The sequence below is a fragment of the Cellulosimicrobium sp. BMG9.22 genome (genome assembly GCF_059159975.1).
Genome location: NZ_JBZGBY010000010.1, coordinates 1 through 57,395 on the forward strand (window position 1 = coordinate 1; position 57,395 = coordinate 57,395).

The 57,395-nt window shown below is 71.9% G+C and carries 52 protein-coding genes (1 of these 52 running past the window's edge); 18 read left to right on the top strand and 34 right to left on the bottom strand.

Annotated features, from left to right (window positions below; genetic code table 11):
• The first annotated feature begins 236 nt into the window (after window positions 1–236).
• Window positions 237–359, top strand: coding sequence for a hypothetical protein (locus AC4H2H_RS09005; protein WP_494370469.1), 123 nt, complete (start codon window positions 237–239; stop codon window positions 357–359).
• 7 nt (window positions 360–366) lie between these two features.
• Window positions 367–1,608 (top strand): winged helix DNA-binding domain-containing protein, encoded by a 1,242-nt coding sequence (locus AC4H2H_RS09010; protein ID WP_494370470.1) that lies wholly within the window; start codon window positions 367–369, stop codon window positions 1,606–1,608.
• A gap of 71 nt (window positions 1,609–1,679) precedes the next feature.
• On the opposite strand, the gene AC4H2H_RS09015 is transcribed toward AC4H2H_RS09010, so the two are convergent.
• Window positions 1,680–2,669, bottom strand: a complete 990-nt coding sequence (locus AC4H2H_RS09015; protein WP_494370471.1) for a stage II sporulation protein M — start codon at window positions 2,667–2,669, stop codon at window positions 1,680–1,682.
• A gap of 39 nt (window positions 2,670–2,708) precedes the next feature.
• Between AC4H2H_RS09015 and AC4H2H_RS09020 the strand changes: the two genes are divergently transcribed.
• Window positions 2,709–3,539 (top strand): RDD family protein, encoded by an 831-nt coding sequence (locus AC4H2H_RS09020; protein ID WP_494370472.1) that lies wholly within the window; start codon window positions 2,709–2,711, stop codon window positions 3,537–3,539.
• Window positions 3,540–3,613: 74 nt separating this feature from the next.
• Here AC4H2H_RS09020 and AC4H2H_RS09025 read toward each other — a convergent pair whose 3' ends face one another.
• The 6 genes from AC4H2H_RS09025 to ahcY all read right to left on the bottom strand — a co-directional run bounded on the left by AC4H2H_RS09025 (window position 3,614) and on the right by ahcY (window position 10,726).
• Window positions 3,614–4,978 carry an acyltransferase family protein gene (locus AC4H2H_RS09025; protein WP_494370473.1) on the bottom strand — a complete coding sequence of 455 codons (1,365 nt, stop codon included), beginning with the start codon at window positions 4,976–4,978 and terminating at the stop codon, window positions 3,614–3,616.
• Window positions 4,979–5,122: 144 nt separating this feature from the next.
• A complete protein-coding gene (locus tag AC4H2H_RS09030) occupies window positions 5,123–5,782 on the bottom strand; it encodes a response regulator transcription factor (RefSeq protein ID WP_494370474.1) in 660 nt (219 codons plus the stop codon).
• Between the two features lie 114 nt (window positions 5,783–5,896).
• Window positions 5,897–7,384 (bottom strand): sensor histidine kinase, encoded by a 1,488-nt coding sequence (locus AC4H2H_RS09035; protein WP_494370475.1) that lies wholly within the window; start codon window positions 7,382–7,384, stop codon window positions 5,897–5,899.
• Window positions 7,385–7,460: 76 nt separating this feature from the next.
• A complete protein-coding gene (locus AC4H2H_RS09040) occupies window positions 7,461–8,489 on the bottom strand; it encodes a hypothetical protein (protein ID WP_494370476.1) in 1,029 nt (342 codons plus the stop codon).
• A 39-nt stretch (window positions 8,490–8,528) separates the two neighbouring features.
• Entirely contained in the window at window positions 8,529–9,119 is a 591-nt protein-coding gene (locus AC4H2H_RS09045) for a hypothetical protein (RefSeq protein ID WP_494370477.1), read from the bottom strand.
• 35 nt (window positions 9,120–9,154) lie between these two features.
• Complete coding sequence (ahcY, locus tag AC4H2H_RS09050) at window positions 9,155–10,726, bottom strand: adenosylhomocysteinase (protein ID WP_494370478.1); 1,572 nt, start codon at window positions 10,724–10,726, stop codon at window positions 9,155–9,157.
• A gap of 561 nt (window positions 10,727–11,287) precedes the next feature.
• On the opposite strand from ahcY, the gene AC4H2H_RS09055 reads away from it, so the two are divergent.
• From AC4H2H_RS09055 to AC4H2H_RS09065, 3 genes are all read left to right on the top strand, one after another.
• Window positions 11,288–12,622, top strand: a complete 1,335-nt coding sequence (locus AC4H2H_RS09055) for a quaternary amine ABC transporter ATP-binding protein (RefSeq protein ID WP_494370479.1) — start codon at window positions 11,288–11,290, stop codon at window positions 12,620–12,622.
• Entirely contained in the window at window positions 12,619–13,488 is an 870-nt protein-coding gene (locus AC4H2H_RS09060; RefSeq protein WP_494370480.1) for an ABC transporter permease, read from the top strand. Before AC4H2H_RS09055 ends, AC4H2H_RS09060 begins: the two co-directional genes overlap by 4 nt.
• A 61-nt stretch (window positions 13,489–13,549) precedes the next feature.
• Window positions 13,550–14,482: a glycine betaine ABC transporter substrate-binding protein gene (locus tag AC4H2H_RS09065; RefSeq protein ID WP_494370481.1), complete on the top strand. Its 933-nt coding sequence runs from the start codon at window positions 13,550–13,552 to the stop codon at window positions 14,480–14,482.
• Between the two features lie 90 nt (window positions 14,483–14,572).
• On the opposite strand, the gene AC4H2H_RS09070 is transcribed toward AC4H2H_RS09065, so the two are convergent.
• The 4 genes from AC4H2H_RS09070 to AC4H2H_RS09085 form a co-directional block, all read right to left on the bottom strand.
• Window positions 14,573–14,761, bottom strand: a complete 189-nt coding sequence (locus AC4H2H_RS09070) for a Trm112 family protein (RefSeq protein ID WP_494370482.1) — start codon at window positions 14,759–14,761, stop codon at window positions 14,573–14,575.
• Window positions 14,758–16,224 (bottom strand): phosphomannomutase/phosphoglucomutase, encoded by a 1,467-nt coding sequence (locus tag AC4H2H_RS09075; RefSeq protein WP_494370483.1) that lies wholly within the window; start codon window positions 16,222–16,224, stop codon window positions 14,758–14,760. Before AC4H2H_RS09075 ends, AC4H2H_RS09070 begins: the two co-directional genes overlap by 4 nt.
• 111 nt (window positions 16,225–16,335) lie before the next feature.
• A complete protein-coding gene (locus AC4H2H_RS09080; RefSeq protein WP_494370484.1) occupies window positions 16,336–17,094 on the bottom strand; it encodes a hypothetical protein in 759 nt (252 codons plus the stop codon).
• A 335-nt stretch (window positions 17,095–17,429) separates the two neighbouring features.
• Window positions 17,430–17,783 (bottom strand): DUF3499 domain-containing protein, encoded by a 354-nt coding sequence (locus tag AC4H2H_RS09085; RefSeq protein WP_047232115.1) that lies wholly within the window; start codon window positions 17,781–17,783, stop codon window positions 17,430–17,432.
• A gap of 116 nt (window positions 17,784–17,899) precedes the next feature.
• On the opposite strand from AC4H2H_RS09085, the gene AC4H2H_RS09090 reads away from it, so the two are divergent.
• Entirely contained in the window at window positions 17,900–18,478 is a 579-nt protein-coding gene (locus AC4H2H_RS09090) for a metallopeptidase family protein (RefSeq protein WP_494370485.1), read from the top strand.
• Window positions 18,479–18,524: 46 nt separating this feature from the next.
• On the opposite strand, the gene AC4H2H_RS09095 is transcribed toward AC4H2H_RS09090, so the two are convergent.
• The 3 genes from AC4H2H_RS09095 to AC4H2H_RS09105 all read right to left on the bottom strand — a co-directional run bounded on the left by AC4H2H_RS09095 (window position 18,525) and on the right by AC4H2H_RS09105 (window position 24,085).
• Window positions 18,525–20,273, bottom strand: a complete 1,749-nt coding sequence (locus tag AC4H2H_RS09095) for a DUF5719 family protein (RefSeq protein ID WP_494370486.1) — start codon at window positions 20,271–20,273, stop codon at window positions 18,525–18,527.
• A gap of 5 nt (window positions 20,274–20,278) precedes the next feature.
• Window positions 20,279–23,671, bottom strand: coding sequence for a glycosyltransferase (locus AC4H2H_RS09100; protein ID WP_494370487.1), 3,393 nt, complete (start codon window positions 23,669–23,671; stop codon window positions 20,279–20,281).
• A gap of 84 nt (window positions 23,672–23,755) precedes the next feature.
• A complete protein-coding gene (locus tag AC4H2H_RS09105) occupies window positions 23,756–24,085 on the bottom strand; it encodes a WhiB family transcriptional regulator (RefSeq protein ID WP_494370561.1) in 330 nt (109 codons plus the stop codon).
• A gap of 179 nt (window positions 24,086–24,264) precedes the next feature.
• On the opposite strand from AC4H2H_RS09105, the gene AC4H2H_RS09110 reads away from it, so the two are divergent.
• The 3 genes from AC4H2H_RS09110 (at window position 24,265) to rfbA (ending at window position 27,258) form a co-directional block, all read left to right on the top strand.
• Window positions 24,265–25,083, top strand: coding sequence for a TIGR03089 family protein (locus AC4H2H_RS09110; RefSeq protein ID WP_494370488.1), 819 nt, complete (start codon window positions 24,265–24,267; stop codon window positions 25,081–25,083).
• A 583-nt stretch (window positions 25,084–25,666) separates the two neighbouring features.
• Window positions 25,667–26,329 (top strand): class I SAM-dependent methyltransferase, encoded by a 663-nt coding sequence (locus AC4H2H_RS09115; protein ID WP_494370489.1) that lies wholly within the window; start codon window positions 25,667–25,669, stop codon window positions 26,327–26,329.
• Between the two features lie 65 nt (window positions 26,330–26,394).
• The gene (gene rfbA, locus AC4H2H_RS09120) at window positions 26,395–27,258 is read left to right on the top strand and encodes a glucose-1-phosphate thymidylyltransferase RfbA (protein ID WP_494370490.1); all 864 of its coding nucleotides are present in this window, start codon (window positions 26,395–26,397) and stop codon (window positions 27,256–27,258) included.
• A 52-nt stretch (window positions 27,259–27,310) separates the two neighbouring features.
• Here rfbA and rfbD read toward each other — a convergent pair whose 3' ends face one another.
• On the bottom strand, window positions 27,311–28,168 hold the full coding sequence (rfbD, locus tag AC4H2H_RS09125; protein ID WP_494370491.1) for a dTDP-4-dehydrorhamnose reductase: 858 nt from the start codon (window positions 28,166–28,168) through the stop codon (window positions 27,311–27,313).
• A 108-nt stretch (window positions 28,169–28,276) separates the two neighbouring features.
• Between rfbD and AC4H2H_RS09130 the strand changes: the two genes are divergently transcribed.
• Entirely contained in the window at window positions 28,277–28,909 is a 633-nt protein-coding gene (locus tag AC4H2H_RS09130; protein WP_494370492.1) for a dTDP-4-dehydrorhamnose 3,5-epimerase family protein, read from the top strand.
• Between the two features lie 57 nt (window positions 28,910–28,966).
• On the opposite strand, the gene AC4H2H_RS09135 is transcribed toward AC4H2H_RS09130, so the two are convergent.
• Both AC4H2H_RS09135 and AC4H2H_RS09140 read right to left on the bottom strand, forming a co-directional pair.
• A complete protein-coding gene (locus tag AC4H2H_RS09135; protein WP_494370493.1) occupies window positions 28,967–29,332 on the bottom strand; it encodes a DUF2304 domain-containing protein in 366 nt (121 codons plus the stop codon).
• The gene (locus AC4H2H_RS09140) at window positions 29,329–30,072 is read right to left on the bottom strand and encodes a glycosyltransferase family 2 protein (RefSeq protein WP_494370494.1); all 744 of its coding nucleotides are present in this window, start codon (window positions 30,070–30,072) and stop codon (window positions 29,329–29,331) included. Before AC4H2H_RS09140 ends, AC4H2H_RS09135 begins: the two co-directional genes overlap by 4 nt.
• Before the next feature lie 115 nt (window positions 30,073–30,187).
• On the opposite strand from AC4H2H_RS09140, the gene AC4H2H_RS09145 reads away from it, so the two are divergent.
• Window positions 30,188–31,069: a glycosyltransferase family 2 protein gene (locus AC4H2H_RS09145; RefSeq protein ID WP_494370495.1), complete on the top strand. Its 882-nt coding sequence runs from the start codon at window positions 30,188–30,190 to the stop codon at window positions 31,067–31,069.
• A gap of 18 nt (window positions 31,070–31,087) precedes the next feature.
• Here AC4H2H_RS09145 and AC4H2H_RS09150 read toward each other — a convergent pair whose 3' ends face one another.
• Complete coding sequence (locus AC4H2H_RS09150; RefSeq protein ID WP_494370496.1) at window positions 31,088–32,302, bottom strand: hypothetical protein; 1,215 nt, start codon at window positions 32,300–32,302, stop codon at window positions 31,088–31,090.
• A gap of 71 nt (window positions 32,303–32,373) precedes the next feature.
• The gene (locus tag AC4H2H_RS09155; RefSeq protein WP_494370497.1) at window positions 32,374–34,320 is read right to left on the bottom strand and encodes a DUF7657 domain-containing protein; all 1,947 of its coding nucleotides are present in this window, start codon (window positions 34,318–34,320) and stop codon (window positions 32,374–32,376) included.
• 171 nt (window positions 34,321–34,491) lie between these two features.
• Here AC4H2H_RS09155 and AC4H2H_RS09160 point away from each other — a divergent pair, with 171 nt between their 5' ends.
• Window positions 34,492–35,694, top strand: a complete 1,203-nt coding sequence (locus tag AC4H2H_RS09160; RefSeq protein WP_494370498.1) for an extracellular solute-binding protein — start codon at window positions 34,492–34,494, stop codon at window positions 35,692–35,694.
• A 39-nt stretch (window positions 35,695–35,733) separates the two neighbouring features.
• Here AC4H2H_RS09160 and AC4H2H_RS09165 read toward each other — a convergent pair whose 3' ends face one another.
• The 4 genes from AC4H2H_RS09165 to AC4H2H_RS09180 all read right to left on the bottom strand — a co-directional run bounded on the left by AC4H2H_RS09165 (window position 35,734) and on the right by AC4H2H_RS09180 (window position 39,595).
• The gene (locus AC4H2H_RS09165; protein WP_494370499.1) at window positions 35,734–36,447 is read right to left on the bottom strand and encodes an N-acetylmuramoyl-L-alanine amidase; all 714 of its coding nucleotides are present in this window, start codon (window positions 36,445–36,447) and stop codon (window positions 35,734–35,736) included.
• Window positions 36,448–36,578: 131 nt separating this feature from the next.
• Window positions 36,579–37,574: a dTDP-glucose 4,6-dehydratase gene (rfbB, locus tag AC4H2H_RS09170; protein WP_494370500.1), complete on the bottom strand. Its 996-nt coding sequence runs from the start codon at window positions 37,572–37,574 to the stop codon at window positions 36,579–36,581.
• Between the two features lie 63 nt (window positions 37,575–37,637).
• Entirely contained in the window at window positions 37,638–38,594 is a 957-nt protein-coding gene (locus tag AC4H2H_RS09175; RefSeq protein ID WP_494370501.1) for an NAD-dependent epimerase/dehydratase family protein, read from the bottom strand.
• The gene (locus AC4H2H_RS09180) at window positions 38,591–39,595 is read right to left on the bottom strand and encodes a glycosyltransferase (protein WP_494370502.1); all 1,005 of its coding nucleotides are present in this window, start codon (window positions 39,593–39,595) and stop codon (window positions 38,591–38,593) included. The genes AC4H2H_RS09175 and AC4H2H_RS09180 overlap by 4 nt, the downstream gene beginning before the upstream one ends.
• A 126-nt stretch (window positions 39,596–39,721) precedes the next feature.
• Between AC4H2H_RS09180 and AC4H2H_RS09185 the strand changes: the two genes are divergently transcribed.
• Both AC4H2H_RS09185 and AC4H2H_RS09190 read left to right on the top strand, forming a co-directional pair.
• Window positions 39,722–40,240, top strand: a complete 519-nt coding sequence (locus AC4H2H_RS09185; protein WP_494370503.1) for a GtrA family protein — start codon at window positions 39,722–39,724, stop codon at window positions 40,238–40,240.
• Entirely contained in the window at window positions 40,237–41,118 is an 882-nt protein-coding gene (locus AC4H2H_RS09190) for a glycosyltransferase family 2 protein (protein ID WP_494370504.1), read from the top strand. The genes AC4H2H_RS09185 and AC4H2H_RS09190 overlap by 4 nt, the downstream gene beginning before the upstream one ends.
• Before the next feature lie 28 nt (window positions 41,119–41,146).
• On the opposite strand, the gene AC4H2H_RS09195 is transcribed toward AC4H2H_RS09190, so the two are convergent.
• The 8 genes from AC4H2H_RS09195 to AC4H2H_RS09230 all read right to left on the bottom strand — a co-directional run bounded on the left by AC4H2H_RS09195 (window position 41,147) and on the right by AC4H2H_RS09230 (window position 51,315).
• A complete protein-coding gene (locus AC4H2H_RS09195; RefSeq protein ID WP_494370505.1) occupies window positions 41,147–43,384 on the bottom strand; it encodes a hypothetical protein in 2,238 nt (745 codons plus the stop codon).
• The gene (locus tag AC4H2H_RS09200; protein WP_494370506.1) at window positions 43,381–44,115 is read right to left on the bottom strand and encodes an ABC transporter ATP-binding protein; all 735 of its coding nucleotides are present in this window, start codon (window positions 44,113–44,115) and stop codon (window positions 43,381–43,383) included. Before AC4H2H_RS09200 ends, AC4H2H_RS09195 begins: the two co-directional genes overlap by 4 nt.
• A gap of 1 nt (window position 44,116) precedes the next feature.
• Window positions 44,117–44,983, bottom strand: a complete 867-nt coding sequence (locus AC4H2H_RS09205) for an ABC transporter permease (protein WP_494370507.1) — start codon at window positions 44,981–44,983, stop codon at window positions 44,117–44,119.
• A complete protein-coding gene (locus AC4H2H_RS09210) occupies window positions 44,980–46,992 on the bottom strand; it encodes a glycosyltransferase (protein WP_494370508.1) in 2,013 nt (670 codons plus the stop codon). Before AC4H2H_RS09210 ends, AC4H2H_RS09205 begins: the two co-directional genes overlap by 4 nt.
• Window positions 46,989–48,176: a UDP-galactopyranose mutase gene (gene glf, locus AC4H2H_RS09215; protein ID WP_494370509.1), complete on the bottom strand. Its 1,188-nt coding sequence runs from the start codon at window positions 48,174–48,176 to the stop codon at window positions 46,989–46,991. Before glf ends, AC4H2H_RS09210 begins: the two co-directional genes overlap by 4 nt.
• 117 nt (window positions 48,177–48,293) lie before the next feature.
• Complete coding sequence (locus AC4H2H_RS09220; RefSeq protein WP_494370510.1) at window positions 48,294–49,481, bottom strand: polysaccharide pyruvyl transferase family protein; 1,188 nt, start codon at window positions 49,479–49,481, stop codon at window positions 48,294–48,296.
• Entirely contained in the window at window positions 49,478–50,335 is an 858-nt protein-coding gene (locus AC4H2H_RS09225; RefSeq protein ID WP_494370511.1) for a glycosyltransferase, read from the bottom strand. The genes AC4H2H_RS09220 and AC4H2H_RS09225 overlap by 4 nt, the downstream gene beginning before the upstream one ends.
• Window positions 50,332–51,315, bottom strand: a complete 984-nt coding sequence (locus tag AC4H2H_RS09230) for a glycosyltransferase (RefSeq protein WP_494370512.1) — start codon at window positions 51,313–51,315, stop codon at window positions 50,332–50,334. The genes AC4H2H_RS09225 and AC4H2H_RS09230 overlap by 4 nt, the downstream gene beginning before the upstream one ends.
• 138 nt (window positions 51,316–51,453) lie before the next feature.
• On the opposite strand from AC4H2H_RS09230, the gene AC4H2H_RS09235 reads away from it, so the two are divergent.
• Window positions 51,454–52,755, top strand: coding sequence for an LCP family protein (locus tag AC4H2H_RS09235; protein WP_494370513.1), 1,302 nt, complete (start codon window positions 51,454–51,456; stop codon window positions 52,753–52,755).
• 7 nt (window positions 52,756–52,762) lie between these two features.
• Complete coding sequence (locus AC4H2H_RS09240; protein WP_494370514.1) at window positions 52,763–54,250, top strand: LCP family protein; 1,488 nt, start codon at window positions 52,763–52,765, stop codon at window positions 54,248–54,250.
• A gap of 93 nt (window positions 54,251–54,343) precedes the next feature.
• Here AC4H2H_RS09240 and purE read toward each other — a convergent pair whose 3' ends face one another.
• Together purE and AC4H2H_RS09250 are read right to left on the bottom strand one after the other, a co-directional pair.
• Window positions 54,344–54,862, bottom strand: coding sequence for a 5-(carboxyamino)imidazole ribonucleotide mutase (gene purE / locus AC4H2H_RS09245; RefSeq protein WP_494370515.1), 519 nt, complete (start codon window positions 54,860–54,862; stop codon window positions 54,344–54,346).
• Entirely contained in the window at window positions 54,859–56,100 is a 1,242-nt protein-coding gene (locus tag AC4H2H_RS09250) for a 5-(carboxyamino)imidazole ribonucleotide synthase (protein ID WP_494370516.1), read from the bottom strand. Before AC4H2H_RS09250 ends, purE begins: the two co-directional genes overlap by 4 nt.
• A 113-nt stretch (window positions 56,101–56,213) precedes the next feature.
• Here AC4H2H_RS09250 and AC4H2H_RS09255 point away from each other — a divergent pair, with 113 nt between their 5' ends.
• Window positions 56,214–56,753, top strand: a complete 540-nt coding sequence (locus AC4H2H_RS09255; protein ID WP_494370517.1) for a GtrA family protein — start codon at window positions 56,214–56,216, stop codon at window positions 56,751–56,753.
• An 18-nt stretch (window positions 56,754–56,771) separates the two neighbouring features.
• Here the strand turns inward: AC4H2H_RS09255 and AC4H2H_RS09260 are convergent, their stop codons facing one another.
• Window positions 56,772–57,395, bottom strand: partial view of a sensor histidine kinase gene (locus tag AC4H2H_RS09260; protein ID WP_494370518.1) — the end only. 708 nt of this gene lie beyond the right edge of the window; only the last 624 of its 1,332 coding nucleotides appear in the window; its start codon lies off the right edge, out of view; its stop codon occupies window positions 56,772–56,774.

The following is a 57,395-nucleotide window of genomic DNA, read 5'->3' on the forward strand; positions in this document are numbered from 1 at the left end:
ACCACGGTGACGGCGCGGACAGCCCGAGCACCGGCGCCGCCCCGCCCGCGGACCCGACCACAGCACGCCCGACCGAGCCCGAGCACCGACGCCGGCCCGCACGCGGACCCGACCACGAACCGCCCGACCGAGCCCGCGCACCGCGCGGACCCGGCCACGAACCGCCCACGCCCGCCGTGTGTCGGGAGCGCGGGGTAGGGTCGGGCCGCACGTTCTTCGACCCTCAGGAGTTCCCCGTGGCCTGGCAGCCGACCGACCCGCGACAGCGACAGCGCCGCAACCGTCGCGTCGCGATGATCGTCGTCGCGGCGCTCCTCGCGACGTTCCTGATCCCGGCGCTCGCGATCGTCCTGTCCTGACGGGCCGATGAGCGCCGAGCGATTCGGGCCGCGGTTGAGCCACGACGACCTCAAACGTGCTCTGCTCTCGCGCCAGCACCTCGACGTGCCGCGGGACGCGACGGTCCTCGACGAGGTGCGACACCTCGTCGGGCTGCAGTCGCAGGTGCCGTCGTCGCCGTACCCCGCGCTGTGGGCGCGGCTCGCGACGTTCGCGACGGACGACCTGGGCACGCTGCTCGTCGAACGTGACGTCGTGCGGATCGCCACGCTGCGGGGCACGGTGCACCTCGTCGCGGCGGAGGACGCGCTCGAGCACGCGGCACTCGTGCGGCCAGCGCTGGCCGGCTACCTGCGCGCGAAGAACCAGCACGGCGCCGCGCTGGCCGACGTCGACCTCGACGAGCTGGAGCGCGCCGCGCGCGACCTGCTCGCCGAGCCGCTCACCTCCGTGGAGCTCGGTCGCCGCCTCGCGGAGCGCTGGGAGGGCGTCGACCCCAAGCACCTCGCGTACGGCGCGCGCTGCCTCCTGCCTCTCGTCCAGGTGCCGCCGCGCGGGCTGTGGGGCGCGAACGGACCGGGCACCACCACCACGTGGACGACGGCGCAGGCCTGGCTCGGGCGGTCCGACCCCGGTGCGGAGGCGGTCGCGCACGCCACGGACCCCGAGGCCGTCCTCGCGGCGCGCGTGCGCCTCGTGCGGCGCTACCTGGCCGCGTTCGGGCCGGCGTCGGTCGCGGACGCGCAGCGCTGGGCGGGGCTCACGCGGTTCAAGGCCGCCGTCGACGTCCTGCGCCCCGAGCTCGTGACGTTCACCGGCCCGGACGGCAAGGAGCTGTTCGACCTCCCGGACGCACCACGACCGCCCGGCGACTCTCCCGTACCCGTCATCCTCGCCGGGGACTTCGACAACCTCGTGCTGTCCCACGACGACCGCACCAGGATCCTCGGTGACGTCCCGGTGAAGAGCGTCGTGAGCATCAACGGCCAGGTCGCGGCCACTGCGCTCGTCGACGGGCGCGTGGCCGGAGCGTGGACGGCCCGGCTCGACGGCACGGCGACGTCGTCGGGCGAGGACGGAGGTGCCGCCGTCGTGCACGTCGAGGTGCGCCTCCTGCGCGGGTCACCGGCGAGCGCCGAGACCGGCGCTCCGTCGCCTGCCGACCGCCTGCGCGACCCGGACGTGCGCGGCGCGCTCGTCGCGCGGGCGGAGGAGTGGGTGCAGTGCGCGTGGCCGCACGCGCGAGCGCGCGTCGTGGTGCAGGGCTGAGGAAGGGCCGCAGGAGCGGAAACCCCCGCGGGTGCGACGAGTCCCGGAGTGCGTCGTCCGACGGAGCGGTGTCAGGCAGCGACCGGGGCCACGTCGCCCGCATGGTCGGCGGTGAGGTCGCCCGTCTCCCCGGCACGCACGGCGCGGCGCCCGAGGACGATCGTGTAGACCCAGAAGCCGGCGAGCGCGAGAGCGCCGATGACGATCTTGAGCCACCACGGCATGGTCGAGCCGGTGACGAAGCCCTCGATCACGCCGGACACAGCGAGCGCGATGGCGAGGCCGATCGCGACCGTGACGAGCGCGCGGCCCTCCTGCGCGAGCGCGCGCGAGCGAGGCAGGGGACCGGGGTCGATCCAGGCCCAGAAGATGCGCAGCCCGGCGGCGCCGGCGACAAAGATGGACATGAGCTCGAGCAGACCGTGCGGCGCGATGAGCGTGAGGAACAGGTCGAGCTCGCCGTATGCGGCCATCATGCCGCCCGTCGCTCCAATGTTGACGGCGTTGGAGAACAGCACGTAGGCGGGGTAGATGCCCGTGATGCCGAGGCCGACACACTGCGCCGCGATGAGCGCGTTGTTCGTCCACACGACGGTGGCGAAGTCCAGCCCGGGTTCGTAGTAGGACGCGAACGCATGGTTCACATAGTTCTCACGCTCGCTCGGCGGGCCCATCGACGCGAGCCCCTCGGGCGTCGTCGCGACCCACACTCCGGCGACCAGCGCGATCACGAGGCACGCCGTCGTCACGCCGACCGACCACCACCGGATCCGGTACAGCGCGGCGGGCAGGGACACCGTGACGAACCGCACGACGTCGCGCCACGCGGGCTCGTGCGCCCCGGCGATGCGGGTGCGCGCCCGGCCCAGCAGGTCGGACAGGCGCGTGATGAGCACCGGGTCGGGTGCGACGGACCGGACCGTCGACAGGTGGGTCGCGACGGCCTGGTAGAGCCGCACGAGCTCGTCCGCCTCGGCGCCGTCGAGCGTGCGCCGCCGGGTGAGGGTCTCCAGGCGGTCCCACTGCGCGCGGTGCACGTCGGTGAAGGCGTCGAGGTCCACGACCGATACCCTGCCACAGGACGAGAACCGACGAGAACGGTGGAGAGCACGTTGCGTGACGGCATCCTGATCGGCGAGGGCGTGGTCCTCGACGCGCGACCGGCATCGTTCCTCACGCGCGGCCTGGGCGTGTTCCTCGACATGCTCGCGATCTTCGTCCTGCTGCTCGCGACGCTCCTCGTCACCGCGCGGTCGCTCGACGTGATCGACCCCGACCTCGCCCCCGCGGTCGGCATCGCGATCGCCGTGCTCGTCATGGTCGTCGTCCCGACCACCGTCGAGACGCTCTCCCGTGGACGCTCGCTCGGCAAGCTCGCCCTCGGCATCAGGGTCGTGCGCGACGACGGCGGCCCGGTCCGCTTCCGCCACGCCTTCCTGCGCGCGCTGGTGGGTGTGGGCGAGATCTGGCTGACGCTCGGCTCCGTCGCGCTCATCGCGTCGCTGACGAACGACCGGGGCAAGCGGCTCGGCGACATGGCCGCCGGCACGTACGCGATCCGCGTGCGCGGCGGGAAGGCGACGCTCGCACCGCTCGTCATGCCGCCGTACCTCGCGGCCTGGGCGTCGCGCGCCGACATGCGCCGGCTCCCCGACGGGCTCGCGCTCGCCGCCCGTCAGTTCCTCTCCCGCGCCGGGCGGCTGCACCCCGCCTCGCGCACGCGCCTCGGGCAGGAGCTCGCGGGGCAGGTCGAGCGGTTCGTCGCGCCCGGCCCGCCGCCCGGCACGCACCCGGAGATGTTCCTCGCGGCCGTGCTCGCCGAGCGGCGCGACCGCGACCGGGCCACGGCCCAGCGCATGGAGGCCGCCGCGCACGAGCAGGCGGCGCTCCTGCACCGCCTGCCCTACTCGGTGCCCGACCCCTCGCGCTGATCCCCCCGAGTTGTCAGCGCTCCAGGGCACCGAAGGTCCGTCCACTGCTGACAGCTCTCAGGTCCCCGGAGTTGTCAGCGCCCGGCGGACCCTGAGACCTGTGAGGTGCTGACAGGTGGTGAGGGTGGTGCGTCCTCGAAGCGGCCGACGACGCGCGAGATACCCAGCAGGACGAGCGCGAACGCGCCGAACCACACCGGGCGGCTCGCCCACCAGTCCGCGCTGCCCGGCGCCGGCAGCTGCTGACCGAGCCCGACGAGCACGACCCCGACGACGACGATCATCGCCGTCAGGTGCCACAGGTACACCGTCATCGACCGCGCGGCGAGTCCCGCCACGACGGCCCGGCCGCGGCCCTCGGCCCACCGTGCGAGCGGCGCACGCAGGGCGAGCGCCAGCGCGACGAGCGCGACCGCGTGCAGGACGACGGGCGCCGTCGGGGGCCCGAGGTTCGACATCGGGTCACCCGGCATGCCGATGAGCGAGACGGGGTACGGGCCGACGGCGACGAGCAGCGCCGCGAGCGCCGCGGCGGCGAGTCCGACGACCGTCAGCGCTCCCGGTCGAGGCAGGACGGCGACCGGGACGACGCGGCCCCCACGCACGACCCGCACCCCGGACCGCACGTCGGCGTAGATCAGCCCGATCGCGTACGGGACGACCCACACGAGCACGACGTTCACCAGCGCGAGTCGCTCCAGCCCGGCCCCGAACCGCAGCGCCTCCACCGTGAGCGGCGCGACGACGAGCCCTCCGACGGTCCACCAGCCCGCGGCGTGCAGCGCGCGGCGCAGGAGCGGGGTGAGCACGACGAGACCGAGGTACACGGCGAGGAACCACAGGAGCTGGGGGGCGAGCGTCGCGAGGGAGCGCACGGCGCCGGCGGGCAGCCCGACGGCGAGCAGGACGCCGACGGCGACGACCCACGCCCCCACGAAGATCCCGACGGGACGCAGCAGCCGCAACACGCGACGCCCGGCGAGCCGCACCCCGTCGGCGAGGTCGGCGCCGACGCCCCGGCGACCCAGCGCTCGCCCGGGACCGGAGCGCCCGGCCGTGCGGGCGTCGTCGGGACGACGGGCGAGACCGTAGGCCGCCGATGCGCCGGCCGCGAAGAACAGCAGCGCGAGGACCTGCAGCACCCAGGTGACGGCCCAGCCGCCGCCGTGCGCGAGCGCGTTGCCGATCTGCAGCCGCTCGCCGTCCCACGTCGCGTCCGCCATGAGCCAGTGGACCGTGAGCACGCTCAGCGTGGCGAGCGCGCGTACGGCGTCGACGAACACGTCGCGCGGGGGACGGCGCGACGCGGCGGGCTCGCGCACCGCGGCGGGCGACCGGTCCGACGGCGGCCGGTGCTTCCCCGGGAGTGCCCCGCCCCGGAGACGGTGCGGTCGCGCGGGCGACGACGGGCGGGTCGGAGGCGGCGTCAGGACGGCCACGGGATGCTCCTCGGTCGGCGGCGCCGGGAGGATCCCCGGCACTCACCAGTCTCGAAACATCCCGTTCGTCCCGGTACGGGACCGTCCTCCGACCCCGCGGCGACGGACCACCGAACGCGCCGGGGGTTGTCCCCCGGGGCGGGCTCAGACCTTGAGGTAGCGCAGCACCGCGAGCACGCGGCGGTGGTCGCCGGCGTCCTGGGGAAGGCCGAGCTTGCCGAAGATCGACGTCACGTTCTTCTCGACCGCGCCGTACGAGAGGAACAGCGCCTCCGCGATGGCGGAGTTGGACCGGCCCTGCGCCATGAGCTCGAGCACCTCGGTCTCGCGGGGCGTGAGGCGCGCGAGGCCGTCGTCGGACCGCGACGCGCCCATGAGCTGGCTCACGACCTCGGGGTCGAGCACGGTCTGGCCTGCCGCGATGCGGGTGAGCGCGTCGACGAACTCGCTCACGTCCGCGACGCGGTCCTTGAGCAGGTACCCGACGCCGCGCGCGCCGCCCGTCAGCAGCTCGCTCGCGAAGCGCGTCTCGACGTACTGCGAGAACAGCAGGACCCCGAGCTCCGGATGGGCGGCACGCAGCGTCAGCGCGGCCTGCAGGCCCTCGTCCGTGAACGTCGGGGGCATCCGGATGTCGACCACCGCGACGTCGGGCAGCGCGTCCGTGGCCGCGAGCCGCGTGACCTGCGCGACGAGCTCGTCGCCGTCGCCGACCGCGGCGACGACCTCGTGCCCGCGGCGCGTGACGAGCGCGACGAGCCCGTCGCGCAGGATGACGGAGTCCTCGGCGATGGCGAGCCGCATGGTGTCCTTCCGGTCGGCGGGCCGTGCGGCCCGGTCGTGGGTGCCACGGGCCATCCTGCCCGACGACGGCCGCCGGGCGTCGGGCACCGGAGCGTCGCAGCGATGTCGCCCCAGTCAGACCCGGACGGGCAGGAGCACCGTGACGACGGTCGGGCCGCCGACGGGGCTCGTGAGCTCGAACGAGCCGTCGACCGAGCGCACGCGCTCGGTGAGTCCTGCGAGGCCGGACCGGTGGCCGTCCGAGCCGGGCTGCACGACCCGAGCGCCGCCCTGCCCGTCGTCGCGCACACGCAGGCGCAGGCGCGTGCCCCGCCCGGTCCCCTGCCGCTCGAGGAGCACGTACACCCCCGTGGCGCGCGCATGCTTGACGGCGTTCGTCACGAGCTCCGCGACGCAGAAGTACGCGATCGACTCGACCGCGGGCGCGAGGCGTCCGGAGGCCTCGACCGCAGGGTCGACGTCGACCGTCACCGGCAGCGGCGAGCGCGCTGCGAGGGTCTCGAGCGCGACGGCGAGCCCGTTGTCGAGCGCGGGCGGGTGGATGCCCCGGGCGAGCTCGCGCAGCTCGACGAGCGCCTCCTTGGTCGACGAGTGCGCGAGGTCGACGAGCTCCAGCGCGTCACGCTGCTCGCCCGTCGCGAGCTGCTCCTTCGCCTCCCCGAGCTGCATCGCGACCGCGACGAGCCGGGCCTGGGTGCCGTCGTGCAGGTCGCGCTCGATGCGGCGGAGCTTCGCGTCGGCGTCCTCGACCGTGCGGCCGCGCGACTCCTCGAGGTCGGCGACGCGCAGGCTCGAGAGCGTCGGGCCGAGCAGCGCCACGGTGAGCACGCGGTACAGGTGCGCGAACGCGCGCGTGACGTGCGGCCAGATCCACAGGAAGAGCATGCCGACGAGCACGAACCCGAGCTGGCGCACGGGGGTGTCCACAAACCAGTCGGTCCCGAACGAGGCGCCGCGGTGCCACGACCCGTCGCTCGCCTGCTGGAGCGGCAGCCAGCGCGACCAGATCCAGTGCGTCATCGCACCGAGGCCGACCGAGAGAAACACCGTGCTGACGACGAACGAGACGATCGCGAGCGGCAGCGCGACGAAGAGGAAGAGGAGCGCGCGCCACCCCGGGCCGTCACCGAGACCGCTCCACGTCGTGCGCCAGAATCCGCGCGGCCGCACGTAGGGCGCCGGGGCCGCGACGTCGACGGCGAGCATCGAGCGCGCCATCGCCCGGTACATCGAGCCCCAGCCGCGCCCGCCGAGCACGACCCAGGCCGCCGCGACGAGCCCGACGACCGTCGCGAGGATCCCGGCCGTGAACGACACCGTGAAGACCGCGTAGGCGAACCCGAAGGGCGCGAGCAGCAGCGCGAGCCACAGATAGCCGTACTCGCGCCACGTCCGGCCCGCGAACGGCGCGCGCAGGAACGAGACCTGCTCGCGGTGGTCGACGAACCGCGGGTCGGGACGGGTCCCGGCGAACGTCGTCGAGGTCGTCGGAGCCGGCCCCGCGGCAGCCGTGGCTCCGGCGGGCGCCGATGCAGGAGTGTGCGACGACGGCGGTTCCTCCGCGGGAAGGACGGTCGGCTGGTCAGGGGTCACGGCTGTCATGGTGCCAGTCTCTGCGAGAAGGCACGGCGACCGACAGGGTAGCGTCCGCCTCGTCAGGGTGGGGACAACCCCCGGATCACGTCGTGGCCGGGCGCCCGCGCAGCGCCGAGCGCACGGTCGGCCACAGGAGCACCGCCGCGAGGAGCACGACGCCGACGACGGCGAGCCACACGCCGTCGACCCGCAGGGGTCCCAGCAGCCGGTCGTAGACGACGCCGGTCGCGTTCTCCGCGACCGCGGGAGGGAGCGCCTCGAGGTACTTCGACCGGCCGAACGCGATGGCCCCGACGAGCAGCAGCCCGGCGGCGGTCCAGGTCCCGGCGACGAGGGCCACGCCCCGCCGTCGGGCCGGCACGACCCACACGGCCAGCGCGGCGAGGCCGACGACGATCCACGGCAGCCAGGCCGCCGCCCGCCCGAGCCACGCGACGCCCGTCTGCACGACCGTGACCTGGGGGAACTGACCGAGCGTCAGCTGGGGGTCGAGGTCGGGGATGCGCTCCGCGAAGGAGAACCCGCGGTCCTGGAGCGCGGTGCGGACCTCGTCGACGACCGGCCCGAGCGAGAGCCGCACGACGCCGTCCTCGGAGGCCCGCACGACGTCGCCCTCCCCCGTGACCACGTAGACCACCGCGCGGTGGCCCGTCCGGTTGACGTTCTCCCAGACGACCGCGAACGCCTGCGACGTCACGACGCGCTCGACGACCCCGTGGACGAGCTTCTCCACCTGGTCGTAGAGCAGGGGGGCGAGCGCCGCCGCGGCGGCGTCGGCGCGCTGCGTCGCCTGGCCCGAGAGGAGGGGGCGCTCCTCGGGATCGATCGACGCCGCGAGCCCGTCGATGGCGTTCGCGGTCAGCGACTCGACGTCGATGCGCGACATCACCTGCTCGGTCACGGTGTCGACGACCTGCGCCTGCACGGACTCCTCGTCGGCGAGCGGGCGCACGATCGCGACGTACCGCTCCGTGTCGAGCAGCGTCCCGTCGGCGTACCGGGCGACGAGCGCCCCGATGGCCAGCACGCCGCTCAGCAGCAGCAGGAGGCCGCCCGCCGTCCACCGCGCCCAGCCCGGCACGCCGCGACGGCGGACCTCGGCCTCGCTCATGCGACGCACCCGACGGCCCGGCTCGCTGCCGCGCGCTCCTCAGTGCAGGAGGTACTTGATGGCGATGGCCACGCCTCCGAGCGCGGTGGCGAGCAGCGTCTCGCCCAGGAGCTGTCGCCCGCGGGCCCCCGCGCGGTACGCCGCGAGGTAGCCGACCAGCCCGAGCATGACCACGGTGAACCACACCGCGACGAGCGCGGCGTCCTCGACCCCCAGACCGAGCCAGTATGCGAGCAGATAGACGACGATCCCTGGAACCGCACCGAGCAGCACCCCCACGTTGAGTCGCATGGCCGTGAGGGTACGTTCCCACAGTCCGTGGCCGCTGTCGCGGAATCGCCCGCTCACGGCGTCGACGTAGCAGTGCGCGAACCAGTACCCGACCGCGACGAGGGCCACCGCGAGCACGACCCGGTCGCCCGACGGTGCGTGCACGCTCGAGACCGCGAGGACGAACCCCGCGACGACCCCGCCGTACAGGAAGTCGTGCGGGGGCTCGCGCTCCCAGCGGTCGCCCACACGGTGCCACAGGGGGCGGAAGCCGGTCGGCGCTGCCGGTGAGCCCGGCGGTCCGGGCGCGGACGGGTCGTCCGCAGCCGGACGGTCGACAGGGCTGTTCGAGTGATCCATGCGCCGTCCGTACCTCAGGGGTGCTCGGCGCCCGGTCAGTACCGGTAGTGCTCGGGCTTGTACGGACCCTCGACCGGGACGCCCAGGTAGTCGGCCTGGGACGGCGAGAGCTCGGTGAGACGGACTCCGAGCGCGTCGAGGTGCAGGCGCGCGACCTTCTCGTCGAGCACCTTGGGCAGGCGGTACACCTGGCGTGCGTACGCCCGCTCCCGTCCCTCGCCCGCCGCGTCGAGCGCGTCCCGGTAGAGCTCGATCTGGCCGATGACCTGGTTGGAGAACGAGTTGCTCATGACGAACGACGGGTGCCCCGTGGCGTTGCCGAGGTTGAGCAGGCGGCCCTCCGACAGGACGATGATCGACCGCGCACGACGTTCGGTACCGTCCGTGCCCGGCCCTGCCGGGAACGTCCACTCGTGCACCTGCGGCTTGATCTCCGTGCGCGTGACACCCGGCAGCCCTGCGAGGCCGGAGATGTCGATCTCGTTGTCGAAGTGGCCGATGTTCCCCACGACGGCCTTGTCCTTCATCGCCGCCATGTGCTCGGCGCGGATCACGTCCTTGTTGCCCGTGGTCGTGATGAAGAAGTCCGCCTCGCTCAGCACGTCCTCGATGCGGGCGACCTGGTAGCCGTCCATGGCCGCCTGCAGCGCGCAGATCGGGTCGACCTCCGAGACGATCACGCGCGCGCCCTGGCCGCGGAACGCCTCGGCCGCACCCTTGCCCACGTCGCCGTAGCCGGCGACGAAGGCGACCTTGCCGCCCATGAGGACGTCGGTGGCACGGTTGATCCCGTCGGGCAGCGAGTGGCGGATGCCGTACTTGTTGTCGAACTTCGACTTGGTCACCGAGTCGTTGACGTTGATCGCGGGGAACAGCAGCTCGCCCGCCTCGGCGAGCTGGTAGAGGCGGTGGACGCCCGTCGTCGTCTCCTCCGTGACGCCCTGGATCGACTGGGCGATCGTCGTCCAGCGCAGGGGGTCGGCGTCGAGGGCGCGGCGCAGGACGGCGCGCACGACGTTCATCTCGTGCGTGTGGTCGGGCTCGCCGGGCAGCGTGTCCGGCGGCACGACGCCCGCGCGCTCGTACTGCAGGCCGAGGTGGACGAGCATCGTCGCGTCGCCGCCGTCGTCGAGGATCATGTTCGGGCCACCGGACTCGCCCGGCCACACGAGGATCTGCTCGGTGCAGTCCCAGTATTCCTCGAGGCTCTCGCCCTTCCACGCGAAGACGGGCACGCCCTGGGGGTCCTGCGGGGTGCCGTGCGGCCCGACGGCCACCGCTGCCGCCGCCTCGTCCTGCGTCGAGAAGATGTTGCAGCTCGCCCAGCGGACCTCGGCGCCGAGCGCGACGAGGGTCTCGATGAGGACCGCCGTCTGCACGGTCATGTGCAGCGACCCCGCGATGCGCGCGCCCGCGAGCGGCTGGGCGGCGCCGTACTCGGCGCGCAGCGCCATGAGACCGGGCATCTCGTGCTCGGCGAGGCGGAGCTGGTGCCGGCCCGCCTCGGCGAGGGACAGGTCGCGGACCTTGTACCGACCCGGGAGCTCGTCGAAGCCGGGGGTCGTTCCCGCGGTACCGGACGTCGTTGCTGGCGCTGTGGTCGACATGGTTCTCCTGAGCGTTCTCGTGGCCGGCCGCCGGCCGGATGACGTGCGCTGGGGGCTCCCGTCCGCGCCGAGCGGGACCTCGGCCCGCCTCCGGACCAGACTACCGACGACGCGGCCCGAGAACGGGTCCCGCGCCTGACGGGTTTCGAGCCCACCCGGGTCGCGCGACGCGACCGCATCGTCCGGCGCGCGCGAGCGCGCGCGTAACACGAATCCTTGACCATCTCAAGATCACAAAGAGGTAACGATCCGCGAGAGTGCGGGATCCGCACGGTCGCAACGATCCATGGTCAAGGATCGACCTGGAAACCACCCTGGAGCGAGACCCCTCGGTAGAATTTGAACCTCGAATCAGGCAGGGTGCCGGGGTACCGATTGACATCGGACCAGCATGTGTCCCCTGCGCGCCGAGCGTGCCGCCGCCCCGCACCGCGGCGGCGACCGCGCCGTGCGGTCGCGGGCACGTGCCACGCTCCCGAGACGCCGCCGCCTGACTCACCTCTGGCGCCGTCCTCGCGCGGGGCGTGCCGGTCCTCCACGGAAGGTGGCGAGCCCGCCCGCATGACTGCACCGAGCATCACCCCGCCAGACACCGGCACGACGGTCGACCCGTCCGCGCCGGCGACACCCCCACCCACCGACGTCGCCGTCTCCGTCCGCGACGTCTACAAGGTCTTCGGCCGCCGACCGGTCGAGGCGATCCGCCGGCTCGAGCAGGGCGCGTCGCGCGACGACGTCAAGCCGCTCGGCACCGCCGCGGTGATCGACGCGAGCTTCGACGTCCGACGCGGCGAGATCTTCGTCGTCATGGGACTGTCGGGCTCGGGCAAGTCGACGCTCATCCGCATGCTCAACGGGCTGTGGAAGCCGACGTCCGGGCACGTCCTCGTCGACGGCACGGATCTCGCAGCCACGGACGCCAAGGAGCTGCGGGCCCTGCGCCGCAGCAGCGTGAGCATGGTCTTCCAGCACTTCGCGTTGCTCCCCCACCGCACGGTGCTCGACAACGCCGCCTACCCGCTCGAGATCCAGGGCATGGGCAAGGCCGAGCGGCGGGAGAAGGCCCGCACGGCGCTCGAGCTCACCGGCCTCGGCGGCTGGGAGGACTCCCTGCCCTCACAGCTCTCGGGCGGCATGCGCCAGCGCGTCGGCCTCGCCCGCGCGCTCGCCGCCGACACCGACGTCCTGCTCATGGACGAGGCGTTCAGCGCGCTCGACCCGCTCATCCGCCGCGAGATGCAGGAGCAGCTCCTCGACCTGCAGCAGCGGCTCGGCAAGACGATCGTCTTCATCACGCACGACCTCAACGAGGCCATGCACCTCGGCGACCGCATCGCCGTGATGCGCGACGGCCGGATCGTCCAGATCGGCACCGCCGAGCAGATCCTCTCCGACCCCGCGAACGACTACGTCGCGCAGTTCGTCGCCGACGTCGACCGCACCCGCGTCCTCACCGCGTCGTCCGTCATGGTGCGCCCCGCCGTCGTCGTCCCGGTGACCGGTGGTCCGCGCCTGGCGAGCCGCACCATGCGCGAGGCGCAGGTCTCGGCCGCGTACGTCGTCGACCGCCAGCGCGTGCTGCACGGCGTGGTGCGCGACGACGACGCCGTGGCCGCGCTCAAGGCCGGCAAGGAGTCCATCACGGACGTCGTGCACGACGGCGTCGCCCCGGTCTCCCCGGACACCCCCCTCGCCGAGATCTTCGCGCCCGCCGCGGAGTCCCCGCTCCCCGTGGCGGTCACCGACGAGCAGGGCCGTCTCGTCGGCGTCGTGCCCCGCGTGACCCTCCTCGAGGCCATGGTGCCGGCCGACCAGCCCCGCACCGGCGAGATCGACCTCGGCAACCCGAGCACCGCCGTCCCGACCACACCGACGACCGACCGAGGTGCGCGATGACCGACACGCTCGTCCCCCGCATCCCGCTCGGCGACTGGGTCGAGACGTTCGTCGACTGGCTCACCGCCGTGTTCCGGCCGGTCTTCGCCGTGATCAAGGACCTGCTCGAGGGCGTGTTCGACGTGCTCGACACGATCCTCACCGGTCCGCCGTTCTGGGTCGTCGCGCTCGCGCTCGCCGCCCTCGCTCTCCTCGCGAAGGGCTGGAAGCTCGCCCTCGGCTCGCTCGTCGGGTTCGTCGTCATCGCCGGTGTCGGCCAGTGGGCCGCCGCCATGGAGACGCTCGCGCTGGTCCTCGTGGCCACGGTGATCACCCTCGCGATCGCCATCCCGCTGGGGATCTGGGCGGCGCGCGACGACAAGGTCTCCCGCACCGTGCGCCCGGTCCTCGACTTCATGCAGACGATGCCGGCGTTCGTGTACCTCATCCCCACGGTCGTCATCTTCCTCACGGGTCCCGTCCCGGGGATCATCGCGACGATCGTGTTCGCGCTCGCCCCCGGCGTGCGCTTCACCGAGCTCGGCATCCGCCAGGTCGACGCCGAGGTGGTCGAGGCCGGCCACGCGTTCGGCGCGACCCCTGGGCGCATCCTGCGCCAGATCCAGCTCCCCCTGGCCCTGCCGACCATCATGGCCGGCGTCAACCAGGTCATCATGCTGTCGCTCTCGATGGTCGTCATCGCCGGCATGGTCGGCGCCGGCGGCCTGGGTGAGGACGTCGTCGCCGCGCTCCAGCGCGTGGACGTCGCGCTCGGCTTCGAGGCCGGCCTCGCCGTCGTCGTGCTCGCGATGTACCTCGACCGCGTGACCTCCGCGCTGAGCGACCGCGCGCCCGTCTCCCGCGCCCTGGCCGCCACCCGCGCCTGATCGCACGACCATCCCCCGCACGGCCCCCACGAGGGACCGCGCGGACCTACGGAAGGAACGTATGAACCCCGCACGCACCCCCGCACGCCGCCGCACGGCGGCCGTCGCCACGGCCGCAGTCCTCGGGCTGGGTCTGACCGCCTGCGCGTCCGGCTCCGACTCCGGCTCCGACGAGGTCGCCATGAACGGCGAGGACGAGGCCGCGGTCTCGATCGGCATCCCGTCCGGCTGGGACGAGGGCATCGCCGTCTCGCACCTGTGGACGTCGATCCTCGAGTCCGAGGGCTACGAGGTCGAGTCGCAGACGGCCGACGTCGGCGTGATCTACACCGGCCTCGCCGGTGGGGACTTCGACGTCACGTTCGACGTCTGGCTGCCCTACACGCACGCCTCCTACGAGGAGGAGTACGGCGACGAGGTCACCGACCTCGGCCACTGGTACGACGACGCCAAGCTCACCATCGCGGTGAACGAGGACTCCCCGGCGCAGTCGATCGAGGACCTCGCCACGATGTCCGACGAGTACGGCAACAAGCTCGTCGGTATCGAGGCGGGAGCCGGCCTCACGAAGATCACCCAGGAGGAGGTCATCCCGACCTACGGCCTGGAGGGCATGGACTACTCCATCTCGTCCACGCCCGCGATGCTCGCGGAGCTCAAGGGCGCCACCGCCGCCGGTGAGAACATCGCCGTCACGCTGTGGCGGCCGCACTGGGCGTACGACGAGTTCCCCGTCCGCGACCTCGAGGACCCCGAGGGCGCGCTCGGCGAGGCCGAGGAGATCCACATCTGGGGCGCCTCGGACTTCGAGGAGCGCTACCCGACCCTGACGAAGCTCGTCGGCGCGTTCGAGCTGGACGACGAGCAGCTGTTCTCGCTCGAGAACATGATGTTCAACTCCGACGAGTACGCGGACGAGGAAGCGGCCGTCGAGGCGTGGCTCGAGGCCAACCCGACGTTCGTCGACGACCTCAAGGCAGCCGCGGGCGTCTGACGCTCCCTGCCCGACGGCGAAGGCCGGCTCCCCGAAGGGAGCCGGCCTTCGTGCGTGCGGGGGCCGGGCCGTGACGCCCGGGCCGCGTGGTCAGAGCTCGCGCGCGTCGTCCTCCAGCAGCACGGGGATGCCGTCGCGCACCGGATAGGCCAGCGGGCGGTCCGGGTCCGTGGAGTGCAGCTCCGGCTCGCCGGACGGCCCGACGCCGTCCACGAGCCGCGCGCCTGTCACCGGGCACCGCAGCGCCTCGCGCACCCAGGGGTCGATCTGCAGGCTCATGCTCGCTCCTCGTCGTCGGCCGTGCGCACGAGCGACAGGACGTCGTCGCGCACCTTCTCCATGATGTCCTCGTCCGCCGCCTCGACGTTGAGGCGGAGCAGGGGCTCGGTGTTCGACGCGCGCAGGTTGAACCACCACTGCGGGTGGGAGTCCCAGTGCGAGACGGTCAGCCCGTCGAGCTCGTCGACGTCGACCGGACCGCCGCCCTGCTGCGTCACGTAGGCCTCGACGACGCGCTCCCGGGCCGCCGGGACGTCGGCGACGGTCGAGTTGATCTCACCGGAGGCCACGTACGGCTCGTACATCTCCCCGAGCGCCGACAGCGGGTGCGGCTGCGTCCCGAGCGCCGCGAGCACGTGCATCGCCGCGAGCATGCCCGTGTCCGCGAAGAAGAAGTCGCGGAAGTAGTAGTGCGCGCTGTGCTCGCCGCCGAACACGGCGTCGTTGTCCGCCATCTGCGCCTTGATGAACGAGTGCCCCACGCGCGTGCGCACGGTCCGTGCCCCCGCCGCCCCGAGGAAGTCGGGGACGGCGCGCGACGTGATGAGGTTGTGGATCACCGTCGGCGTGCGGCCCGCCTCGACCTCCTTCGCGACCTCGCGCAGCCCGACGAGCGCCGTGATCGCCGACGGCGAGACCGGGTCGCCGTGCTCGTCGATCACGAAGCAGCGGTCCGCGTCGCCGTCGAACGCGAGCCCGAGGTCGGCGTCGTGCTCGACGACCGCCGCCTGCAGGTCCTCGAGGTTCTTCGGGTCGAGCGGGTTGGCCTCGTGGTTCGGGAACGTGCCGTCGAGCTCGAAGTACAGCGGCACGACGTCGAGCGGCAGCGCCGGCAGCCCGGCACCCGTGCCGAGCACCGCCGGGACGGTATACCCGCCCATGCCGTTGCCGGCGTCGACGACGACCTTGAGCGGCCGGATGCCCGACAGGTCGACGAGCGAGCGCAGGAACGCCGCGTAGTCGGTGAGCATGTCGCGGTCGGTGACCGTCCCGGGCGCGTCGACCGGGGCGGGCAGTCCGTCGTCGAGGAAGCCCTCGGCGAGGGTCCGGACCGCGGCGAGACCGGAGTCCTGCCCGACGGGCCGCGCGCCCGCGCGGCACAGCTTGATCCCGTTGTAGTCGGCCGGGTTGTGGCTCGCGGTGAACATCGCGCCCGGGACGCCGAGGACGCCCGACGCGTGGTACAGCCCGTCGGTCGAGCACAGCCCGATCTGCACGACGTCGATCCCCGCCTCGGCGAGGCCCGTGGCGAACGCGTCCACGAGCGCCGGCCCGGAGTCGCGCATGTCGTGCCCGACGACGACGCTCGCCCGCGCGGCCCCCTCGCCCGTCGGCACCTCGGGCAGTACCACCGCCCGAGCGAACGCCGCACCGATGGCCTTCGCCACCTCGGGGTTCAGCTGGTCCGGGACGGTGCCGCGGACGTCGTACGCCTTGATGAGGTGGGAGAGGTCGGTGCTCACGGCGTCCACGGTATCCGCGATTCGCAGAAGGGGTGGTCACCGTACTCGCCCCGAGGGCTGAGCCCCCGCAGGGCAGGCATTGCGGGGGCTCAGCGCCGAGTCACCGAGAGCTCAGTACACGGTCGGGGCGGGAGCCCCCATGGCGCGCCACTGGTCGTACGTGATCACGCCGTCGTAGCCGGGACCCGAGTAGTAGATCTGCGGACTCCACGAGAACTTGTAGATCTCGTCGCCAGGAATGCGCTGGACCTTCTGCGGAGTGGGGAAGTCCTCCGCGCGCCACTCGGCGTAATCGATGGGGTACCCGTAGCCCTCGGCGATGTCCCACATGTAGACGATCGCGGGGTGCCACGACAACTTGTAGAAGCCCTCGTTGTGCAGGTTCTCCACCTGCTCGAACCCGGAGTCACGCCACTCTGCGTAGGTCAGCTTGTGGTTCACCCCGCCGACATCCTGCACGAACAGCTCGTCCCCCGTGCCCCACTTGTAGAAGGCCGAGTCCGCGACCCAACCGGCTGAGCGTGCCGCCGGACTACCCGCACGTCGCCACTCGTCATAGGTGACGTGGTCCCACGTCCACTCGTGCCGTTCGGTTCCCCAGAAAGTCACGGCGCTGATGGTCGACGACCACGGGTACTTCACGTAGTCGGTCGGGGCAGGGCTCGGGCTGGGGAATCCGTCAGAGGCCCACTCGTTGTAGCTGAGTGGATAGGCCGCCTGCCAGTCAGGGTCCGAGTACCAGATCTCTCCGCTGTACCCCACGTGGTAGTAGCCGTCGGTCTGCCATACCGCCTGCGCCGGCGCTGCCGCCGCAACAACAGCTCCGGCCGCGACCGCGAGGGTGCTCGCGGTCGCCACGAACCGCTTCATCAAAGACATGGTCGTTCGCCTCTCGTGACGGCGAGATCCATTCTCGCTCGCCACCGGCGAGCGTGACCGACAGAGCACCTTCGGTCAACGCCTGTGATGGGATCGTGACCGAGTTTCACCCCTCGGCCAGGGCTCGTCCCGTATGACCCCCGGTCGCGCCCGCAAAACTGCTGACGACATCCGACGTGTGTTGGCGAAAGGCAACGCTCCGAAGGTCATCACGCGGCGTTCGTTCCGACCGCGAGCAGTCCGGAGAGCTTTGAGGCGACGGAGCGCTGGTCGCCCTGGGGTTGACGCGCCTACGCCCGTGTTGACGAGCGCCTACCCGGTAGTGATCAGTCGCCCTCGGCGCGCAACACGCGCAGGTGGCCGCGCCGGCCGACCTCGGTGACGTCGGGCGGCTCGGGCTCCGTGCGGACCTTGCCCGCCTCGCGCACGGCGTCCGCGAGCGCCGACAGGTCGTCGTCGCTCGGGCCGGTTTCGACGAACTGCGGCGACAGGCGCACGACCTCCCAGCCACGCGGCGCGGTGAGCCGCTCGGCGTGCTCGGCGCACAGGTCGTAGCTGTGGGGCTCGGCGAGGTGCGCGAGCGGGCCGAGGACCGCCGTCGAGTCGGCGTACACGTAGGTGAGGGTCGCGACGGCGGCACGGACGCACGCCGTGCGCGAGCACTGCCTGACGGATCTCACGGGGCGACCCTACGCCTTCCGGGAGCCCCGCGAGGACGCCACACGCCGTCCACCTGCGCGGGGAGGGCTCCGGCTTCTGGCGCGGCGTGCACGGTGGGTGCGTCTAGAGTCGTCGTGTGCGTGGCTTTCCTCCGTTCCCCGGTTCACGGCCCGAGCCCGCCGGCAAGGGTCGCCGGTCGCGCGACCGCCCGGCACGCCGTCCGGCTCCCGTCGAGCCGACGACGTCGTTCGACGACCTCGTCATCCCAGCGCGCGCCCCCGGTCCGGGCGCGCAAGGGCCCGTACCGCGCCGCCGTGACCGGCGGGGGCGCGGGATCCGCGGTCCGCTCCTCCCGCCGTCGGCCCCCGCGAGCCGCACGCGGGCGGAGAAGTTCGACGACGTCGTCGTCGACGTCATCGAACGCGTCGAGCGCTCGTGGGCCAAGCAGCTGCGCGGGACGGAGTTCGCGGTCGAGGACGTGCCGCCGTCGGACCCCGCGCCGTGGGAGGAGGGAACGGTCCCGCTGGGGCGGTGCTTCCCGGCGGAGTCCGGCCAGCCGGCGCGGGTCGTCGTGTACCGGCGGCCGGTCGAGGCGCGCGCGTTCGACGCCGAGGACCTGGAGGACCTGGTGCGCGACGTCGTCGTGGAGCAGGTGGCGCACCTCCTGGCACGCTCGCCGGAGGAGATCGACCCCCGTTACTCGGGCGACCGCTGACCCGACCCGCTGACCCGATCACCGGCCCTGACCCGCTCGCCGGACGTCAGTCTCCGAGCCCCGCAGTACCGGACGCCCGCACGCCGACCTCGTGCGGAGCCGGGGCGTCGGTCACGGGGAGCAGCACCGAGACGAGGCTGGGGGTCTTGTCCCCTTCGTCCCCGCTGGGCGGGCCGGCGCTCGCGGTGAGCGACCACACGGGCTGCGCACCGCCCGACGAGCGGACGACGTCGACGGTCACCGCGGCGGGTCGCGCGTCGGAGCCCTCGGGGCGCAGCGCCGAGGGGTCGAGCGTCTGGGTGCTGCCCGACGCGACGGTCACCGACTTCTCCCCGAGCGGCGCGCCGTCGTCGTCGTAGACCCGCACGTCGAGCCTGACCTCATCGTCCGACTCGCCGTCCGAGTCACGGTCGTCCCCGTCTCCGCCCGACGTCGGCAAGGCGGCGAGCGTGAGGGTCGACGACGTCCCCGGGACGAGCGCGACCTGCCCGGCCCGCGAGCCGTCCGCAGCGCCGTCGACCTCCGGGTCCGCCACGAGCGGCTGGGCCGCGATCCACGCGCGGTCGTACTGACGTTCCTCGTGCAGCAGGTCGGGGTCGGGCTCGCCACGCCGGTCGAACGACGCGCCGGCGACCACGGTGACGTCCGCGTGCACGGCCACCGCGTACCGGCCGGCGGGGAGCCCGCCGAGCGAGACGTCGGTGACCACACCGGGCGTGAGGGCGACGTCCTCGACGCCGCGCAGCGGCACCGGCCCGTCCTCGCCGTACACGGTCACGTGGGCGGTCCCGGCGTCCTCGCCGGGCGCGAGGAGCCGGAGCTGGGGCGCGTGCGGGTCGTCGACCGCCTCCCCCACGCTCTCGATCCCCGCGAGCGCCACGTCCTGCGCCGGCGCCGCACCGGGCACCACGTGGTCGACCCCGAGCGGCACGAGCCCGTCGAGCGTCGAGTGCTGGAGGTACGCGGAGACGAGGCCACCCGACGCTGCCACGTGGACCACCATCCGCTGCTGCTCCGGCGCCGCGGCCTCGACGAGCGTCACGACCTCCTCCCCCGGCCCGACGAGCTGCTGCCCACCGCCCGAGAGGACCGCCTCGCCACCCTGACCCCAGACGGAGACCTGGACGGTCGCGGGGGTCAAACCCGGGTTCTGCAGGACGAGCTGGGCGCTGCTGCCGATCTCGGTGCTCCCGCCGACGAGCCACTGGTCGATGCCCGGCCGCCCACAGCTCGCCGCGGCGAGACCCCGGAGATCGCCCGCGGTCGTCACCGACCCGACGGACGCCGCGACGCGGGGCGGGTCGCCGGCGCCCGGCTGAACGGTGAAGACCGCACCCGCCGTCGGGTCGTCGACCGTCGTGAGCGCGAGACCGCCGTCAGCCGGCGGGTCGAGCTCGCGCGGCTCGCTCCCGTCGAGGGCGCCGAGCACGCCGGCGCCGTCGCCGGCCACGGCCGCGCGCAGCCCGCTCGAGGTGCCCACCGGGGCGGGTCCGAACTGGGCGTCGCCGACGGTCTCGGGGTCGGTGAGGCGCGCGGGACCGGGACAGACCGAGACCTCCTGCGCGGGGGCGACGGTCACGCGCTCGACCGGGTCGGCGACGGCGGGCTCCGGGAGGAGGTCGGCACCGGTGGTCGCGAACGCCGCCACGGCCCCGACCGCGAGCACGCCGAGCAGGCCGGCACCCGTCGTCGTCACGCGGCGCACCACCGCCCGTGCCCGGCCAGACCGGCGTGCCGGCACCGCGCTCTCGTGTGCCGGCCCCTGGCCGGTCCAGCTGTCGTCGTTCTCCGTCACCGCGACTACCTCGTCCCCGCCCGCCGGCGCCGGACCGGCACCGCGAGCAGCACGTACACGAGCAGGGTCACCCCTGCGACCGTCATCCATCCCGAGCGGTGGTCGGCCGCGTGGAACACCTCGAGCCGGCCCCCGTCGGCGCCCAGCACGAAAGCCTGCAGGCCGCCGGTCGTCGCCGGGTCGACGGCGTCGAGCGCACGGTCGTCGAGCGTCGCGCGCCACCCCGACGACGCGTTCTCCGCGAGCACCACGACACGCTCGTCGCCGCCCGGCTCCACCTCGGTGTCCACCGGACGCAGCGCGTCACGGTCCGCGTCGAGCGGCTCTGCCGCGACCGCCTGCCCGGTGCCCTGCGAGAGGCCGTCGGGCTCGACGCGCGCGTAGGCCGGCTCGGCGCCGCCGGGTGCGACCCGCCAGATCAGGCCCGACCGACCTTCCGTCATGCGCTCGAGCCCGGGAACCGTGTCGAGCCGCGCGACGAGTTCCGCGTACGCCTGGTCGACGACGGACGTGGCGGGCAGGAGCACTGCACCGACACCGAGCCGCCCGAGACCGTCGGCCACGTCCGGCGCGGACCCGGAGGTCAGCTCCGCGACGATCCGCGGCAGGTCCCCCTCCGTCGCGCCGGGATCCTCGGCCTGCCACCCGTGCACGACGACCGAGGAGTCGACCGCCTGCGGGCCGTCGGAGCGCAGCGCCGCGTACTCCACCACGCCGTCGGGGCCGAGCTCGAGGCTCAGGACCCGGGCCTGCCGCGGGGACGTCTGCATCTGGCGCCCGACCGGGGGGACGACCGACCCGGTGGTCGCGCGCACCTGCCCGACCTGCGCGTCGTCGCGGTCGAGGACCTCCGCCGTCCAGGACGCCGCGGCGCCGAGCGGCAGGAGCGTGACGACGAGCGTGAGCGCGACGGCGCCGCCCGTGCGCCAGGCCGGTGCGTCGCGACCGGGGAGCCGCGGTATGCCGACGAGGGCCGCGCCGAGCAGCGCGAGGAGCACGACCGACAGGCCGGCACCGGGCCAGCCCGTGACCGGCGCACCGGCGCTCGACCCCGCCGCGACCGTCGTCGAGCCCGCGAGGAGGGCGGCCGTCAGGCCGAGCGCCGCGACGAACCACGCGCCGACCGCGAGGCGCCGGCCTCGCAGGACGGCGAGCAGGGCGAGGACCACGACGACCCCTCCCGCGACGAACGGCGCCCAGCGGGCCAGCAGGTCGACCGTCCCAGCGCCGTCGAGACCGAACCATGCGCCGGGATCCGTGGGCAGGCCGAGGAGCTGCTGCCAGGGGTCTGCCGCGGACGACGCCACCGGCGCACCGGGGTCGGCCAGGAGGAGCCGCCAGCCGCCGTCGGACCACGTGCGCGCCACGTGCACGAGGAACGGCGCGAAGAGGACGACGGCCGGCACCGGGACCAGGACGAGGTAACGACGGTGCGCGCGGACTCCGAGCGCCACGACGCCCAGTGCGAGGACGACGACCGGCAGCAGCACCGGCGCGCCGGCGACGGCGACGGCGAGGAGCAGCCCCGCGGTCGCGGCCGCCGCGAGCGAGCCTGGCTCGCGGCGCTCAGGCCTCGGGGCGGCGTCCGGCGTGGGCGGCGCGACGGCGTCGACGCGCTGCAGACCGAGCGCACGCACCACGGCGAGCGCGAGCCACGGCAGGGTCGCGTGCACGAGGACGGCGCCGAGCCGACCCGCGCTCACGGCGCCGAGCAGGACGGGCGCGGCGGACCAGACGAGCGTCGCCCACGCGCGCGCCGGGATCGAGCGCGTGAGCGCCCCCGAGGCGAACCACGCGCCGAGTCCCGCGGAGAGGAAGCACGCCGGGAGGAGGACGTTCACGGCCGTCTGGGTCGCGCCACCCGCGAGGAGCGAGGTAGGCACGAGGGCGAGGACGAACGGGTCCGCGGGCGCCGGCGCGCCCAGGTCCGTCGTCACCCAGCCGGTCGTCGCGGCCCGCCACACGTCCCCGAGCGTGCCGGTCGCCGGCAGGAGCGCGCCGCCGACGAGCCGTCCCCCCGCGAGCAGCGCACCCACGAGCGGTCCGAAGACGACACCGGTGAATGCCACGAGCACGACGACCGCCGCCGCGAGCCCGGCCCGGCGGCGCAGCGCGAGCGCGCGCAGCTCGCGCCGCTCGATGTCCGTCGGGGCCCACGCCGTCCGTCGCCGCTCGGCGCGTGCCAGACGGCGATCCCGACGCTCGGCGAGCACCTCGCGCCACGTGCCGCGCAGCGGACGCAGCGTGCTCCGCGGCCGCCGTCGGGTGCGGCGTGCCGACCGGCGGGCGCGCACGACGGCACCGACGCGCACGAGCGCCCACAACGGCGCGAGCAGCTCGTCGCGCGCGTGCCCCGGCTGCTTGACCAGCAGCCGGTACATCGCGTGGAACGGCGCGCCGAGCACCATGGCGAGCGCGACGAGGGGGAGCCACGGGAGCGCGACACCGACGAGGCGGGCGTGGAGCTGGGAGCGGCGGCGCGCGACGTACGAGGTGTCGGGGTCCGGGTGCGGGAGCCCGCTGGCACCGCGGCGGCGGTCCCGCAGGCCGAGGAGCGAGGCCTGGACGTGACGCACGACGGCGGACGGTACGACGATCACGCGGTGCCCGGCCAGACGGGCGCGTCGGGACAGGTCAAGCCCGTCGCCGAACGGTCCGTACTCGGGGTCGGTCCCGCCGAGCTCTTGCCACACCGTGCGCCGCACGAGCGCACCCGCGAGGCCGACGCCGAGGACGTCGTCGCGCGCGTCGTGCTGGCCCTGGTCGATCTCGTCGTCGTCGATGCCCGTCATGCGCCGCCCGAGCGGCGTCGTCGTGACGCCGACCTCGACGAGGCGGCTCGTCGTGCCCGGCTCGAACGGCGCGGCGGGCTCGGCGCCCGCACCCGGATCCCAGCGCTCCTGCTTGGGACCCGCGACGGCGACCGCGTTCGAGTGCTCGACGGCGCGCAGGAGCTCGGCGAGCGCGTCGGGCGCGGGCGCGGAGTCGTCGTGCAGGAGCCAGAGCCACGTCCCGGGGTCGACGCTCGCGAGGGCCGCGTCGACCGCGTCGCCGAACGAGCGCGCGCGGGGGGCGGCCACGAAGCGCGCCTCCCCGAGCTGGAGACCTTGGTGCTCGCGCGTTGCGTCGCCGGTCGCCGCGTCGACCACGACGACGGCGTGCGGGCTCGCGGTCTGGGCGCGCACCGCGGCCAGCGTGTGCGCGAGGAACGGCGTCCTGCCGCGCGTGACGACGACGGCGGTCACGGTCGTCACGGTCGGCAGCGCCCCCGTGACCGTCGCGACGACGTCCGGGGCCGGGACGACGCCGGGCACCGCCGCGGCTCGCGCCGCGGCGGCGGGCGTGAGGTCGCCGGGCCGTGCGGTGCGCGCGGGCGTGGTGAGGTCGGAGGAAGTCATGTCCCGTCGATCATGCGACGGCGACCGCGCAGGACCCGGTATTTGCGTTCCCCGGTGTGGCGGGGTGTCGCGCGAGGAGGAGGGTCAGACGACCCGGCGCTTGAGCTTGCGGCGCTCGCGCTCGGAGAGCCCGCCCCAGATGCCGAACCGCTCGTCGTTCTCCAGCGCGTACTCGAGGCACTCCGAGCGGACCTCGCAGCCCGTGCAGACCTTCTTCGCCTCGCGGGTGGAGCCGCCCTTCTCCGGGAAGAACGCCTCCGGGTCCGTCTGGGCGCAGAGCGCCCGCTCCTGCCACCCCATGAGCGAGTCGTCGACCGGCTCGCCGAAGAGCGGCAGCACCGGTGCCACGCGCTCCACCTCTCGTTCAGCGTCGGAGGGGAAAGCCCCTCCCGTTCCTTCCAGGATGTTCCACATCGTGCGCCCCTTCATGCCGTTCGCGAGACCCCGTGCCGAGAACCCGCAGGAAACTGCATTGAGGAAATTACACGCGTGTCATCCGCGGACGTCAAGCCGAAATGTGATAGCGCCGAGGAGGTGCGGGGTGAAATTCCGACATGTCGGGTAGCGCTATCAGCACCTCTAGGGTGGTGTCCATGGTGACCACTCCCCATGCCGGAGCGTCCGACGCCGGAGCCCGCGGCAACCGTCCGTCCCACGTCGCTGACCTGCTGCGTCTCATCACGCGAGACCCTAGTCGACCGCGGCTCACGTGGTACGGCGACGACGGCGAGCGGGTCGAGCTGTCCGGCGCGGTGCTCGAGAACTGGGTCAACAAGACCACCAACCTTCTCGTCGAAGAATTCGACGCCGGGCCCGGAACTCGCGTCGTTCTCGACCTCACCGTGCATTGGCGGACGATCGTCTGGGCGCTCGCCGTGTGGCGCGTCGGCGCGACCGCCGTCCTCGTGGAACCGACCGCGCCGGGCGACCCGTCACCGGGCGACAAGGAACGCGCCGAGAGTCCCGACACCGTCGTGACGAACCGGCCCACCGCGTGGACGGGCACGGGCGCCGACATCGTCGCCGTCGCGCTCCCCGCGCTCGCGCGCCGCTTCGACGGCGACCTCCCGCCCGGCGCCATCGACGCGGCGTCGGCCGTCATGACGTACGGCGACCAGGTGGTCTGGGTCCCCGAGCTCGACGCGACCTCCCCCGCGACGGACGGGGTCCCGCAGACGCACGGCGAGCTCGTCACCCGGGCAGTCGACGAGCTCGTCAGCGCGACCGGGACGGAACTCGCCGCACCACGGCGATGGCTCGTCGAGGGCAGAACCGTTGCCGGCACCGTGCGCACAGCGGTCGGGATCTGGGCGACCGACGGGTCGCTGGTCCTGACGAACCAGACCGCCAGACAGGACGTCGAGCGGCGCCACGCCGAGGAACGGATCGACGGCGCACTGCTCGTCGTCTGACTGCGACGTCGGTCTACCAGGTGATGATGCCGCGCCGGCTGTGTGCAGCGTAGGCGTCGGGTAGCCGGCAGCGGCCCACTGGTCCGACGTGAGACGGTGGAACCGGCGAAGAACTTTATAGACATGTCGGGGGAACCGGAGAACCGGACAAACCGGTCGAGTCGCCCGGAGGAGGCCGGTCGGTCGGTTTCGTGTTGCCACTCCGCCCGGGGTCACCGGGCGGCGAAATCCGAAGGTTCCGTCGGGGAAGCACCTTTCCGTGACCCGATTCTCGTCCGGTGATCAGCACCCGCTCCGCGGACGTGAGCCCGTGGACCGTCCCGTAGATGCCGGCCGAGGCCCAGGGGGGAGCGACAGCGTGAGAGCGGCGTGACGGGCGAGCCTGGCGAGACTCAGTCGCACGGGTTCTCCGAGCTCGGCGGAGCAGCCGATCCGACGCGCGGAACGTAGCGCGTCACCACGAGTGTCGACAACTGCTCAAGAACCGGCCGCAGGTTGTTGCCTTTACGCTCAGTTACCGCCAGGCTCGGGGGGTTCACGGTCAGCGCTCGCCCGTGGGAGGCCACGGGCCGGGAGGAGCATCATGGCAGGACGAGAGCCCGATCCCACCGATCGGCAGGATCCGGCGCGTGCACCCGGTCCCGAAGGTCTACGAGACACGACGTCGCCCGAGTACGCCGAGAGGCTGGAAGAACTCGAGGGCGCGCGCTGGAAGCGGCTCCTCGATGTCCAGGCTCCCTACCGCTGGAACCTCCGTCGGCTGCTCGGTCACCGACGGACGCTCGACGTCGGGTGCGGGATCGGAAGGAACCTGCGCAACCTGGCGCCGGGGAGCATCGGGGTCGACCACAACCCCAGCTCCGTGGACTTCTGCCGCGCGAGAGGGCTCGAGGCTTATCTGCCGGACGAGCTCGAGGCGCTCACGCCGCCGCTCGACGCGGCCTTCGCCGGGATCCTGGTCGCCCATGTGCTCGAGCACCTGGAACCGGGAAGCCAGAAGGACTTCATGAGCCAGTATCTCCGCTACGCAGCTCCCGGTGCGCAGGTCGTCGTGATCTGTCCGCAGGAGCGCGGCTACGCGAGCGACGCTTCGCATACCGACTTCGTGAACGGCGACCGGATCGCCGCGATGTGCCGAGATCTGGGACTTACCGTCACACGTTCCCTGTCCTTCCCGCTCCCGCGCGCCGCCGGCAAGATCTTCATCTACAACGAGTTCGCCGTCGCGGCGACCGTGCCGTCCTGAGGGAGCGGCCTCGAAGCCGGTCGCCGCCGCCCAGGAGTCTTTCCCGCCATGAGAGGATCTCGCACATGCGCGGAATCATTCTCGCCGGCGGCTCCGGGACCCGGTTGCACCCCATCACGCTCGGTGTGAGCAAGCAGCTCGTGCCCGTCTACGACAAACCGATGATCTACTACCCGCTCTCGACGCTGATCCTCGCGGGGATCCAGGATGTACTCGTCATCACGACGCCCCACGATGCGGAGCAGTTCCGACGACTGCTCGGCGACGGCTCCCAGTTCGGCATCTCGATCGAGTACGCGGTCCAGCCCGAGCCGAACGGTCTCGCCCAGGCCTTCGTCCTCGGTGAGGAGTTCGTGGGCGACAACTCGGTTGCCCTCGTCCTGGGGGACAACATCTTCTACGGGCCGGGTCTCGGCGCGCAGCTGGTCCGGTTCGGCGACATCGAAGGTGGCGCGGTGTTCGCCTACCGCGTCTCGGACCCCACCGCGTACGGGGTGGTCGAGTTCGACGACGCCGGAAAGGCCCTGTCGCTGGAGGAGAAGCCGACGGCACCGAAGTCCAACTTTGCGGTCCCCGGCCTGTACTTCTATGACAACGACGTCGTCGAGATCGCCAAGTCCCTGCACCCGTCCGCACGCGGAGAGTACGAGATCACTGACGTGAACCGCGAATACCTTCGCCAGGGGCGCCTGCACGTCGAGGTCCTCCCCCGGGGTACGGCGTGGCTCGACACCGGCACGTTCGATTCTCTGCTCGAGGCGTCGGACTACGTGCGGACGATCGAGAATCGTCAGGGCCTCAAGATCGGGTCGCCCGAAGAGGTCGCGTGGCGGCGCGGGTTCCTCGACGACAACGGGCTGCGATCGCGAGCGGAGGCGCTCGTGAAGTCCGGCTACGGCTCCTATCTCCTGGGCCTCCTCGACGAGTGAGCGACAACGGGCGGCACGCGGCGCTCTGCGACGTTCATCCGCCGTCCCGCGTTCACCCCACGACCGAACCGGCCGCCGCCGCCCAACGCTCGTCCCACGGCCCGATCGGCTCGACCCCGGCGGCGCGCAGGGCGTCGTGCCCGAGCACCGAGTAGCAAGGTCGCGGTGCCGGTCGCGCGAACGCCGCGCTCGTCGTCGGCGTGACGGCCGCCGCGTCGAGGCCGGCGGACGCGATGGCAGCTCGCGCGAACTCGAACCACGTCGTCGCGCCGCTCGACGTCCCGTGGTAGATGCCGCCAGGCGCGCCGGCGTCGACGAGCCGGAGGACGAGGTCGGCGAGGTCCGCCGTCCACGTGGGCTGGCCGTGCTGGTCGTCCACCACGGAGACCGCACCGCGCTCGCGGACGAGCCGGACCATCGTGGATGCGAAGTTCGGACCACCTGCGCCGTAGAGCCACGCAGTGCGGACGACCACGTTCCGGGGGTCCGCCGCGAGGACCGCCCACTCGCCCGCGGCCTTCGTACGGCCGTACGCCGAGATCGGCAGGACCGGCGCGTCCTCGGCAAAGGGCGCGGTCCCGTCTCCGGCGAAGACGTAATCGGTCGAGATCTGGACCATGAGGACGCCCTGCTCCCGGGCCGCGCGCGCGATGTTGGCCGCACCGACGGCATTGACGGCGAAGGCGGCCGGCTCGCGCGACTCCGCCTCATCGACCGCCGTCCAGGCGGCGCAGTTCACGACCACGTCGGCATCCCGGACCGCCCGCAGGCAGGCCTCGTGATCAGTCACGTCGAGCTCGTCCCGGGCGACACCGCGCACCGCGCGGCCTGCCGCAGTGAGCGCCGAGACCAGGTCCTGGCCCAGCATCCCGTTCGCGCCGGTCACCAACCACCGGGCCCCACCTGCCATCGGCTTCTCCTTCACGTCTGCCCGGCCCCTTCGGCGCGTGCCTCGTGAAGGATAGCCGGTGCCCCCGGACGGGTAGTGTGGCCGGGTCCCGATCAGAAGGAGAATCGAATGGACGTACGCGCACTCTCGATCGACGGCGCCTGGGAGCTCACTCCCCGCCAGCACGGCGACGACCGTGGCGTCTTCCTCGAGCTGTTCAAGGCCACCGTGTTCGAAGGGGCCACCGGTCGGTCGCTCGACCTCCGCCAGGCCAACATGTCGATCTCGACACGAGGGACGCTCCGAGGAGTTCACTTCGCCGACGTGCCGCCGAGCCAGGCGAAGTACGTGACGTGCGCCAACGGCGCCGTCCTCGACGTCGTCGTCGACGTCCGCGTCGGGTCGCCGACCTTCGGCCAGTGGGACGCGGTGCTGCTCGACGACGTCGACCGGCGCGCGGTGTTCCTTTCCGAAGGCCTGGGGCACGCCTTCCTCTCCCTCGAGGACGGCTCGGTGGTCACCTACCTCTGTTCGGCTCCGTACGCTCCCGGACGGGAGCACGGCATCACCCCGCACGACCCCACGGTCGCCGTCGACTGGCCGACGGAAGGTCGGGACGGGCGTCCGCTCACGTACGAGGTCTCGGCGAAGGACGCCACGGCACCGACGTTGGAAGACGCGGCCGCGGCAGGCCTGCTGCCCACGTACGACGCGGCGACGGCCTTCGTCGCCTCCATCGGCCTGCGCGACCGACAGGACTGAAGGCGGGCGGGTGCGCCCGGGGTCGACGGCTGCTCGGCCCCGGGCCGTCCGGGCTCCTCAGCCGTCGGTGGGCTCGCTCGCACGCTCGCGCAGCTCGCCCACCTCGTGCCGCAGCAAGGCGATCTCCTCCGTCAGCGTCCGGTTGCGGTCCTCGATCGCTGTGAGGCTGACGCTCAGCTGGATGCACACCAGGAGCAGGACCACGAGAGCGATGACGAACACGAGGTTGATCGGCGTCGCGACGCCGACGATCCCGGCGAGGGCGAAGGCGAGACCCGGGAAGAGCACGAGCACGACGACCGCGAGTGCAAGCACGATCCAGATGCCCGCGTACTTCTCGCTCACGCGTCGACGTCGGAGCAGGGAGAGCATCGAGACGACGAGAACGACGGCGACGAGGGCCGCGAAGAGATAGGCGGTCACGCGAGAGGCTCCGGCTCCAGTGGTTCGGTCGGTCGAGTGAGCGCGACGACGAGAGCGACGACGGCCCGGAGGAGGAACACCCCGGCACGGAAAGGACCGTGCGAGGGGGTCCCGGCAGCGCGCGGTCGCATCTCGACACCCTGCTGCTCGATCCGCAGCCCGGCACGAGTCGCGATGACCAGCGCTTCCACGGTGTCGCCGAGGTACTCGGCAGGGTAGTTGGACGCGAAGAGTCGGATCGCCCGTCGGTTGCTCGCCTTGAACCCCGACGTCGTGTCGGTCAGTCTGGTCCGCGTCACCCGTGAGAGCACGGCGGAGAGCAGCCGCATCGACCACCTGCGGGGGCCCCGGGCGGTGTAGGTCCCGACGCCCGCGAACCGAGCACCGATCACGACGTCTGCAGCGGATTCCTCCATGCGCCGCAGCAGCGAGACCACCTCGCGCGGGTCGTGCTGGCCGTCGGCATCGAGCTGGACCGCGTGCTCGTATCCTCGCCGGAGGGCGAACTTGTACCCGGCCCGCATCGCACCCCCGACGCCCAGGTTCGCGGGGAGGTCGAGCACCTCCACGCCGCAGCGCGCCGCCACGTCCGCGGTGTGGTCGGACGAGCCGTCGTTCACGACGACGACGTCAGCGTCCGGCAGCACCTCCCGAACCTCGCGCAAGACGCCGGGAAGCGCCTCCTGCTCGTTCCACGCGGGAATGATCAGCAGCAGGCCGCGTGGAGAAGGCGATGGCATGGGCGCGAGTCTATCCATTCCGGCGGGTTGGCGTGGACGCCTGCCGAGCAGGTACGGTCCGGACCGTCGCCCGTCCCGCGCGAGCCGGACCGCCGTCCATATCGAAGGAGCCGTAGTGCAGATCGACGTCGTGATCCCGTACTGGGGCGACCCCGCACTCCTCGAGGAGGCGGTTCGCTCGGTCCTCGCTCAGACTTCGCCCGACTGGACCCTGCTCGTCATCGACGACGCCTACCCGGACCCTGGGCCGGCACGCTTCGTGCAGGGCATCGACGATCCTCGTGTCTCGTACCGCAGGAACGACGAGAACGTCGGCCTCATCGAGAACTTCCGCCGGGCGGTCAGGTCGGCCACCTCCGACTACGTCATCGTCATGGGCTGTGACGACGTCCTCGGTCCCGAGTACGTGGCCACCGTCCAGGAGACCGCGCGGCGGCACCCGGACGTGGACATCGTGCAGCCCGGCGTTCGGGTCATCGATGCGTCCTCGCGCCCGCACCGCCCCTTGGCCGACCGCGTCAAGGCCGCGATGCGCGCCCGGTGGGAGCGGCTCCCGGGCCCCTTGTCCGGTGAGCCGCTCGCCGCCTCGCTGCTCCACGGCGACTGGCTCTACTGGCCGTCGCTCGCGTTCCGGACGACGACGGTCCAGGCGGTCGACTTCCGGGACGAGTACCGCATCATCCTCGATCTCGCGCTCATCGTGGACCTCCTCGACCGCGGGGCGACCCTCGCGCTCGTGCCGGACGAGGTCTTCTCGTACCGCAGGCACGCGGAGAGCGTCTCCTCGGACTTCCGCAGCGGCGAACGCTTTCGTGGCGAGCGTCGGTACTTCGACGAGACGGCTCGGCACCTCGCCCGACGAGGATGGCACCGGGCCGCACGCGCGTCCAGGATGCACCTCACGTCTCGGGTCCACGCCCTGACCCTGCTGCCCGAGGCCGCAAAGGCGCGAGACGGGCGCTTCGCGCGCGAGCTGGTGCGGCACGCGTTCCAGTAGGGACCTGCAACCGATCCGTCAGCCGGCGTCGGAACGCCCGGAGAGCGCCTTGCGAAGTCCGACGAGGTGGACCACCAGTCCGAAGTACGGTCCCACGAGGAGCGCGGTGACGACCCGGACGGTCATGTCCCAGCCGCTGATCAGGACGACGATCGAGACCGCGAGCGCGACGAGCCACCCGGCGACGAAGAGCCCGTGACGCTTGAGGGCCTGGCAGAGTGCGGCGCTGATCGTCAGGAGCGCCGTGCCCGCCGACGCGAACGTCATCGCGCCCAGCTCGGCTCCCCCGACCCGGTAGTCGGGACCGAACAAGACCTGCATGAGCGGAGGTCCCACGAAGTACGCCAGGGTTCCCCCGAGCGCTCCAGCGAGCAGAAGCACGCCCGCGACCCGCAGGAAGAGCCTCCCGGCTCCGTGCCGCTCCCGGACGAAGTGCGCCACGATCACGCTCTGGAACGAGGTCAGCGGGACCATGATCGGAGCGCGCGTCAGGGAGATGGCCAGCATGAGCGGCGCGGCGGTCGCGTAGACCGCGGCCGTCGTAGTGAGCGACGTGAGGACGGGGAACCCCACGAGGAGCACGGCACTTGCTCCCGACGCGATGGCCGCGACCGCCGCACGGCTCAGGAACGCGGTCGCTCTCGCGTCGACCCGAGAGCGCAACGCAGCACGGGACGCAGGCGAGACGGCGAGCATCACGACCCAGGCGGTCGCCGCGGCTCCCGCAGCAGCCGCCAGAGTCACCACGCCGGAGAGCCAGATGCTCACGAGCGTCACCATCACGACGCGCCCCAGAGCCTCGAGGGCGATGACACCTGCGTACGCGTCCCAGCTCCCCCGACCCGACAGCGCGCCCATGAGCGAGGCCTCGACGGCGTACGCGGACGCCGACACCGCGACCACGAACGCGAGCGAGACATGCCCCGGGCCGAAGATCGCACTCCCCCACCAGGTCGCCGTCGCCATCAGGGCCATGAGGACGAAGACGGCCACGATCCCGGCCGTGGTCGCGACGCGGGGCGCCCTGAACCCTCTCGGTCCGTCGAGCGACGCCTGTGCGACACCACGGGCCGTCTCGGTCCCGACACCGGTGAGGACGCCGTAGGTCGTCAGGAGCGCCGCCCAGAACGTCACGAACAGCGCGTTGTCCTCGAGCGTCAGGGTGCGCGCCCCGATCGCGAGGAGCACGTAGCCCGCCACGGCGCCGGCGACGGAAGCCGCGGTGATGCGCACGCTCGAACGTCGGCCGAGAGGGCGCCGGCTACCACGCTGGGGGGGCACGACGTCCCGGGCCGTTGGGTCGCTCACAAGTCTTCCCGGACAACGTCGTAGACCGCGAAGTCGGTGCCCGCCCAACGCACCGTAGTGTCGTGGGCGAGGCACGGGACGTCGAGCTCCTGGCCAGAGGCGACCTTAGAGAGCTCAGGAAACGTCTCGGCCAGGACGCACGGGTCGATCCGGACCCAGATCTGGTCGAAGCCGTCGGTCGCCACGTCAGTTTCCTGCCCGGGTGCAAGCGTGAAACCCAGATACCCGCCACCCCGGTTCCACGCCTCCTCGAACTCCCGCTCCGGGTCGATGCGCAGCCACTCCTCGACGACGGGGCCAGACCGCTGCAGGCCGGACAACGCAGGCACCCCGTTCGCGAGCATGACAGGCCCGAGGACGCCGGAGTCACTCACCCAGAGTGCACCTTCTGCGCGAGCCCGCTCGCCCTCTGCGGCGAAGTACTCCGATGTGTCGGAGCCGCGCAGGTCAGCAAGGCCGAGGAGCAGCGGGTTCGCGCGGTACACCGGCACCGCCGCGAGGAGGACGGCCACACCGATCGCCCACCATCGGTCGGGGAAGCGCGTCACGAGCGTGGCGACGACGGCGACGCCGAGCGCGGCACCGACGATCGTCCACGCGCTCGCCCCGGGCAGGTAGGTCTGGCGCAGGAGCGAGACGGCGTAGACGGTCACCGCTCCCGCGACCGCACCGACGGTCAGCGCGACCCTGAGGTTGGAACGGGGCAGCCGGGACAACGCGAGGCACACGAGCAGGATCCCCAGGATGCCCACGACCTGGGCGGCACGGACCGCGGGGACGCTGCTGAGGATCGGGATGCGCGAGCCCGCCCCGTACAGCGACACGGTGACCCACCCGAGCCACACGACGGAGAAGGCGACGAAGGTCCAGACCACGGGTCCGATCGCCCGCGGCCGCAGCGCGCGGTGCGCCACCACGAGCACGGCGACGCACACGAACGCGACCGTGAACGACGTCGAGAGCTCGCTCGCGTTGGTCCCCGTGGGATCCCCGAACTGGAGCGGCCCGAGGCCCGGGGCGCCGAACAGGAGCTGGTACGGCTGCGCCTCCGGGCCGGATCGGCGTGCGCCGGGATAGACCGTGCTGAGGAGCGCCGAGATGCTGTCGCGGAACTCCCACAACGTGCCCAGGCCGAACACGACGGCCGTCCCGCCCGTGATCCCGGTCGCCAGAAGCCGCGGGCGCCAGGACCCACGGCGCGTCATGACCCAGAGGGTCGTGGAGACGAGCACCGGCAGCCCCAGCACGATGGACCACGGCACGTAGTACGACGGCATCCCGGCGACGAGGATCCCGCCCAGGACGGACAGCAGGACGGGCACGACGCGCTGCCCTCTGGCGAACCGGTGATAGGCACAGGCCATGAGGGCGCACCCCGCCGCCGTGTAGGCGAACGCCCGCACCGGGATCATCGACCACCAGGCGACGGCCGGCGAGAGCACGACGAGGAAGGCGGCGAGCCACCCCAGACGCCTGGAGTAGCCCAGCGCGTGGAACCACACCGGCAGCGAGACTAGGAGGAGGACGACGGGGCTCCACCACCGGAGCGCGAACACCGTCGCGTCCGGCAGCACTCCCGCCGCCTTGAGCAGGGTGGCGTCGAAGAACGTCACGGTCGAGAAGAAGCCGCCCGAGGAGTATCGCTGGACGAGTCCCGCGTCGGCACCGAGCGGGCTGAGCGTCGGCTCGTCGTGGGTCGTCATGATCGACAGGTCGATCGGCGTGTTCGCGTTGTACTCGTCGGACCGGATGGCGCGCGGCGTCCCGACCTGCGTGACCTCTTCGCTCGAGCCCTCCTGGGTGAGGTGCCCGATCCCCATCGACGACGACGTCACGCCCGCGAGGACGAGGCCGGCGAACAGCGCGAGCACCACGAGCATCAGCCATCGGTCGTCCCGGACCAGCCATCGCCCTGCACGACGTGGGTCTGCGTGACGGCTCATGGATCGGATCAGCTCCTCGTGGGGCGGAAGACAGGTTCGGGCGTGACACGCCGCGAGCCAGAAGAGTTTCGCACAGCCGACCGCGCCTGGGCGCCGCGCTCACCGGGCAACAGTGCCCCGCGGAGGTATCGTGCTCGTGGTGGGCTAATCGTGCGGATCTGGGAGGACCACGTGGCGGAGCTGACCCGTAGGACGTTCGTCGTCGCCGCCACCCTGGGGGCCGCGACCCTGGACGCCGTCGTCCCGACGCCAGCCCCGGCCGCCGCCGCGACCGGTGCCCGCGCGGGCGTGCGCGTCCTCGCCGTCCGTCACCCCTGGACCGACACGCTCCGGCAGGACCTCGACCGGTTCACGGGACCGGCGGGGACGACGGCGTCCCTGACCGAGGTCGACACGTCGCCGGGCGGCCTGCTCTCCCAGGGGACCACGGAGGCGGACGTGATCATGTACCGGACCCTCGGCGAGGAGGACCTGCTCCTCACCGCGGGCGTTCTGCGGCCGGAGTCCGCGGCATCGCTCGAGGCCGGTCCGGACGCCCCTCCTCTCGTCGCCGCCGCGGCCGAGAGGTCCCGGCTCGGGGTCCCCGTCGCGCACGGAGCGCCCGCGCTCTTCGTCCATGAGAGCCTGCTGCACGAGCTCGGCGAGGTCCGGCTCGACACGTTCGACGACCTCTACGCCGCGGCCTTCCGCCTCAACCTCCCGGGAACCCGCGCCGGCGTGGTGATGAGCGACGAGCTCGCGGTGCTCACCCCCGTGCTGTACTCGTTCGGCGGGGCCGTCGCCGAGAACGGGAGGTCGGTGCTCGGCTCGGTCGCGTCAGGCGCCATGTTCTCGTACCTGGGGCAGCTCCTGCGCGACTGCGCCGCGGGCGGGGCCTCTCTCCTGCCGCCCGACGACGCGGTGGCCCAGTTCGTGGCAGGCGGTGCCGGGATGCTCGTGGCGGAGGGCGACCTCGAGCCGGCGATCCGGTCGCGAGCCGGTGCCGAGGTCGCCATCCGACGCCTCCCCGTCCCCGCGGGTCCCGACGGGAGGGTCGTCTGCGACCTGCCCACGTGGAGCATCGGTGTCGCTCGCCGCGCGGCCGATCCCGCTGCCGCACAGGCGTTCGTCGAGTGGGCCACCGCGCGGGGCACCGCTGCGACGGACGACGACGCCGGCGTCCCGGTCGCGTCGCTCGCCACCGGCGGCGCGCTGGCCGGGCCCCCGGTCGGCGCCGACACCGGGCGGGCACCCGAGGACGACCGCTCGCTCGTCGCGGGCACCACGGGAGATGCGGTCAGGGCTCCCCTCGCCGCCGCCGCGGGCGGTACGGACGCGGCCACGGCTCAGGAGTCGTCGGCACGGCTCGTCGACTCGCTTCTCGGGACGTCGTGACCGCACCCGGCCGCGGTGCGACCGGGCGGTGGGAACGACCTACGAGTTCGCGCGCGCGTCCGCGATGAGGTTCTTGAGCGTCCACCGCTCGACCCAGACGACCGGTACGCCCGCCTGGACCAGGTTGTTGTACTCCGCGCGTGAGCTCAGCTCGACCCACCCCCCGTTGTGCCCGAAGACCCCGTATGGGGTCCGCTCTCCCGCTGCCCGGTAGATGATGGCCATCTCGTCTCCTCTCCAGTCCCGCAGAGGCGGGGGAAGCCGGCGTGCCGAGTCCAGCAGGCCACCGAACTGGCCCACCCTCAGATCACCCGGGCAGACCTTGCCCGTCGGCCCCCAGACCTCACCGTTCGGCACGCGCCAGGGTTCGTTTCCGTAGCGGTGCATCCCCACCCCGACCGCCTCGGGGTGGGAAGTCCTCATGTCGCTGATCGGCAGGCTGTAGTACTGGCAGAGCCACACGATCAGCGGTGCCAGCGCGGACAGCTGCGCCGCGGTCCAGGCGCCGTCACCCCGGCCCTGCGTCTCGATCCCGATGCAGCTCGCGTTTCCCTCGCGCTGGGTCCAGGCGACGCGGTCGGTGTCCACGTACTGCTCGACCCGGCCGGAGTAGGTGACGTAGAAGTGGCTCGACGCCAGCGCCGCGGGGTTGTTGAACCACCCGTACAGCGACTCGGCCCCACCGGCGTCGACGTGCAGCACGACCGCTCGCGTCCGTGTCCGGACGCCGCCGACGTTGTTCGAGATCGGCATCCAGTGAGCACCTGGGTAACGGGCCATCGGACCTCCTCCTCCGCGAGGCTACAGGCGGCCCGGGCTCCGCGCGCGGAGCAACGCGCGGCGCGGGCGCCCTCCGCCGGCGTGGTCGACGGGGGCGCTCGGCGTCACTGACCCGTCGCGGCGTACTTCGCCTCGACCGCGGCCTTGCGAGGCCGCCACCATGCCTCGTTGGCCCGATACCACTCGACCGTCGCCTCGAGCCCGGAGCGGAAGTCCGTGTACCGAGGCGTCCAGCCCAGCTCCTCGCGGAGCTTCGACGCGTCGATCGCGTAGCGCATGTCGTGACCGGGTCGGTCCGCGACGAGGTCCAGGTCGTCGGCGGGTCGACCGAAGATCTCGAGCAGCGTCTCGACGACCTCGCGGTTGTTCCGCTCGCCGTCCGCACCGATGAGGTAGGTCTCCCCCGGCCGGCCGGCCTCGATGATCCGCCACACCGCCGTATTGTGGTCCTCGACGTGGATCCAGTCGCGGACGTTCTGCCCTGCACCGTAGAGCCGTGGCCGCACGCCGTCGATCAGGTTGGTGACCTGACGCGGGATGAACTTCTCGACGTGCTGGTACGGGCCGTAGTTGTTCGAGCAGTTCGAGATGGTCGCCTCGACGCCGAACGACCGGACCCATGCCCGGACGAGCAGGTCGCTCGCCGCCTTGGTCGAGGAGTACGGGCTCGACGGGTTGTAGGGGGTGCTCGGGGTGAACTTCGCCGGGTCGTCGAGCTCGAGGTCGCCGTAGACCTCGTCCGTCGACACGTGGTGGAACCGGACGCCGTGCCGGCGGACGGCCTCGAGAAGAGTGAACGTCCCGACGACGTTCGTCTCGACGAACGGGGTCGGGTCGTCGAGCGAGTTGTCGTTGTGGGACTCGGCGGCGAAGTGGACGACGACGTCCGAGTCACGAACGAGGTCGTCGACGAGCGCTCGATCCGTGATGGTCCCCTTGACGAGCTGTACCGAGCCGTCGGCGGGTTCGAGCGATGCCTCGTCCCCGGCGTAGGTGAGCGCGTCGAGAACGGTGATCTCGACATCGGGTCGCTCACGGACGGATTGGTGGACGAAGTTCGAACCGATAAACCCCGCTCCGCCGGTCACCAGCATCTTCATCGTGCTACTCCTCGCCATGTCAACGTGCGGCCGACCGACAACTCTAGACGACGTTCGAGCGCGTCAATCTCGCGACCGGACGCGAAGCGCCATGCCGATGTCCGCACCGGTCGCAGCGATACCGACAGGCAGAGGGACGAGCGACCTGCGGTCCATCTCCGGCCACGTGCGCGACCGGAATCGCAGATCAGCCGCCTGGCGCGAGGTGAAGGGAGAGGCGGCGAGCACCGCCTGAGGGCGACGCTTGTAGATCCGGCGCATCTCACCGAGCAGCGTCGCGATCGAGACGGACTGTTGCGACGCGAGGATCTTCACGACCGCGTCAGCACCCGGGACGAGTTCGTCGACACGCTCGAGGGCGTCCAGCACCATTGCGGCGCAGTCGTCGACGAAGACGTAGTCGCGCAGCGTGTCGAGCGGGACGTAGATGCCGATCGGTCTGGCCGTGTAGTGCGCCAGGCACAGCTGCGAGATAAGCCCTTGCGGCTTCGCGAGATTCTGGCCCGGGCCGTAGATGTTGGCGATCCGCGCCAGGACCACACGAGTCCCTACGACCGCAAGCTCGCGAAACCGGTCCTCCGCGTCGAGCTTTGCGCGGCCGTAGGCCGCGAGCGGGCGGGGCTCGCTCTCCTCGGTGAACGGCGGACCTGAGCTGCCGGAGTAGATCCCTCCGGCCGACGAGGCGAAGAGAACGGACCCGCGGCGCGCGACGTCGTCCGGAAGCGATCGGAGCAACTCCACGAATCCCCGGATGACGTCCAGCTCGGCGTCGAGCGCGTCGGACGTCGACGCCGTGACTCCTGCACCGGCGGACCACACGATCCCCCATGCGCCCCCGTCAGCGGCGCGCATGAGCTCGTGGACCGCGCTCCCCAGCTCGTCGAGCACGGACTCGCGCTGGGCCCATCGGACCCGCGCACGCACGCACGGCGCGCCGCGCCGGGAGACCTCGCGCACGACCGCCTTGCCGAGCAACCCGCCCGCACCGACGACGAGGATCGCCCTCCGCTCGCGTGTCATCGACCGCGGGCACGCCCGAGCGGGCCCTGGTCGGGGTCGCTCACGATGAGGTAGAGGGGTCTGCCCATCGCCATGTTCACGGCGACGCCGATGTACTCGGCGACCACCCCGATCGCGAAGAGGATGAGCCCCGTGGCCAGGAGCATGACGACGATGAGCGACGTCCATCCTGCCGGGACGGTCTCGCCGGCGAGGCGTGCGATCGCGAGCACGATCGCGACGACGACGCCTGCCACCCCGAAGCCGGCGCCGACGACGCTGACGATCCGCAGCCCTCGCGTGCCGCTGGAGAGCACCATGCGCCAGAAGTGCGACAAGAGGCGACGCAACGAGTAGCCCGAGCGACGCTCGCCCTCGTCCCGCAGCGTGACGGGCGCCGTCGTGACCGTCCCCGCGACCCAGCCGAGCGCGACGTCCAGGTAGACGCTGGGCCCCGCGTACGCCGCGACGGACCGCCCGATCTCGCCGAGGACGAGACGGTAGCTCTGGTAGAGCGACGTGTCGGTACCGCCCGCCAGCGCCTCGATCACGCGCTTGGCGGCCTTGGAGGTCACGTTCCGGAACGCCGAGTGCGGCGGCTCGTTCGTCGGTGCCGCATAGACGACCGTCGCGCGCGTCGCCAGCGCGGCATCGAGCATGCCGCCCATGTCCGCGGGGTCGTGCTGCCCGTCCTCGTCCAGCGTGACGATCCAGTCCCCACCGGACGACGCCATACCGGCCAGCGTCGCGGCGTGCTGACCGAAGTTGCGGCTCAGCCACACTGGGCGGACGACGTCGAACTTCTCGGCGAGATCCCGGATGACGGCAGCAGAGCCGTCCGGGCCGTGGTCGAAGACCAGCAGGACCTCGGCGACCTGCGCCCGTGCGCCTGCCGGCGTCGTGAAGGGCTCGCAGAGCCGCTCGATCTCCTCGATGAGGGCCGGGAGCGTGCGCTCACCCTGGTACACGGGAACGACGACGGAGATCGTGTGAAGGCCGCCGTCAAGGTCTTCGTTCGTCACGCTGGAGACTATAGTCGTTGGGTTGTCGCCGCCCGTCCGCTTCGGGCACGCCGAGCTTCGAGATGAGGACCCGCACCGATGGTCATGGACCCGGAGCCTGCGACGACGGACGAACCCCGGCCGTCGATGCCAGCCCCGCCCGCGGGGATGCACGGGACTCTCGGCCCTCTCTTCACGATCGTCAAGGACCAGCGGGTCGCCTTCCTCCTCGTCGGCGGCGTCAACACACTGATCGGCACGGCGTGGTTCGTGTTCTTCGAGATGTTGCTGCGCGACGAGCTCGGCAGGTTCGGCTACATGGCGAGCCTCGTGTGCGCCCACGTCGCCGCGGTGCTCTGCGCCTTCGTGCTGTACCGCAAGTTCGTGTTCCGAGTCACCGGGCACCTCTGGCTCGACCTCGCACGCTTCGAGCTGGTGAACCTCAGCGCACTCGGGATCAACATCCTTGCGCTCCCGTTCGTCGTCGAGGTCATGGGGTTCGCACCGATCCCCGCCCAGCTCCTCATCACGTGCGTCACCGCGCTCATCAGCTACTTCGGGCACAAGGGATTCTCCTTCCGGCGCAAGAAGCCGACGAAGGAGCCTGCCGACCCGGCCCGAGCAAGCACATATCCGTTTCCCGACAGGAAGGACGCTCCCGCGTGAGCCCTCGAGTCTCGGTCGTCGTCCCCTCGTACAACAACGGCGACTACATCGCCGCGACCGTACGCTCTGTTCTCGACCAGACCTTCGCGGACTTCGAGCTCGTCGTCTCGGACCACTCCTCGACCGACGACACGTGGGAGCAGCTGCAGGCGTTCGTCGGGGACCCCCGCGTCCAGCTCGTCCGCACCGAGGCGGGAGGCGGCGCCCGGCGGAACTGGAACCGGGTGAGCGAGTTCGCGCAGGGCGAGCTCATCAAGCTTGTGTGCGGTGACGACCTCATCCACCCGAGCATGCTCGCCGAGCAGGTCGCAGCCCTGGATGCGGCGGGACCGGACGCCGTCCTCGTCGCCTCCCAGCGCGACCTCGTCGACGCGCGGGGCGACGTCTTCGTCCGATCGCGAGGACTGGGGAACCTCGACGGCGTCGTCGACGGCGCACAGGCCTTGCGGGCGACGGTGCGCTCCGGCACGAACATCTTCGGTGAGCCCGCGTGCGTGCTCATGCGCACGGACGCGCTGCGTCGTGCCGGCTGGTGGCAGGACCTGCGTTACTACATCGACGCCGGGACCTACGCCCACGTCATGGCGCAGGGAGACGTCGTCGCCCTGCGCGAGTCGCTCGCGTCCTTCCGCGTCAGCGCGAGCCAGTGGTCGGTCCGCCTCATGAAGCAGCAGGCCGCGGAGGCAGCAGATTTCCACCGCATCGCGCGCGGACTAGCTCCCGAGGCGATCACGGAGCGCGACGTGCGGCGAGGTGACCGCCTCGCCAAGATCGTCGCCCTGCAGCGTCGCGCGGCCTATCTCGCGCTGGGTCGCCGAATGCGTCCGGCGGGGTCGACGACGTCCAAGGCCGCCGACGCCACCGACCAGACCCGCTGAACCGCCGGACGGGGAACGGCCCGCCTGGTCAGTGGGTCGCGGAACTCACCCGAGACCGAGAGTCCCGCCGCGTGCTCCACCACGACCACGTGCAGAGCGTCAGACCGAGGGCCAGAGCGGCCGCGAGTGCGCCCAACTGGACCTCCCACAGCGGCGGACGGTACGTCACGACGATGGTCTCGCCCTCAGCGTCCGCAGGGACGTCGACGGTGAGGAGAAAGCCTTCGATGGGTTCTGCGAGGGACGCGCCAGAGACGCGATATCCGGGCCACGCGAGGCGGCTCAACGCCGCCTTGCCGCCCTCGTCCGGAACGTCGACGACGCGCATCTCCACGGTCGTCGGCGTACGCCTCTCGACGTCGACCTTGACCCCGTCGTCGCTCCAGACGACGCCTCCCGCGACACCGACGGGCTCGTCCCGCACCCAGATGGCCGTGGAGCTGCCGTCCTCGACGAGGGACCAGCCCGCGGGCGGGTCGTCCCACACGCCTGGTTCCAGCGACGGCTTGATGAGCTGGATCGTGTCGATCGACAGAAGGTCTACGAGTTGAGTGCTCGTCCCGTCGACCTCGTCGAACAAGGTCTCCAGAAGCTCCGGGCACGTCGCGCCGACGTGGTTCATGCACGTCCTGGCCGCGAACGCCTCGAAGAAGATGGTCGTGTAGACGTTCTGCATCTGGACGTTCGGGTTCAGGTACCACGTGTTGGCGACGAGCGTCTCCTGGAAGATCTCCGACGACGAACCGATGCTTGACGGGTCCCCGACGACGATGCCGTCATTGGTCCCAGCGGCTAGCGGCGCCTGATAGTCGGCCAGCTCGCGCGGGTAGTCGTTCGCACCGCTGGTCTCGCTTCCGTCGAAGTAGTGGTGCTGTACCCCGACGAGGCCGACGGACGCGATGATCGCGAACGCCGCTGCGGCGTTCATCGCCCCGAAGGTCCGCGCGGCACGCCCCGAGCCGCGCAGCAGGCGCAGCACGAGCACGAGAGCCACCACCACGACGACGCCCACGAGCGCGTTGATCCGCCAGTGCGCGGGGAACTGTGCGATCGCCAGGTACGTCGCGGCCACTCCCGTCGCCGCCACAGCGAACACCGTCGACCGGGAGATCACCTGCCGACGAGCACGCGACAGGACGAGGACGAGCAGGAGCACCAGGCCCAAGGTCAGGAACGGCATGAGACGCATGGGGTAGCGCAGAGGGCCGACGTCGCTGGGACCGAGCACGAAGACGAGCGCGACCAGGGTCAGGACGAGGACAGGGATCACGTCCGGCCAGAGCCGCCGCAGGCGTCGTGGGTCGGCGAGGAGGAACAAGGGGAGGATCCACGCGATGTACGCGATCGGACCCGGTGCGAACGTGCCCCACCACCCGGTGACCTGAGCCTGCGCGGTGGGAATGATCGACGAGGCCAGTCCCGTCCCGTCCAGGACGAGGAAGCCGGTGTTCAGGATCGCGTCGGAGTCCCTGACCGTGACCCCCGCGGACAGCAGGACCGGCAGGTAGACCGTCAGCGCCAGCAGGCCCGTGAACACACCGACGACGACGATCGTCACGACGTTGCGCCGCGACCGCTTCACGATCGCCTCAGCGAGGAAGCCAGCGAGGAGCACGAGCAGCATGATCGTCCCGTGGACGTAGCCGATCGTCACGATCAGAGAGGAGAAGAGCAGCGCGATGACGGGTGTTCTGCCCTGGAAGGCTCGCCTCGTCCCCCACCATGCCCAGGGGAGGAGCGCCCACACCATGAGGTTCGTCACCCACGACGGCGCATCCATGTAGAGGGTGAATCCGCCGAGCGGAGCGACCGTGCCTGCGAGTGCGCTCAGTGCCGGCGACACCTGGTACGAACGCGCCAGGAGAAAGACGCCCAGGGCAGCGAGCGTCAAGAAGAAGACCTTCACCAGGGTCGCGAAGACGACCACGTCCGCCGCGACGCTCGCCCCGAGGCCGATCAGCCAGACCAGGGGGTTGTACAGACCCATCTGGCCCTCGGCGATATAGTTGCCGCTCCCCCACACGTCGGGGTTGAGCATCGGCCAACGACCGGCACGAAGCTCCTGGCCGAGGTGGTACCAGTTCCCGTACGCACCCTGCGACGTGTCAGCCGCGTAGTAGTACGACGAGTTGAAGACGAGCGGGAGCAGCGCAGCGACGGCGACCGCGGCGACCGTACCGACCGCCCACCAGAGCGCCCGCCCGTCTGGCGCAGCGTCCGTCCGGACCTCGTCGACCGCCCGCGGGTCGCGCTCCGTCTCGATCACGCCACCGCCTCCTCGCCGCGCATGTGCGCCACGACCGCCGGGCTGTGCCCGTCCATGACCACGCGCCCTCCTTCGAGAAGCACACCACGCTCGCAGAGGCCGGCCACCATGTCGAGGTCGTGGCTGACGATGACCAGTGTCCGGCCCTCGTCGCGCAGCTCGCGCACTCGGGCAAGGCACTTCTTCTGGAACGGCTCGTCACCCACGGCGAGGATCTCGTCGATGAGAAAGACCTCGGGATCCGAGTGCACTGCGACGGCGAACGCCAGGCGGAGAAACATGCCCGACGAGTAGAACTTGACCTCGGTGTCGATGAACCGCTCGATCTCGCTGAACGCCACGATCTCGTCGAACCGTTGCTCGATCTCGTCCTCGCGCATGCCGAGGATCGCACCGTTGAGGAACACGTTCTCCCGGCCGGTGAGGTCCGGGTGGAACCCTGCTCCGACCTCGATGAGCCCGGCGACCCGCCCTCGCGTGCGGACCGTCCCGCGGTCCGGACGCAGGACGCCCGAGATGAGCTTGAGGAGCGTCGACTTGCCGGAGCCGTTGAAGCCGAGCAGCGCCACCGTCTCGCCCTCGTCGACCGTGAGGTCGATCGCGTCGAGCGCCACGAACTCGTCGGCGAGCCGCTGCCGGCGGGCGGCCGACATCGCGAGCTCTTTGAGCGACCTGTTGTGGCGGAGCGTGAAGGTCTTCCGGGCGTCCCGGACCTCGATACTGGTGGTCATCTCACAGCTCCTGGGCGAAGCGCCCCTCAAGGCGCCGGAAGACGGACTGCCCTGCGATGAGCACGAGGATCGAGATCGCGGTCCCTGCGGCCGCGAAGGCCCACAGGTTGGGCGGCATCTCGATGCCGTCGCCCGTCGTCGAGGGGTACCAGAACGCATAGTGGAAAAGCTCGACGGCTGCGGTCAGCGGGTTGAGCTGGTAGATCACGAAGAGCCAGTCAGGCACCACGTCGCGTACCGCCTGCCAGGGGTACAGCACGGGGCTCAGCCACGTCGCCACCATGACGATGAGATCGACGAAGTTCTCTGCATCACGGTAGAAGACGTTGACCGCTCCGAAGAGCAACCCTAGGCCCAGTGCAAGAATCGCGACGATCGCGAACCCCAGGAGCGCAGCGGCGAACTCGGCGCCATTCGGACTCCACCCGAAGACCACGGCTCCCACCACCAGCACGATGAGCTGCGGGAAGAAGTGGACCGCCGAGACCCACAGCGACGAGACCGGGAACAGCTCGCGCGGAAGGTAGATCTTCCGGACGAGCGCGGCGTTCCCTACCACCGAGCGCGTCGCGTTGGAGAATCCCTCGCCGAAGAAGTTCACCACGACGATGCCCGAGAACAGATAGACGGCGTAGTCCTCGATCCCCTTGCTCAACCCGAGGAAGAGACCCAGGGCGAGGTAGAAGACGACGAACTGGACGGCCGGCTTGACGTAGGACCAGAGCATCCCGAGGACGGAACCCCGGTACCGGACACGGAGCTCCTTCTTGACGACGAGGCGCAGCAGGAACCGGTGCCTGACGACGTCGACCAGGCCGTGCCCTCGGCCGGGTTCGACCAGTGCGCTCTCGCTGGCCGCTGCGGTCACCGCTCTGCTGGTGGGTTCGCCGCGAACGTACGCTCCCACTCCTGCATCGACGTGATCTGGGGAAGCGCGTCCCGGTAGGCCGCGCGGAGCTCCGTCCACCGTGCGAACAGCTGGGCGTGGAGCTTGAGGCCCTCCGCGAGCATGCCGCGCACGGCACGGGGATCCCGGCGGTGCCACGACGCGCCGGTGCCCTCAGCGTTGGACACGATGGCGCTGTCGTACTGGGACAGGCGCCACCAGCGTGCGTCCTGGTGCGAGACGAGGGTCTGCGGCCGCTCCTCGCGACCTGGGTCGACCGGGACGACGATCTGCCGCACCATCGTCTTGGCTGCCCAGGGAACGAGCGCGACGCGGCTCGGCATCTGGACCCCGCGTCCCTTGTTCCGAGGCCTGCTCGGTGCGGGCGCGGGGAACGCGTCCGCGTCTGGCGCGTAGCGGGCGTCGCTGAAGTCCTGCACCATGGCGCGGATCTCGGGCAGCTTCTTGCCGATGATGCCGTGCAGATGGTCCGGACCGGCGAGCACGTCCTCCATCGCCATCAGTCTTCCGCGCTCCGAGAAGTACTGCATCGAGATCAGGTGCTTGACGTCCATGTACGAAGACTCGCGAAGGACCCGCCCGCCTCTCTCGTACAGCGAGTACAGCAGCGTCGTGATGAGTCGGTTGCGCTCGTGGAAGTACGCCTGCCAGCCGACCAGGTCGTCCTTGTCCGCCCAGGACACGTGCCAGACCGCTGCCCCGGGGAGCGAGACCGTCGGAAAGCCGTGCGCCCGTGCACGCAGTCCGTACTCGGCGTCGTCCCACTTGATGAACACGGGAAGGGAAAGACCGATCTCGCGGATCACTTCGACCGGGATCAGGCACATCCACCAGCCGTTGTAGTCCACGTCGACGCGCCGGTGGAGCCACGGCGTACCCCGCAGGCCCGAGGCGCCGAAGTCGTGTCCGTTCTCCATGTCGGGGTGCGGGAGGCCCGGCTGGATGCGCCACGGCTCGACGACCTCCCCGAACGTGTGCAGGACGGAACGGTTGTACATGTCGAACATGTGCCCGCCGACAATGGTCGGCTTGCGCGTGAAGTCCGCGAAGTTCACGAGGCGCAGGAGGCTCTCGGGCTCGAGCACGATGTCGTCGTCGAGCAGCACGACGTAGTCGCTCTTGCCGGTGCGCAGCGTCTCGTACATCCCTCGCGAGAAGCCACCGGAGCCACCGATGTTCCCCTGCTCCACGAGCTTGAGCTGGGAACCCATCTCTGCCGCCAGCTCGTCGAAGCCGTCCTGGTCGCGCACGCGTTGGGTGCCCTGGTCGACCACGATCAGCTCGTCGAGCACCTCGCGGACCTCGGCGCTCTCCGCCACGGTCCGGATGGTCTCGAGGCAGTAGTCCGCCCGGTTGAAGGTCGTGATGCCGATGCTGGTCGTGCCCTGGCCGCGGGACTCCTCGCTCACGGACCAGTCCGCACGGACCAGAACGAGCGACTCCGACCCACCGATGAGGTCGAACCAGTACCAGCCGCCGTCGCCGAACTGCGCGAGTGACAGGTCGAGCGTCGTGGTGGCCTCTCCGGACACCTGGACGGACGTCACGCGCTGCTGGATACCGCGAGCGTTCGACCGGTAGACCGTCACGCTCCCGGGACCGGTCGTACGGACCGTCAGCCGGACGGACTCGACGACCGTCCAGCGTCGCCAGTAGCTTGCTGGGAACGCGTTGAAATAAGTGGCGAAGGAGATCCGGCGGCCCGGTCGGACGAGCATCGAGAAGCGTCCGTCGATGTCCTGCGTGTAGACGTGCTCGCCCGTGCCCGACATTTCATCGGTGCGCTGGTCGCGGCTCCACAACGACTCGAGGTCCGTCCGGATCTGGCGCGCCCGCATCTCGCCGGCCTCGACGTAGAGGGGAAGGCTGTCGGAATCGGCCTCGAGTGGCAGGATGACGCGCTGGACGACGCGCTGGGCGGCCGTCTCGGTCTCCTCGGTCAGCATGTTCGTATCGGTCTCCGTGGTCATGCGTCGACGCCCCCGCTCTCGATGTCCGTGCCACGCGCAAAGTGCGGCGCTAGCTTGTTGTCCACCATCGACAGGGCGGCACCGATGGCCATGTGCATGTCGAGGTACTTGTACGTGCCGAGACGGCCGCCGAACAGGACGTCCTTCTCCCCCGCCGCGAGGTCACGGTACGCGAGGAGCCGGCCGCGGTCGGCCGCGGTGTTCACCGGGTAGTACGGCTCGTCCGCCTTCTCCGCGAAGCGGGAGAACTCGCGCATGATGACCGTCTTGTCCGAGGGGTACTCCCGCTCGGGGTGGAAGTGCCGGAACTCGTGGATGCGTGTGTAGGGCACGTCGGCGTCCGCGTAGTTCATGACGGGGGTGCCCTGGAAGTCGCCGACCGGGAGCACCTCCTCCTCGAAGTCGAGCGTGCGCCAGGACAGGTCGCCGTCGGCGTAGTCGAAGTAGCGGTCTACCGGGCCCGTGTAGACGACGGGGACGTTGCCGACGACGTTGCCCTTGCTCACGGGCTGCGACTCGTCGAAGAAGTCGAGGTCGAGGCGCACCTCGATGTTCTTGTGGTCGGCCATTCGCTCGATCCACGCGGTGTAGCCGTCGACTGGCAGGCCCTCGTGCGTGTCGTTGAAGTAGCGGTTGTCGTACGTGTAGCGCACCGGCAGACGCGAGATGATCGAGGCCGGGAGGTCGCGCGGGTCCGTCTGCCACTGCTTCGCCGTGTACTCGCGGATGAACGCCTCGTACAGGGGGCGACCGATGAGGGACACACCCTGCTCGTCGAGGTTCTCCGGCTTCTTGTCGCCGAGCTCGGCCGAGAGCTCCTTGACCAGCGCGCGCGCGGCATCCGGGCCGTGCGCCGAGCGGAAAAACTGGTTGATCGTGCCGAGGTTGATCGGCATCGGGAAGACCTCGCCCCTGTGCGTGGTGTACACGCGGTGGACGTAGCTCGTGAACGCCGTGAAGCGGTTGACGTACTCCCACACCCGCTCGTTCGAGGTGTGGAAGAGGTGCGCGCCGTAGCGGTGCACCTCGATGCCGGTCGTCTTCTCGGCCTCGCTGTAGGCGTTGCCGCCGATGTGGGGTCGACGGTCGATCACGAGGACCTTCCGGCCGTACTCCTCGGCGATCCGCTCCGCGACCGTGAGGCCGAAGAATCCGGAACCCACGACGACAAGATCCGCGTCCACACACACTCCTCAGTAGGGATTACAGCCACCAAAGCGTAACGTGCGGCAGACCCAAGCCCTGCCGACGTTGTCAGGGCACGACTTCCCTCACCGAACCTTCACCGTCAGCCGCGCCCGTCAGCGCTGGTAGATGCGGCGCGCCACCTCGAGCAGCCGCGCCGAGTGCTCGGGCAGCCGGGCGGCCGCCTCGCCGGCAGGCCCGGGTGCGGGGATCGCGTCGCCCGGGGAGATCACGGGCCAGCGGCTACCCATCCGACCCACCGCCTCGTGCTTGGTTCGGTAGTACTCGTCGTGGATGTTCAGCGCGACTCCACTCGCACCGGCCGTGGCGGCGAGCAGGTGCGGGTGGTAACGCGAGGAGAGCCAGACCTGGCCAAGCCGCGCCGGGAACCCGTGGTCGAGCAGCTCCCACACGGAGTAGAAGCGTGCGCCCGGGACGACGTCGCGCACCGCCTCGTAGATCACTCGGTCGATCCGGGGGATGCACTCGACGAATCCGACCGAGCGCCCGTCCGCGGTCACGGACTTCAGAAAGCGCACGACCGTGTCCCGGACCAGCGGGAAATCATGGTCCATGAGGTCCGTCTGCACGCAGACCATGGCATCCGGCGCAGTCGTCGTCCTCGAGTCGAAGATGCCCGAGACTCCTCCGAGCAACGCGTCGTCCGCGACGAGCTCGGCGCCCGCCGCGCCGAGCAGCTCTGCGGACGCCTCGTCCCGCACCGTGAGAACCGAGAACGCGCGCGCCGCCTCCTGCCAGAGGGTGATGCCGTCGTCGTCGACCGGTAGAAGTCCCAGGCCCGTCCCCGAAGACCTCACCCCGTGCTCCTGGGCGAGCCAGGAGGCCGCAGCGACAAGGCCCAGCTGGCGCGGCCAGACGGTGTTGAGATATCCGCCGCCGAGAAGGTGCAGGATGTCGACGGTCCTGAGCAGTTCGATCCCGCGGACCCAGCGCGGTGCCTCGCCCGGGTCGCCGAGCGCCCTGCGGACGAAGTCCGCCACCCCCGACACCTTCTCGGTCGGCGCTTCCCAGCAGATCCGCCAGAGGGTATCGGTCGTACGCAACCGCGGATGGGCGTCCGCGAAGAGGACCGCCGCTGAGCCGGGGTTGGGGCAGTCGAGCCACACGTCGGCGTCTGGCTCGGTCCGGGCGAGCAGGCGCAGCCACCGGCGAACGATGAGCTCGTCGCCGTAGTTAGGGTGCCCAGCGGTCGAGACAAGGTAGATCGTGCGTCGCGGGCGGTCGCCACCGCCCGCGGCGGACCGCCGGAGGGCGACGGTGTTCCGGGCGTTGAAAAGCGTCATTGCTCTTCCCGTTCTCCTGTGTTCTTGATCTGGGTGTAGGCGCCGTACGCGCGCCTCCGGACGGACTCCGGAACCAGGCGGTAGCCCCCTCGCACCACCGAGTTCCGCAGCTCCTGAGCGGTGGTCGTCAGGCCGATGCTCCGCAGCCGACGTTGCAGCTCGAGCTCCGACCGCAGGAGCCGGGAACCGCCACGGCGCGCATAGGAACCGGCTCCTACGCGGTAGAGGACGAGCGGCTCGGCGACGTTCGCGGCCGCCGCCCCCCCGGCCAGCATCCGTGCGAAGAGCCAGTAGTCCTCCATGAGCGGCAGGTCCTCGTAGCCTCCGGCCGCAGCGACCGCCGACCGCCGGTAGACCACCGACGGATGGTTGAACGGCGACCGGAAACGCACCGCCCGTCCGATCTCGGCCGCGCTGAGAGGTGGCACCCGCACGAGCCCAGGAGCGCGGTGCTCGATCGACGCCTCGTCGACGAACTCCTCGATCGCCGAACCGACGATGTCCAGGCCGGACTCGACGAGCGCGACCTGCTGCTCGAACCGACCTGGTCTGCTGAGGTCGTCGGCGTCCTGGCGGGCCACGATCTCGTGCACGCACACCCGCAGCCCGGCATCGAGCGCGAGGGCCAGGCCCAGGTTCCGCTCGAGCTCCAGGACGTCGACACGGATCGACGTTCCGACCTGGAGCTCCTTCAGCACGGAGTCGATCTCCGGGCCCACCGGGCCGTCGCGCACCACCACGACCTGCGCCGGCGGCCGCGTCTGCTCTGCGGTCACGGACTCGAAGGAACGGCGCAGATGCTCGGCGTCGTCACCGCGGTAGACCGGGAGCAGAACCGAGAAAGGCCTGCTCAAGGCGCGCCCGTCCGAGCGCTCTCCTCGATCAGAGCGACGTCCTCACCCCAGGGCGTCGCCCCGGCGAGCACCTCGGCTGTCGGGCGGGGACGACGCACGATCCCGTCCCTCAGCCCACGCGCCGCCGAGCGCACCAATACGCCTCTCCTCGTCGACCGGGCAAAGGTTCGCGCCCAGCGCCTCGCGGAGGCGCCCGCGTAGAGCACGCGCTCCTCGGGTGCCAGCGCCGACGAGTGCAGGAGCAGCCAGAGCTTGTTGCGCACCTCGTAGTAGAAGCGCTCGCCAGGGTCCACGTCCGTCGCGCCGAACGACTTTGTGCGGTGCTCGACGACCGAGGCGGGCACAAAGAGGCCCGTGCCATGGCGCAGGAGCCGACAGGAGAACTCGAAGTCGTCGTTCCAGATGAAGTAGTCCGCGACAGGGAGCCCGTAGTACCGGACGGCGCCCGCGTCGACCAGCATCGAGACGAAGGAGGAGGACCGCACGAGCACCGACCCGGCTCGCGCCGCACGGGACGCTGCACGCACCGACGCCCCGGGCCTGCTTCGCGGCGTGTTCATGGGGTGCTCCCGCCCGTCGTGCCAGACAACACGGCTCCCCAGAAGGGCGACCGGGCCGGGGTAGGCGCCCCTGGCCTCGAGCAGCGCCTCGAGCGCGCCGGGCAGCGGGATGGTGTCGTCGTCCATGAGCCAGACCATTTCGGCGTGCATCGACTCGACCGCGTAGGCGATCCCCGCTGCGAAGCCGCCGGCCCCGCCCGTGTTCCGGGTCATCTCCAGGACGGTCGCGCCGATCGGGTGCTCGCCTGCCACGACGGACGAGTCGTCGTCCGAGCGGTTGTCGACGACGAGCACGGCGTCCACGCCGCGGGACTGCGCCGCGAGAGCGTCGAGCGACTCGAGAAGCAGGTCTCGCCGGTTGTACGCCACGACGACGGCGACCACTCGGAGGTCGGTCGACGCTTCACCCGTTCTCGACACGATGAGCAGGCTACCCGACCGACGGGGACCCGAACTCTCACCCGCGAACGACACGGGGACTGGCCTGCACAGGTCCTCCACCACCCACGCGCCGCACCAGCGCCCTGCCGTTGCACGTGCCGCCTATGCTCTTTCCCCGTGACGTCCCGTTCTCGTGCCCAGAACCGCACCGCGGCGGCTGCCAAGCCCTCGCGCGGGCCTGCGCACGCACGGAGCCTGCGCACGCACCGCGTCGCCCGCACGATCGGTCTCATCGCGACGGGAGCGCTCGCGCTCGGCGCCGTCGGCGGCGCCTCGGCGCTGTCGAGCATCCAGGGCAACATCGGGTCGTCGAAGGGCCTCGAGCTCCTCACCGATCGTCCCGAGCAGACGACCCCGGACCCGAGCGACCCGAACGCCGGCGTGCCGCTGAACATCCTCGTCCTGGGGTCCGACCAGCGCGGCGGGGAGAACGGCCACGAGGTCGCGGGCGTCGCGGGCATGCGCGCGGACACGACGATCCTCGTCCACATCTCCGCGGACCGCTCGCGCGTCGAGATGATCTCCGTCCCGCGCGACTCGCGCGTCGACGTCCCGGCCTGCAACACGACGGGCGGCGAGACCACGCAGCCGGCGAACACGCGCTTCAACGCCGCGTTCGCCAACGGCGCGACCGTCGGCGGTGACGTCGACTCCGCCGCGGCGTGCGCGATGCAGACCGTGGAGAGCCTCACGGACGTCTTCGTCGACGGGTTCGTCGTCGTGGACTTCGCCGGCTTCCAGAACATGGTCACCGCGATCGGCGGCGTGCCGATCTGCATCCCCGAGGCGATCGACTCGCCCAAGGCCGACCTCCAGCTCGCTGCGGGGCGGCAGACGCTCGACGGCGCGCAGGCGCTCGGCTTCGCGCGCGCCCGGTACGGCGTGGGCGACGGCTCGGACCTCAGCCGCATCGGACGCCAGCAGCAGCTCCTCGCCGCGACGGTGAACCAGGTCCTGTCGAAGAACGTCCTGTCCGACCTCGGTCAGATCTACGGATTCGTCGACGCGGGCACCAAGTCGTTGACGATCAGCGAGAACCTCGCGTCGATCCCGAGCCTCGCCGGGCTCGCCTTCAGCCTGAAGGGCGCGACGAGTGGCAACATCACCTTCATGACCGTCCCGAACGCGCCGGACCCGCAGGACCCCGACGCGAAGGTCGTGTGGACCTCGGAGGCCGACGAGCTGTGGGCGAAGGTCCGCGCCGACGAGCCGATCGTCACCCCGCCGGCTCCCGCGCCCGAGCCGCCCGCCGCAGAGCAGCCCGCCCCGGAGACCGGCGAGGCCCCGCCCGCCGATGCGGGCGAGGGTGCCGCGACCGGTACGGACCCCGCGGCGCCCGTCGAGCCGGCCCCGGTCGAGACGAAGGACGCCGGCAAGGAGGCGTTCTCCGCCGCCGACGAGACCGCGCAGTGCGGGTGACCCGGCCATGACGGACCCGTCGCGCGACCCACGGTCGCTCCCCCCGAGCTTCACGCCCCAGGGCGGCCGCTCCCCGCGCCCTTCGTCGGTCGACGACGCGATCGCCGTCGGCAACAGCGGAGCCCGCGGTGCCCGGCGCGCCCGCGACGTCCCCGACGACGCCGTCCGGGCCGAGCCGCGCATCAAGCGTCAGTCGTCGCGCGAGATCCCCGTGACCCCGCCGCGCAAGGGCACCCCTCCGCCCGCACCGCCGGCACGTGGCGCACGGACGTCGACCCCACCGGCACGTGAGGCGCGCGTGCGGTCCGACGCCGCGGCGTCGGCCGCGCCACCGTCCGTCCCCCCGGCACGGGCACCCCAGCGCTCGACGGCGGCCCCGGCACGGGTCTCGTCGTCCCCCCGTGCGAGCGCGCAGGCCGTGAGCCCCGCCCCCCGAGCCCGGTCCACCACCCCGGCCGCCCGTCCACGCCCGGCCCGGGCGCCCGGCTCCGGCGGCGGCCGACCGCCGTCGAGCACCGCGGCCCCCCGCGCCGCGGCGGGTGGCGGCTTCCGCGTCCGCAGGGGCAGGGTCATCGGCCTCGTCGCGGGAGTCCTCGTCGTGGCGCTGCTCGCGTGGCCGGTCGGCCTGCTGATCTGGGCCAACGGGAAGATCGAGCACATCGAGGCGCTCTCCGGGGCTCCGGGCACGCCCGGCAACACCTATCTGCTCGCCGGCTCCGACGCGCGGGGCGAGGGCATCAGCGAGGACGGCACCGAGGGTGCGCGCACGGACACGATCATGGTCCTGCACGCTCCGTCGAGCGGGCCCGCGGCGCTCATCAGCCTGCCTCGCGACACCTACGCGGAGATCCCGGGCAACGGCGCGAGCAAGCTCAACTCGGCCTACTCGTGGGGTGGGGCTCCGCTGCTCGTCCAGACCGTCGAGGGGCTCACCGGGCTCACGATGGACCACTACGTCGAGGTCGGCTTCGGCGGGGTGGAGGGCATCGTGGACGCGGTCGGCGGCGTCGAGCTGTGCCTCGACTACGACGTGAACGACCCGAAGAGCGAGCTCGTGTGGACGGCCGGCTGCCACGTCGCGGACGGGCACACCGCGCTCGCGTTCTCGCGGATGCGGTATGCCGACCCGAAGGGCGACATCGGGCGCGCCGAGCGTCAGCGCCAGGTCATCGGGGCCATCAGCGCGAAGGCCGCCAACCCGAGCATCGCCTTCCGCCCGTGGGACCAGGTCTCGCTCCTCGACTCCGGCCTGGGCGCGCTCACGGTGGACGACAGCACGGGCATCGTCGACCTGGGCAAGCTCGCGCTCGCGTTCCGCGCCGCGAACGGTCCCGAGGGCATCACCGGGACGCCCCCCATCTCCAACCCCGACTTCCGACCTGGCGGCAATGTGGGGTCGACGGTGCAACTGGATCCTGAGACCGTCGGCCAGTTCTGGGTCGACGTCCGCGACGGCAACCTGCCTCCCGGCCAGGTCGGCGGCCTCCCGCAGTAGTTCCGTCGACGAGAACGACCCGAGGGTCATCACATCGGCCTTCGGTGGGTCGATCTGGGACGTGCGGGTCGATCTCGCGGATTTTCGCGATCCCTAGACGCCGGAGCGCGACGCGCGCAGCCGCGCGCCCTTGGCGCGGGCCTGGTCGCCCAGGTCCGCCTGGAAGGCGACCATCCGCTCGCGCAGGCGGGTCGCGTCGTCGTCCGTGCCCGCCGCGAGGATGCGCGCGGCGAGCAGGCCCGCGTTGCGCGCCCCGCCGACGGAGACGGTCGCGACGGGCACGCCGGCGGGCATCTGCACGATCGACAGGAGCGAGTCCATGCCGTCGAGGTGGCGCAGCGGGACCGGGACGCCGATCACCGGCAGGGGCGTGACGGAGGCGAGCATGCCGGGCAGGTGCGCCGCTCCCCCCGCGCCGGCGATGATCACGCGCAGGCCGCGCTCGGCGGCGGTGCGCCCGTAGTCGATCATCTCGACGGGCATGCGGTGCGCGGAGACGACGTCGACCTCGACGGGCACGTCGAACTCGGCGAGCGCGTCGGCGGCGGCCTCCATGACGGGCCAGTCGGAGTCGGACCCCATGACGATGCCGACGACCGGGTTCTCGCTCATGCTCGCTCCTCGTTCGGGGTGCTCTCGGGGCGCTCGCCCCGCAGGATCGCGGCCGCGGCCAGCGCCCGACGGCGGACCTCGTCGAGGTCGTCGCCGCTGACGTTCACGTGGCCGAGCTTGCGCCCGGGGCGCACGCCCTTGCCGTACAGGTTGACCTTCGCGTCGGGGTACGCGGCGAGGACGTCGGGTAGCGCGTCGGTCAGCTCCCCGAGCGCGGAGCCGAGCACGTTGGCCATGACCGTCCAGCGCGCGGTGGCGGAGGTGTCGCCGAGCGGCAGGTCGAGCACGGCGCGCAGGTGCTGCTCGAACTGGCTCGTCACGGCGCCGTCGATGGTCCAGTGCCCGGAGTTGTGGGGGCGCATCGCGAGCTCGTTCACGTACACCCGCGGGCCGTCCTGCCCCACGACCTTGAACAGCTCCACCGCCAGCACGCCGGTGACACCGAGACCCTCGGCGATGCGCACACCGAGGTCCCGCACGCGCGCCGCCTCGGTGTCGCCGAGGCCCGGCGCGGGCGCGATCACCTCGGCGCACACGCCGTCGCGCTGGATCGACTCGACGACGGGCCAGGTCCGCACCTCGCCGCGCCCGTCGACCCCGCCCGAGGGCCGTCGGACGACGAGCACCGCGAGCTCGCGCGTGAAGGGCACCTTCTCCTCGACGAGCAGCTCGGGCCCGCCCGCCGCTGCCGCGTCGATCCACTCAGCGACCTGCTCGGGACCGCCCTCGGCGACCGAGACGACGCGCACGCCCTTGCCGTCGTAGCCGCCGCGCGCCGTCTTGACCACGGCCTCGCCCCCGACCTCGGCGAGGAAGTCGGCGAGCGCCGTGCGCGCGGCGTCGGGCTCGGTGGGCAGCGCGGCCCAGCGCGGGCACGGGGCCCCGAGCTCGGTGAGCCGGCGTCGCATGACGATCTTGTCCTGCGCGTGGACGAGCGCGTCGGGACCGGGGCGCACGGGCGTCCCGTGCTCGAGGAGGTCGGTGAGGAGCGCGTTGGGCACGTGCTCGTGCTCGAACGTGAGCACCGCGGCGGGCTCACCCTCGGCGGGCGCGATGAGCGCGCGGATCGCGGCCTCGTCCGACGCGACCCCGACAGGGGCGTCGACGACGACCTGGGCCGCGGACGAGTCGGGCGCCTCGACGAGCACGCGCAGGTGCACGCCGAGCTCACCGGCCGCCGGGGCCATCATCCGTGCGAGCTGTCCTCCGCCGACCACGGCGATCACTGGGGCTGCCACGTGCACCCACCCTAGTGCCTGCGCGGCGAACCGCCGCTCCGTCCTCGGGCCGGTCGCGCCGTCGCGGACGTCTCCGACAGGGCTCGTCCAGGTGCAGCCGGTAGCCTCGTCGGATGACGAGCGACCTCGACCGGCGGGCGGACGCGACAGCGACCACCGGTGCGCCCGCGCGAGCACGTCGCGACCGGGTCGTCGCGCGCGTGCGCGAGCTCGCCAAGTTCGGGTCGGTGGGTGCGCTCGCGTACGTCGTGGACCTGGGTCTCTTCAACCTCCTGAGCTTCGGCCCCGGCGAGCTGCTGGGCCACAAGCCGCTCACGGCGAAGATCGTCTCGGTCGCGGTCGCGACCCTCGTGGCCTGGGTCGGCAACCGCTACTGGACCTTCTCGGCTCGGCGCACGCAGACCCGGGGCCGTGAGCTCGCGACCTTCGTCGTCGTCAACGTCGGCGGGATGCTCATCGCGGTCGGGTGCCTCGCGATCTCCACGTACGCGCTCGGGCTCACGTCTCCCCTCGCGAAGAACGTCTCCGCCAACGTCGTGGGCCTCGTCCTCGGCACGGCGTTCCGCTACCTCGCCTACCGGCACCTCGTGTTCACGGGCGGCCCGGCGGCCGACGACGACGCCCGTCCGGCCGAGGGCCTCTCCACCCGCTGAGCGCGGGAGAGCCGAGGCTCAGCCCCTGCGCCGGCGACGGCGCCCGCGCGCCGAGACCGCGACGCCCGTGGGCAGGACCACACGCGGGTCGAGCCGTCGCGGGACGCCCGCGAGGAAGAGCGCGAAGACCGCGGGGCGCCGCTGCGCGAGCTCGAGCCGGCCGCCGTCGGACGCGGCGAGATCACGGGCGAGCGCCAGCCCCAGCCCGGTACCCGCCCCGGACGTCACCTCGCGCTCGAAGATGCGGGGGGCGAGGTCGTCCGGCACGCCCGCGCCCTCGTCGGACACCTCCGTGACGATCGCCCCGCTCGTGCCCGACGGCCGCGCGCGGACCGTCGTCGTCCCGCCGCCGTGCTTGAGCGAGTTCTCGATGAGCGTCGCGAGCACCTGGGCGAGAGCCCCGGGGGTGGCGAGGACCTGGTACTCGGCGGGCACGTCGACGACCAGCTGCCGACCCGCCTTCGCGAACGTCGGGACCCACTCCTCCTCCTGCTGGTGCACGACCTCGAGGAGGTTCACCGCCTCCGTCGTCCCGCCGTGCGCGCGCCGCGAGGACGCGAGGAGGTCGTCGACGACCCCGACGAGACGCTCGACCTGCTCGAGCGAGATCCTCGCCTCCTCCTGCACCGCCGGGTCGTCCGA

Coding starts and splice junctions, on each gene's coding strand:
- AC4H2H_RS09010 (WP_494370470.1), top strand. CDS start 367: ATGAGCGCCGAGCGATTCGGGCCGCGGTTGAGCCACGACGACCTCAAA.
- AC4H2H_RS09030 (WP_494370474.1), bottom strand. CDS start 5,782: ATGCGGCTCGCCATCGCCGAGGACTCCGTCATCCTGCGCGACGGGCTC.
- AC4H2H_RS09035 (WP_494370475.1), bottom strand. CDS start 7,384: ATGACAGCCGTGACCCCTGACCAGCCGACCGTCCTTCCCGCGGAGGAA.
- AC4H2H_RS09040 (WP_494370476.1), bottom strand. CDS start 8,489: ATGAGCGAGGCCGAGGTCCGCCGTCGCGGCGTGCCGGGCTGGGCGCGG.
- AC4H2H_RS09045 (WP_494370477.1), bottom strand. CDS start 9,119: ATGGATCACTCGAACAGCCCTGTCGACCGTCCGGCTGCGGACGACCCG.
- ahcY (WP_494370478.1), bottom strand. CDS start 10,726: ATGTCGACCACAGCGCCAGCAACGACGTCCGGTACCGCGGGAACGACC.
- AC4H2H_RS09055 (WP_494370479.1), top strand. CDS start 11,288: ATGACTGCACCGAGCATCACCCCGCCAGACACCGGCACGACGGTCGAC.
- AC4H2H_RS09060 (WP_494370480.1), top strand. CDS start 12,619: ATGACCGACACGCTCGTCCCCCGCATCCCGCTCGGCGACTGGGTCGAG.
- AC4H2H_RS09065 (WP_494370481.1), top strand. CDS start 13,550: ATGAACCCCGCACGCACCCCCGCACGCCGCCGCACGGCGGCCGTCGCC.
- AC4H2H_RS09070 (WP_494370482.1), bottom strand. CDS start 14,761: ATGAGCCTGCAGATCGACCCCTGGGTGCGCGAGGCGCTGCGGTGCCCG.
- AC4H2H_RS09080 (WP_494370484.1), bottom strand. CDS start 17,094: ATGAAGCGGTTCGTGGCGACCGCGAGCACCCTCGCGGTCGCGGCCGGA.
- AC4H2H_RS09100 (WP_494370487.1), bottom strand. CDS start 23,671: ATGACTTCCTCCGACCTCACCACGCCCGCGCGCACCGCACGGCCCGGC.
- AC4H2H_RS09105 (WP_494370561.1), bottom strand. CDS start 24,085: ATGTGGAACATCCTGGAAGGAACGGGAGGGGCTTTCCCCTCCGACGCT.
- AC4H2H_RS09110 (WP_494370488.1), top strand. CDS start 24,265: ATGGTGACCACTCCCCATGCCGGAGCGTCCGACGCCGGAGCCCGCGGC.
- AC4H2H_RS09115 (WP_494370489.1), top strand. CDS start 25,667: ATGGCAGGACGAGAGCCCGATCCCACCGATCGGCAGGATCCGGCGCGT.
- rfbA (WP_494370490.1), top strand. CDS start 26,395: ATGCGCGGAATCATTCTCGCCGGCGGCTCCGGGACCCGGTTGCACCCC.
- rfbD (WP_494370491.1), bottom strand. CDS start 28,168: ATGGCAGGTGGGGCCCGGTGGTTGGTGACCGGCGCGAACGGGATGCTG.
- AC4H2H_RS09130 (WP_494370492.1), top strand. CDS start 28,277: ATGGACGTACGCGCACTCTCGATCGACGGCGCCTGGGAGCTCACTCCC.
- AC4H2H_RS09140 (WP_494370494.1), bottom strand. CDS start 30,072: ATGCCATCGCCTTCTCCACGCGGCCTGCTGCTGATCATTCCCGCGTGG.
- AC4H2H_RS09155 (WP_494370497.1), bottom strand. CDS start 34,320: ATGAGCCGTCACGCAGACCCACGTCGTGCAGGGCGATGGCTGGTCCGG.
- AC4H2H_RS09165 (WP_494370499.1), bottom strand. CDS start 36,447: ATGCCGATCTCGAACAACGTCGGCGGCGTCCGGACACGGACGCGAGCG.
- rfbB (WP_494370500.1), bottom strand. CDS start 37,574: ATGAAGATGCTGGTGACCGGCGGAGCGGGGTTTATCGGTTCGAACTTC.
- AC4H2H_RS09175 (WP_494370501.1), bottom strand. CDS start 38,594: ATGACACGCGAGCGGAGGGCGATCCTCGTCGTCGGTGCGGGCGGGTTG.
- AC4H2H_RS09185 (WP_494370503.1), top strand. CDS start 39,722: ATGCCAGCCCCGCCCGCGGGGATGCACGGGACTCTCGGCCCTCTCTTC.
- AC4H2H_RS09200 (WP_494370506.1), bottom strand. CDS start 44,115: ATGACCACCAGTATCGAGGTCCGGGACGCCCGGAAGACCTTCACGCTC.
- AC4H2H_RS09210 (WP_494370508.1), bottom strand. CDS start 46,992: ATGACCACGGAGACCGATACGAACATGCTGACCGAGGAGACCGAGACG.
- AC4H2H_RS09220 (WP_494370510.1), bottom strand. CDS start 49,481: ATGACGCTTTTCAACGCCCGGAACACCGTCGCCCTCCGGCGGTCCGCC.
- AC4H2H_RS09240 (WP_494370514.1), top strand. CDS start 52,763: ATGACGGACCCGTCGCGCGACCCACGGTCGCTCCCCCCGAGCTTCACG.
- purE (WP_494370515.1), bottom strand. CDS start 54,862: ATGAGCGAGAACCCGGTCGTCGGCATCGTCATGGGGTCCGACTCCGAC.
- AC4H2H_RS09255 (WP_494370517.1), top strand. CDS start 56,214: ATGACGAGCGACCTCGACCGGCGGGCGGACGCGACAGCGACCACCGGT.